The 57671-nt window shown below is 30.7% G+C and carries 49 protein-coding genes and 2 tRNA genes (2 of these 51 cut by a window edge); 22 read left to right on the top strand and 29 right to left on the bottom strand.

The features are described 5' to 3' along the window. From dnaG to GFJ99_RS03295, 5 genes are all read right to left on the bottom strand, one after another. Positions 1 to 776, bottom strand: the start of a protein-coding gene (gene dnaG / locus GFJ99_RS03315; RefSeq protein ID WP_153207516.1) for a DNA primase. Its footprint begins 1201 nt before the window's first position; 776 of the gene's 1977 nt are visible here — the first part of the coding sequence; the start codon lies at positions 774 to 776; its stop codon lies off the left edge, out of view. A gap of 151 nt (positions 777 to 927) precedes the next feature. Continuing rightward, positions 928 to 2094, bottom strand: coding sequence for a hypothetical protein (locus tag GFJ99_RS03310; protein WP_153207515.1), 1167 nt, complete (start codon positions 2092 to 2094; stop codon positions 928 to 930). 33 nt (positions 2095 to 2127) lie between these two features. After that, positions 2128 to 2814 (bottom strand): hypothetical protein, encoded by a 687-nt coding sequence (locus GFJ99_RS03305; RefSeq protein ID WP_153207514.1) that lies wholly within the window; start codon positions 2812 to 2814, stop codon positions 2128 to 2130. After that, positions 2801 to 3370 carry an RNA polymerase sigma factor gene (locus GFJ99_RS03300; protein ID WP_008256336.1) on the bottom strand — a complete coding sequence of 190 codons (570 nt, stop codon included), beginning with the start codon at positions 3368 to 3370 and terminating at the stop codon, positions 2801 to 2803. The genes GFJ99_RS03305 and GFJ99_RS03300 overlap by 14 nt, the downstream gene beginning before the upstream one ends. A 160-nt stretch (positions 3371 to 3530) precedes the next feature. Further along, a complete protein-coding gene (locus GFJ99_RS03295; RefSeq protein WP_008256330.1) occupies positions 3531 to 4295 on the bottom strand; it encodes a response regulator in 765 nt (254 codons plus the stop codon). 517 nt (positions 4296 to 4812) lie between these two features. Here GFJ99_RS03295 and GFJ99_RS03290 point away from each other — a divergent pair. Both GFJ99_RS03290 and GFJ99_RS03285 read left to right on the top strand, forming a co-directional pair. After that, positions 4813 to 7197, top strand: coding sequence for a PAS domain S-box protein (locus GFJ99_RS03290; RefSeq protein WP_153207513.1), 2385 nt, complete (start codon positions 4813 to 4815; stop codon positions 7195 to 7197). Positions 7198 to 7224: 27 nt separating this feature from the next. Next, complete coding sequence (locus GFJ99_RS03285; protein ID WP_153207512.1) at positions 7225 to 7389, top strand: hypothetical protein; 165 nt, start codon at positions 7225 to 7227, stop codon at positions 7387 to 7389. Positions 7390 to 7461: 72 nt separating this feature from the next. On the opposite strand, the gene GFJ99_RS03280 is transcribed toward GFJ99_RS03285, so the two are convergent. Together GFJ99_RS03280 and rlmN are read right to left on the bottom strand one after the other, a co-directional pair. After that, the gene (locus GFJ99_RS03280; RefSeq protein WP_008256328.1) at positions 7462 to 8442 is read right to left on the bottom strand and encodes a polyprenyl synthetase family protein; all 981 of its coding nucleotides are present in this window, start codon (positions 8440 to 8442) and stop codon (positions 7462 to 7464) included. A 117-nt stretch (positions 8443 to 8559) separates the two neighbouring features. Next, on the bottom strand, positions 8560 to 9600 hold the full coding sequence (rlmN, locus tag GFJ99_RS03275; protein WP_153207511.1) for a 23S rRNA (adenine(2503)-C(2))-methyltransferase RlmN: 1041 nt from the start codon (positions 9598 to 9600) through the stop codon (positions 8560 to 8562). A gap of 71 nt (positions 9601 to 9671) precedes the next feature. Between rlmN and GFJ99_RS03270 the strand changes: the two genes are divergently transcribed. Continuing rightward, positions 9672 to 10313 carry an O-methyltransferase gene (locus tag GFJ99_RS03270; protein ID WP_153207510.1) on the top strand — a complete coding sequence of 214 codons (642 nt, stop codon included), beginning with the start codon at positions 9672 to 9674 and terminating at the stop codon, positions 10311 to 10313. Here GFJ99_RS03270 and GFJ99_RS03265 read toward each other — a convergent pair. From GFJ99_RS03265 to GFJ99_RS03240, 6 genes are all read right to left on the bottom strand, one after another. After that, entirely contained in the window at positions 10297 to 10872 is a 576-nt protein-coding gene (locus tag GFJ99_RS03265) for a phosphatase PAP2 family protein (RefSeq protein WP_162523918.1), read from the bottom strand. The two genes, GFJ99_RS03270 and GFJ99_RS03265, sit on opposite strands and share 17 nt — an antisense overlap. A gap of 2 nt (positions 10873 to 10874) precedes the next feature. Further along, positions 10875 to 11207 carry a twin-arginine translocase TatA/TatE family subunit gene (locus tag GFJ99_RS03260; RefSeq protein WP_008256318.1) on the bottom strand — a complete coding sequence of 111 codons (333 nt, stop codon included), beginning with the start codon at positions 11205 to 11207 and terminating at the stop codon, positions 10875 to 10877. 100 nt (positions 11208 to 11307) lie between these two features. Then, positions 11308 to 13587, bottom strand: coding sequence for a M1 family metallopeptidase (locus tag GFJ99_RS03255; protein WP_153207508.1), 2280 nt, complete (start codon positions 13585 to 13587; stop codon positions 11308 to 11310). A gap of 15 nt (positions 13588 to 13602) precedes the next feature. After that, positions 13603 to 14109 (bottom strand): DUF6702 family protein, encoded by a 507-nt coding sequence (locus GFJ99_RS03250; protein WP_153207507.1) that lies wholly within the window; start codon positions 14107 to 14109, stop codon positions 13603 to 13605. Positions 14110 to 14125: 16 nt separating this feature from the next. Then, positions 14126 to 14959, bottom strand: a complete 834-nt coding sequence (locus GFJ99_RS03245) for a hypothetical protein (RefSeq protein WP_153207506.1) — start codon at positions 14957 to 14959, stop codon at positions 14126 to 14128. Further along, complete coding sequence (locus GFJ99_RS03240; protein WP_153207505.1) at positions 14949 to 15725, bottom strand: carboxypeptidase-like regulatory domain-containing protein; 777 nt, start codon at positions 15723 to 15725, stop codon at positions 14949 to 14951. The genes GFJ99_RS03245 and GFJ99_RS03240 overlap by 11 nt, the downstream gene beginning before the upstream one ends. A gap of 109 nt (positions 15726 to 15834) precedes the next feature. Here GFJ99_RS03240 and pepE point away from each other — a divergent pair, with 109 nt between their 5' ends. Next, a complete protein-coding gene (pepE, locus tag GFJ99_RS03235) occupies positions 15835 to 16542 on the top strand; it encodes a dipeptidase PepE (RefSeq protein ID WP_153207504.1) in 708 nt (235 codons plus the stop codon). Positions 16543 to 16945: 403 nt separating this feature from the next. Here pepE and GFJ99_RS03230 read toward each other — a convergent pair. Together GFJ99_RS03230 and GFJ99_RS03225 are read right to left on the bottom strand one after the other, a co-directional pair. Further along, positions 16946 to 17018, bottom strand: a tRNA-Gly gene (locus tag GFJ99_RS03230). Positions 17019 to 17052: 34 nt separating this feature from the next. Continuing rightward, a tRNA-Gly gene (locus GFJ99_RS03225) sits at positions 17053 to 17125 on the bottom strand. Positions 17126 to 17311: 186 nt separating this feature from the next. Between GFJ99_RS03225 and GFJ99_RS03220 the strand changes: the two genes are divergently transcribed. After that, complete coding sequence (locus GFJ99_RS03220) at positions 17312 to 17746, top strand: GNAT family N-acetyltransferase (protein WP_008256300.1); 435 nt, start codon at positions 17312 to 17314, stop codon at positions 17744 to 17746. 43 nt (positions 17747 to 17789) lie between these two features. Beyond that, positions 17790 to 19379 (top strand): murein L,D-transpeptidase, encoded by a 1590-nt coding sequence (locus tag GFJ99_RS03215; protein ID WP_153207503.1) that lies wholly within the window; start codon positions 17790 to 17792, stop codon positions 19377 to 19379. Between the two features lie 12 nt (positions 19380 to 19391). Here the strand turns inward: GFJ99_RS03215 and GFJ99_RS03210 are convergent, their stop codons facing one another. Then, entirely contained in the window at positions 19392 to 20123 is a 732-nt protein-coding gene (locus tag GFJ99_RS03210; protein WP_153207502.1) for a murein L,D-transpeptidase catalytic domain family protein, read from the bottom strand. Between the two features lie 190 nt (positions 20124 to 20313). On the opposite strand from GFJ99_RS03210, the gene GFJ99_RS03205 reads away from it, so the two are divergent. From GFJ99_RS03205 to GFJ99_RS03165, 9 genes are all read left to right on the top strand, one after another. Then, complete coding sequence (locus GFJ99_RS03205) at positions 20314 to 22725, top strand: DUF5916 domain-containing protein (protein WP_153207501.1); 2412 nt, start codon at positions 20314 to 20316, stop codon at positions 22723 to 22725. Between the two features lie 83 nt (positions 22726 to 22808). Beyond that, a complete protein-coding gene (gpmI, locus tag GFJ99_RS03200; protein WP_153207500.1) occupies positions 22809 to 24326 on the top strand; it encodes a 2,3-bisphosphoglycerate-independent phosphoglycerate mutase in 1518 nt (505 codons plus the stop codon). Continuing rightward, positions 24326 to 24505 carry a hypothetical protein gene (locus GFJ99_RS03195; protein WP_008256291.1) on the top strand — a complete coding sequence of 60 codons (180 nt, stop codon included), beginning with the start codon at positions 24326 to 24328 and terminating at the stop codon, positions 24503 to 24505. Before gpmI ends, GFJ99_RS03195 begins: the two co-directional genes overlap by 1 nt. Positions 24506 to 24632: 127 nt before the next feature. After that, the gene (locus GFJ99_RS03190; protein WP_008256289.1) at positions 24633 to 25265 is read left to right on the top strand and encodes a leucine-rich repeat domain-containing protein; all 633 of its coding nucleotides are present in this window, start codon (positions 24633 to 24635) and stop codon (positions 25263 to 25265) included. A 12-nt stretch (positions 25266 to 25277) separates the two neighbouring features. Further along, positions 25278 to 25949 carry a TetR/AcrR family transcriptional regulator gene (locus GFJ99_RS03185; RefSeq protein ID WP_153207499.1) on the top strand — a complete coding sequence of 224 codons (672 nt, stop codon included), beginning with the start codon at positions 25278 to 25280 and terminating at the stop codon, positions 25947 to 25949. Then, positions 25946 to 27607 carry a peptidase domain-containing ABC transporter gene (locus tag GFJ99_RS03180; RefSeq protein WP_153207498.1) on the top strand — a complete coding sequence of 554 codons (1662 nt, stop codon included), beginning with the start codon at positions 25946 to 25948 and terminating at the stop codon, positions 27605 to 27607. Before GFJ99_RS03185 ends, GFJ99_RS03180 begins: the two co-directional genes overlap by 4 nt. Positions 27608 to 27609: 2 nt before the next feature. Further along, the gene (locus GFJ99_RS03175) at positions 27610 to 28956 is read left to right on the top strand and encodes an HlyD family secretion protein (protein WP_153207497.1); all 1347 of its coding nucleotides are present in this window, start codon (positions 27610 to 27612) and stop codon (positions 28954 to 28956) included. Then, positions 28956 to 30344, top strand: a complete 1389-nt coding sequence (locus tag GFJ99_RS03170) for a TolC family protein (RefSeq protein ID WP_370454288.1) — start codon at positions 28956 to 28958, stop codon at positions 30342 to 30344. The genes GFJ99_RS03175 and GFJ99_RS03170 overlap by 1 nt, the downstream gene beginning before the upstream one ends. Positions 30345 to 30427: 83 nt before the next feature. Then, positions 30428 to 34030, top strand: a complete 3603-nt coding sequence (locus GFJ99_RS03165) for a T9SS type B sorting domain-containing protein (protein ID WP_153207496.1) — start codon at positions 30428 to 30430, stop codon at positions 34028 to 34030. Positions 34031 to 34101: 71 nt separating this feature from the next. On the opposite strand, the gene GFJ99_RS03160 is transcribed toward GFJ99_RS03165, so the two are convergent. After that, positions 34102 to 34437 carry an RNA-binding protein gene (locus tag GFJ99_RS03160; RefSeq protein WP_008256280.1) on the bottom strand — a complete coding sequence of 112 codons (336 nt, stop codon included), beginning with the start codon at positions 34435 to 34437 and terminating at the stop codon, positions 34102 to 34104. Between the two features lie 213 nt (positions 34438 to 34650). Continuing rightward, positions 34651 to 35928, bottom strand: a complete 1278-nt coding sequence (locus tag GFJ99_RS03155) for an acetyl-CoA hydrolase/transferase family protein (RefSeq protein ID WP_153207495.1) — start codon at positions 35926 to 35928, stop codon at positions 34651 to 34653. Positions 35929 to 36113: 185 nt separating this feature from the next. Here GFJ99_RS03155 and map point away from each other — a divergent pair, with 185 nt between their 5' ends. Genes map through GFJ99_RS03140 form a run of 3 tightly spaced genes read left to right on the top strand, consistent with a single transcriptional unit; the run spans position 36114 to position 38179 of the window. After that, entirely contained in the window at positions 36114 to 36932 is an 819-nt protein-coding gene (map, locus tag GFJ99_RS03150) for a type I methionyl aminopeptidase (protein ID WP_153207494.1), read from the top strand. Between the two features lie 49 nt (positions 36933 to 36981). After that, a complete protein-coding gene (locus tag GFJ99_RS03145; RefSeq protein ID WP_153207493.1) occupies positions 36982 to 37359 on the top strand; it encodes a GxxExxY protein in 378 nt (125 codons plus the stop codon). A 55-nt stretch (positions 37360 to 37414) separates the two neighbouring features. After that, positions 37415 to 38179 carry a class I SAM-dependent methyltransferase gene (locus GFJ99_RS03140; protein ID WP_153207492.1) on the top strand — a complete coding sequence of 255 codons (765 nt, stop codon included), beginning with the start codon at positions 37415 to 37417 and terminating at the stop codon, positions 38177 to 38179. A 54-nt stretch (positions 38180 to 38233) separates the two neighbouring features. Here the strand turns inward: GFJ99_RS03140 and GFJ99_RS03135 are convergent, their stop codons facing one another. The 10 genes from GFJ99_RS03135 to GFJ99_RS03090 form a co-directional block, all read right to left on the bottom strand. Beyond that, a complete protein-coding gene (locus GFJ99_RS03135; protein ID WP_153207491.1) occupies positions 38234 to 41041 on the bottom strand; it encodes a pitrilysin family protein in 2808 nt (935 codons plus the stop codon). Positions 41042 to 41133: 92 nt separating this feature from the next. Then, positions 41134 to 42150 (bottom strand): FAD:protein FMN transferase, encoded by a 1017-nt coding sequence (locus GFJ99_RS03130; RefSeq protein ID WP_153207490.1) that lies wholly within the window; start codon positions 42148 to 42150, stop codon positions 41134 to 41136. After that, complete coding sequence (locus GFJ99_RS03125) at positions 42128 to 42490, bottom strand: hypothetical protein (protein ID WP_008256265.1); 363 nt, start codon at positions 42488 to 42490, stop codon at positions 42128 to 42130. Before GFJ99_RS03125 ends, GFJ99_RS03130 begins: the two co-directional genes overlap by 23 nt. Before the next feature lie 89 nt (positions 42491 to 42579). Beyond that, a complete protein-coding gene (locus GFJ99_RS03120; RefSeq protein ID WP_153207489.1) occupies positions 42580 to 46797 on the bottom strand; it encodes a M43 family zinc metalloprotease in 4218 nt (1405 codons plus the stop codon). Positions 46798 to 46916: 119 nt separating this feature from the next. Further along, entirely contained in the window at positions 46917 to 48203 is a 1287-nt protein-coding gene (gene nqrF, locus GFJ99_RS03115; protein ID WP_008256263.1) for an NADH:ubiquinone reductase (Na(+)-transporting) subunit F, read from the bottom strand. Positions 48204 to 48221: 18 nt separating this feature from the next. Next, positions 48222 to 48833: an NADH:ubiquinone reductase (Na(+)-transporting) subunit E gene (gene nqrE, locus GFJ99_RS03110; protein ID WP_008256262.1), complete on the bottom strand. Its 612-nt coding sequence runs from the start codon at positions 48831 to 48833 to the stop codon at positions 48222 to 48224. Positions 48834 to 48861: 28 nt separating this feature from the next. Then, on the bottom strand, positions 48862 to 49515 hold the full coding sequence (locus GFJ99_RS03105; protein WP_008256261.1) for an NADH:ubiquinone reductase (Na(+)-transporting) subunit D: 654 nt from the start codon (positions 49513 to 49515) through the stop codon (positions 48862 to 48864). A 6-nt stretch (positions 49516 to 49521) separates the two neighbouring features. After that, on the bottom strand, positions 49522 to 50211 hold the full coding sequence (gene nqrC, locus GFJ99_RS03100; RefSeq protein ID WP_008256255.1) for an NADH:ubiquinone reductase (Na(+)-transporting) subunit C: 690 nt from the start codon (positions 50209 to 50211) through the stop codon (positions 49522 to 49524). Positions 50212 to 50213: 2 nt separating this feature from the next. Then, entirely contained in the window at positions 50214 to 51374 is a 1161-nt protein-coding gene (locus GFJ99_RS03095; protein WP_008256253.1) for an NADH:ubiquinone reductase (Na(+)-transporting) subunit B, read from the bottom strand. A gap of 2 nt (positions 51375 to 51376) precedes the next feature. Further along, the gene (locus tag GFJ99_RS03090; RefSeq protein WP_153207488.1) at positions 51377 to 52726 is read right to left on the bottom strand and encodes a Na(+)-translocating NADH-quinone reductase subunit A; all 1350 of its coding nucleotides are present in this window, start codon (positions 52724 to 52726) and stop codon (positions 51377 to 51379) included. A gap of 194 nt (positions 52727 to 52920) precedes the next feature. On the opposite strand from GFJ99_RS03090, the gene GFJ99_RS03085 reads away from it, so the two are divergent. The 4 genes from GFJ99_RS03085 (at position 52921) to pruA (ending at position 57426) form a co-directional block, all read left to right on the top strand. Beyond that, positions 52921 to 54168, top strand: a complete 1248-nt coding sequence (locus GFJ99_RS03085) for a DUF5103 domain-containing protein (RefSeq protein WP_153207487.1) — start codon at positions 52921 to 52923, stop codon at positions 54166 to 54168. Positions 54169 to 54170: 2 nt separating this feature from the next. After that, on the top strand, positions 54171 to 55250 hold the full coding sequence (locus GFJ99_RS03080; protein WP_153207486.1) for a DUF3667 domain-containing protein: 1080 nt from the start codon (positions 54171 to 54173) through the stop codon (positions 55248 to 55250). A 3-nt stretch (positions 55251 to 55253) separates the two neighbouring features. Then, complete coding sequence (gene apaG, locus GFJ99_RS03075) at positions 55254 to 55640, top strand: Co2+/Mg2+ efflux protein ApaG (RefSeq protein ID WP_008256245.1); 387 nt, start codon at positions 55254 to 55256, stop codon at positions 55638 to 55640. Between the two features lie 160 nt (positions 55641 to 55800). Continuing rightward, positions 55801 to 57426 carry an L-glutamate gamma-semialdehyde dehydrogenase gene (pruA, locus tag GFJ99_RS03070; RefSeq protein WP_153207485.1) on the top strand — a complete coding sequence of 542 codons (1626 nt, stop codon included), beginning with the start codon at positions 55801 to 55803 and terminating at the stop codon, positions 57424 to 57426. Between the two features lie 59 nt (positions 57427 to 57485). Here the strand turns inward: pruA and GFJ99_RS03065 are convergent, their stop codons facing one another. Continuing rightward, on the bottom strand, positions 57486 to 57671 hold the 3' portion of the coding sequence (locus GFJ99_RS03065) for a hypothetical protein (RefSeq protein ID WP_153207484.1). 183 nt of this gene lie beyond the right edge of the window; only the last 186 of its 369 coding nucleotides appear in the window; its start codon lies off the right edge, out of view; its stop codon occupies positions 57486 to 57488.

Genomic DNA, 57671 nt, shown 5'->3' with positions numbered 1-57671 from the left:
TTTAATTTAGCAATAGCTTGTTTGGCATGAAAAATTCCGTATAAAACTTTACTCTTATGATAGATATCACTCTCTGGAGAATTTAGATATTTTGCTGCTTTTTTATCATTAGTAAGAATACGACCTCCAAAACCTAAAACACGACCACTCATGCTATGAATTGGGAACATTACACGTCCTTTAAATCGGTCAAACTGTTTGTCTTCCTTAACAATGGAAAGTCCGGTTTTGTCTAAATATTCTAAATTATAACCTTTTCCGAGTGCTTCTTTAGTAAAAGCATCCCAAGTTTCTGGCGAATATCCTAAACCGAATTTCTTAATCGTATCGGAAGTAAACCCACGTTCTTTAAAATACGATAATCCGATAGCTTTTCCTTCTTCGGTTTCTAATAAAGTATGATGGAAATATTTCTGAGCGAATTCGGAAACCAAATACATACTTTCCTTTTCATTCGCTTGTGCTACATCTTCATCGGTTTGAACCGTTTCTTCAATTTCGATATTGTATTTTACGGCTAAATATTTAATAGCTTCTGGATACGTAAAATGTTCGTGTTCCATTAAAAAAGTGACGGCATTCCCTCCTTTTCCAGAAGAAAAATCTTTCCAAATTTGCTTTACAGGAGACACCATAAAAGAAGGCGATTTCTCGTTCACGAATGGACTCAATCCTTTCAAATTACTTCCGGCACGTTTGAGTTGTACAAAATCGCCAATAACCTCCTCAACACGGGCGGTTTCAAAAACTTTTTCTATGGTGTCTTTTGATATCAAACTAGATTTTCGGATTTTAAGATTTTCGGATGTTGAAAAATCGAATTCAAAGTTACAAAGTTAATCCATAAAAAAATACAGGAAAACAAAAAAAGCACTTCATATGGCTGAAGTGCTTTTTTAAACAGAGAACTCAAACTAACCCATAATTTTAATTAAAATCAAAGCGTAATCCTAATGAAACGTTGTTTTGATCTATATTATTGTTCTTAAACATAGGATTTAAGTCATATTTAACATATAAACTAGTTTGCCCATAACCTAAATAAGCACTTAACCCATATGTAAAGTCAGAAACATTAAAATCGCCTTTTTGTTTATCCTTTACTTTTATACCGTCTTCTTCATATTTTAAAATTTGTTTCGATTTTACTCTAACACCTGCATAACCACCAATTCCTAAACGAACTGACTCGTGAGTTTTGAAATACGTTTTACTTCCATCTTTAGACATTTTTTTTGGTGTAAAGTCAAATTCTAAATGAATTGGCGCTACTAAAAAAACATTTCTAAAACGAGAGTCATCTAAATTTACACTAGAAGTTACTAAATCGGTTTGGTCACCATTTTTAACGAAATAGCGGTTGTCAGTTGGACGAAGATTGTTATACATTACAGAAAGACCGTATTTGGCATGTAATAAATTATTGTTTTTAAAAATTCTTGAATTATAGGTTAATCCCCATTCATAAAAATGAGAACCCCAAACTCGAAAATCTGAGTCATTCAAATTTTCACCTTCTGTAATTACGTTATTTAATCCGAAAGCAAAAACAAATTGAGAAGTGGTTCTTTTTGATTTACGTTCGATTTTATCTTGTTCCCCTTTATAAATTTTAAAAGAAGTTACATTATATTCTGTTTGAGAACCAATAGAATCATTTGAGCTACCTCCTAAGGTTATTGTATGACCACCTTCGCCATATTTATAATACACATAAACTCTTTTACCATTAATAGTATCAATTTTATATGACATTCCTTTGTTTTCACTATCTAACTTAGATTGCACTAAATCGTCCATTTCTTTTTTGTATTTTTCCATACCAATTTCAATTCTATTAGCCGATTTTTCAGCAAAATCTAATTTTAACTGCTTTAATTGTTCCGATGACATTTCGTTCTGAACATTAGCACTTTCCAATGAATCAATTTTGTGTTTTAGCTCGGTTTTTTCTTTAAAAAGGAGAAAATCCATTTTAGTTGAAATCATCTCTAGCTTTTTTTCAAAAGTTAGCTCTTTCTTTTTAGTTTGTGCTGTAACTTTACTTAAAAAAGTAAAGGCAATAAGAATGGTATACAAAATAATTTTTTGCATGATTTTAAAATTTAAATTAATTAATGTTATTTTTTACTCGTAATTTCTATTGGCTATTGCCGACTTAGCATCTTTAAACTTTCTGTTTAATTTATCTAAAGTAGTTTCTCTGTGATTTACATCTAATTCTTTTTCAACAGATGTTAGTAATGAATTAGCGTCTACTTTCATTTTAGTTTTTGGACTTGGTTTTTTATCTGAAGTAATCACTTTTTCACCTGTTTGAACTTCTGCTAATAAATCTTCAGGAGAAACGTATTTGTAGGTGATAGGTGATGATTGATTAGTTATGGGTGATGGGTTTTCTTGAATTATGTTTTCCTCCTTAATTAATTCATTTGTTTCAACAGAATTTATAAATCTTGATTGTTTTTTTGAATAATTTACTTCATTCTGAACTAAAATAGGTTGTTGTTTTTCAACAGAAATTTCATTAATTGTATTGGTTTCAGTAGAATTTATTTCTTCTTTAATTGTTGTTACAACCGGAATTGAATTATTAACTTCTATTGTTTCGTTTGAATTGAAAAGGAAAAATCCCAATCCGATAAAAAGTATCATAGAAGCGGCTACAAAAAACCATCCGTAACCTTTTTTTGGCTTTTTTTCTTCTGAAACTGTAAGCATAGCATCTAATCTATCCCAAGCTTGAGCAGAAGGCTGAATTTCTCTAGCATTCAGCTTTTCTCTTATTTGATTATCTATTTTATGTTGTGCCATTGAGTTTCTTTTTTAATTCTGTTATTTGCTGCTGTAATAACTTTCGAGCGTGTGATAATTGCGATTTTGATGTTCCCTCACTTATTTTGAGCATTTCAGCAATTTCCTGGTGTTTGTATCCTTCTATTGCATATAAATTAAACACCATTTTATAACCATCGGGTAAATTGTCAATCATGTTTTGAATGTCGTCTACCGTAAAATCTTCCATTTCATACACCGATTCGTTTTCACTCATCGTAACCTCTTCAATATCTTGGTGATTGAAATTATTCTTTTTCACTCGAAGAAAATCGATACATTCATATACCATAATTCTTCGAATCCAACCTTCAAAACTCCCTTTGTGTTCAAAATTTTTTAGATTAGTAAATACTTTCATAAATCCGGTAATCATAACATCTTCTGCGTGGTGAATGTCCTTTATATATTGACGACAAACACTTAACATTTTAGAAGAAAACTTGGCATAAATCTGCTGTTGTGCTTGTCGATTGTTTTCGACAGCCAACATAATCAGTTGTTTTTCTTCTTGATGTAGGTGAATTACTTTCATTTTCAAGTTCAATGTCAAGTTCAATATCAAACTCAATTTTATACTAATTGAAATTGATTTTTGCTCTTGCTCTTGTTATTGAATTATTGCTTCTAATTATATAGACGAGAATGAATTTAAAATGGTTGCATGAAATGATAAATAAAAACAAAAGAACAGTTTACTTTCCTTGTATTTTTTGATTTATGTACTTTTTAGGAGAAAGTCCGGAGTAATTTTTGAAGCAAACAGAAAAGTAAGACGTTGAATTAAAACCACATTCAATAGCTAAAGTATCTACATTAACTTCTCCTGATTCAATTAACTTAATGGCATAATTAAGTCTTATTTCTCTGATATAAGTAGAAACATTAACTTGTTTAAATTTTCTAATTTTTTTATCTATTGTAGATTTACTCACGAAAATTTCACTTGCCAATTTTTCAATTGTAACATCTGTTTTAATATTTCGTATTACAATATCATCAATTTTATCAAAAAAATCATTTTTTCTTGATTTTACTTGAATTTTAGAAACTGGATTCTGAACCTGCTTGATTATGTTTTCTTTATATTGTAGAAAATTTTGAATTTTAAGAACTAATTCTTGAATTTTGAAAGGTTTATTAATAAAATCATTAACTCCATTTTGGAGCTGTTTAATCTTACTCTCAAAAGTAACATCTGCAGTAATAATTAAAAATGGAATTTGATCAAATTTTCTAAAATTTCTAATTTTTAAAAATAATTCTTCTCCAGACATTATAGGCATCATTAAGTCACATACAATTATATCTGGTAAATTGTTTTCTAAATAATGAAAAGCTTCTAAACCGTTTTGACACCACTTTACATTGTAATCATTAACAATTAATAATTCAGAAATTGTTTGTCCTAAAGAAATATCATCCTCTACTAAAAGTAATTCTGCCTTATTTTTTTTCATGTAGTAAAATTAACACATATTATTTTAAACTATCTATAAATAAACTTAAATCATAAGTAAATACAATAACTATTGTTTTTTAAAAAAATAAATTTGGTCAAACAAAAAAGAATGAATTCCACTCTCAATCTCTCTAAAAAACACAAACACAAGAAAAAAAACTATTCTTGCGAAGAGTCTGTTAAATTTAAAGACTTCATTAACAATTACAATATTGAAACAATTGATTCTCTAAAAGTAATAAGAAAAGAGAGAAAATCATACTTAATTTTTATGTTTTTATTAAATATAGTATTTGCTTATTTCTATTTAACAGAATTTAAGTGGTCTTTTGTTCTATTTCATGCAACGTTATATTTAATAAGTTTCTTGTTTTTTAACCAATATGATTATATCGTAAAATTCACGATAGATAATGAAATAAAAAAGATTAAAATTTCACCTAAAGAACTTGATTTATTTAATCAATTAGAAAGCCGTTATTATTCAAAAAATATAATCCCTATAGTATTTATTAATGAATCACCTATTAAAAGCTATATCAGAAGCTAACAACCAACTTCTTAAGGAAGCAAACATACACAACGCACTACAAAACTGCATAACAGCATTAGGCAGTAATATAATGATTGATAGATGTTACATCTTCAAAAATGAAATTACTAATGATGGTGTTACTATTTTAAATTATGAATATGAATGGTGTAAAGAAGGCGCTACTCCATTTATTGGTAGTCCTGATTTAAGCGGACATACGTACGAAGCGTTCCCAGGTTTATTTGAACCTTTATCAAGCAACTTGCCTTTTTATGGCCTCGTAAAAGAAAGTTCCAATGAATTCTTCAGAGAGATAATGGAAATGCAGGACATTAAAGCTTATTTATTTACTCCAATTTTTTCTGATAATAATTTTTGGGGTTGGATAGGATTTGACGATTGCGAGAAAGAAAGAATTTGGTTAAATGAAGAGGTTACTGCATTACATACAGTTGCACATAATATAGGTTTAAGATTAAATCAAAACAAGGTAAGACTTGATCTTGAAAACACACTGAACGAATTAGACTTTTACATGAAGAGTTCTAATCAGGCTAAATGGGAATGGAATATAATTACAGATAAAGTGAAATTTTCATATAATTGGTTTGGAATGTTAGGCTATGGAGATGACGAGCTTGATCACACATTTAAAACTTGGGAATCTATAATCCACCCTGAAGATTTAGTTGAAATTAAAAATAAAATTGACAATTATATCAGTAAAAAATCAGATAAATATGAAGGTATTGTTAGATTAAAACATAAGTCTGGAAAATACCAATGGATTAAATACTCTGGAATATTAATCGAAAACGATTTGGGAATTCCAGAAAAAATGATTGGGACACATATTGATATTAGTGAAATTAAAAACAAAGAAACAGAACTTGCAAATCAACGAAACGAATACGATCATTTAGTAAATAATTTAGCTGAAATTATTTTTAAAACAGATCTTAATGGAAACCTTATTTTTTTAAACAATCAGTGGGAAGAAATTACAGGTCATAAAATTGAAAATTGCATTGGTACCAGTATCTTCAATTATCTTGAAAACTTAAACACTTTAAAGGTTAAAGAATTATTTGACAACTCTAATAGTACAAATAGCTTTGAGGTACAACTTATTAAAAAAAATAATGAAAAAATTTGGGGTTTACTATTATTAAGCATTGACTTTAGTGTAAGTACAAATGAAAAAATCATTATTGGAAGTATCACAGATATCGATAACACTATAAATCTTAAAAACCAACTCGAAATTTCTGAGCAAAAATATCGATTTATAGCTAATAATACGTCCGACTTTATAATGCAGCATTTAATTGATGGAACTATAACTTATGTATCAAACACATCTGAAAAGATAACTGGCTATTTACCAGAAGAGTTACTACAAAGAAATCCTTACGATTTTTTCCATCCAAGTGACATTGAAAAAGCAAAAAAACAAAACCTAAATATACTTGACAACAAAAATGAAATTATCACATTTCGATTTAAAAAGAAAAACGGTAAATATATTTGGTTAGAAACCTATTCTAAAACCATTTTAGACAATCAAAATAATGTTGTTGGTATTCAAACATCAAATAGAAATATTACTAAAAGAATAAAAGATAAAGAAAACATACAACAAGCGCTAAAAAAAGAAAAAGAATTGAGCGAATTAAAATCGGGCTTCGTTACAATGGCTTCGCATCAATTTAGAACACCTTTATCTGTAATATATTCTAATGTTGAGTTATTAAATTACAAAATTGATTTACTAAAGTTAAATCCAAAAGAAGAATTAGAACGTATTTCTAGCAGAATTACAAACGAAGTAAACCGTATGACCGAACTAATGAACAACATATTAGTTTTTGGAGCTTACGAATCAAAAAACTTAAAAGTAGAGCTAAAAGAATTTAATTTAAATGATTTCATCGATAATCTTATTGATACTTATTTTAATAATGAACAAGATGGGAGAAAAATTATTTTAGAGAAAAACGATTATGAAAATAATATTCAATGTGATGAAAGTTTATTAACTCATATTCTAAACAATTTAATTTCTAATGCTTTTAAATATTCTATAGGAAGTTCTAGTCCTATTATCAAAATTAATTACCTAAAAGATAAAATTAAAATTGAGATTGTGGATTTTGGAATTGGAATACCAGAACAAGAAAACAAACATCTTTTTCAATCTTTTTATAGAGGAAGTAATACTTCAACCATAAAAGGATCTGGCTTAGGACTAATTATTGCCAAACAATTTACCGAATTATTAAATGGAACTATCTCAATTACTAGTAAAGCAAATGAAATGACAACAGCAACTGTTACTATTCCGTATAAACAAAATAAACTATAAAAATAAACTATAATAAACTATAAAAAAATGGACAAATCTCTACAAGCATTTTTAAATTATTACAATGATTTCATTAAACACAAAGGTTTTGAACCAACAGCTTATGATGTAAACTTTTGGATTATTAACTACTTCAATACTAAGAAAGTAAGCAAAATTAGCAAACATTCAAAAATGATAAGCAGTAATTAATAAAATCAGTTGGGTGAAATTAGTTTTTAATAAAATTTCACCCAACTGAATAATAAAGTGTATTAATTAAAATTATTTTTTTCGTTCAATAACGTAATTTACCATCAAAATCAAAGAATCTTTGTATGGTGAAGAAGGAAAATCGGTAATAAGTTGTAATGCTTCTTGCTGAAACTGTATCATTTTGTTTTCAGCATACGTTAATCCGTTTTTGTCTTTCACAAATTGGATCACTTCTTTTACACGCTTTTTATCTTTGTTGTGGTTTTTAATAGAATTAATAACCCAACTTTTTTCTTTTGAAGAACAATTATTTAATGCATATATCAAAGGCAAGGTCATTTTTTGCTCTTTGATATCAATACCTGTTGGTTTTCCGATGGCATCATCTGTGTAATCGAATAAATCGTCTTTAATTTGGAATGCCATTCCGATAAGTTCTCCAAATTTGCGCATTTTTTCGACAACTGCTTTATCATCAGGAGCAACCGAACAAGCACCAAGCGAACAACAAGCAGCAATTAAAGTTGCCGTTTTTTGACGAATGATTTCATAATAAATATCTTCTGTAATATCTAATCTGCGAGCTTTTTCAATTTGAAGTAATTCTCCTTCACTCATTTCTCGAACAGCAACAGAAATTATTTTAAGTAAATCGAAATCGTTATTATCAATAGAAAGTAATAATCCTTTTGAAAGTAAAAAATCGCCTACTAAAACAGCAATTTTATTTTTCCAAAGAGCATTTATAGAAAAAAAGCCTCTTCTTTTATTACTATCATCCACAACGTCATCATGAACCAAAGTTGCTGTGTGAATTAATTCGATAACAGAAGCGCCACGATACGTTCTTTCATCAATAGAACCTCCTGAAACCATTTTAGCGGTTAAGAAAACAAACATTGGTCGCATTTGCTTTCCTTTTCTATTAACAATGTAATGGGTAATTCTATTTAATAAAGCGACTTTTGAAGACATAGAATCGCGAAACTTCTCTTCAAAGAGTTCCATTTCAGATGCTATAGGAAGCTTTATTTGTTCGGTTATTTTCATTGAGACACCAAAAGTACGAAAACAATTGCTAAAGGCAAAAATTAAAGATTCTGAAAAAATAATACTAAAGATTCCGAAACAATCCCGAAACTTCGGGACGGAATGACAAATTTTAGATTATGACTTATTCGCTAATTGTCCGCAAGCTGCATCAATGTCCTTTCCGCGACTTCTTCTTACTTTTGCTACTATATTACTTTTTGCTAAAGCGGTTATGTAAGCATTTGTAGCTTCTTCAGAGGCTTGTTGAAACATGCCGTCGTCAATAGGATTGTATTCGATAAGATTAACTTTACAAGGAACATATTTGCAGAATTTAACCAAAGCATCAATAGACTTTTTATCGTCGTTGATTCCTTTCCAAACTACGTATTCATAAGTCACTTTACTTTTGGTTTTTCTGTACCAATATTCTAAAGCTTCTCTTAATTCTGTTAAAGGAAAACTTTTAGTAAATGGCATAATTTCGTTTCTAATTTCTTCAATTGCAGAATGTAAAGAAACCGCTAATTTGAATTTCACCTCATCATCGGCCATCTTTTTAATCATTTTAGAAACACCAGAAGTAGAAACTGTAATTCGCTTTGGAGACATTCCTAAACCTTCAGAAGAAGTTATCATGTCTATTGCCTTCATAACATTAGGGTAATTCATTAATGGTTCACCCATTCCCATGAAAACGATATTTGACAAAGGACGATCGTAATACAAACGACTTTCGTTATCAATTGCAGCTACTTGGTCATAGATTTCTCCTGGTTCCAAGTTACGCATGCGTTTTAAACGCGCTGTTGCACAAAAATTACAATCTAAACTACAACCTACTTGAGAAGAAACACAAGCCGTAGTTCGAGTTTCAGTTGGAATTAAAACCGATTCTACAATTAAATCGTCATGCAAACGAACTGCATTTTTAACCGTTCCATCTTCGCTACGCTGTAAAGTATCTACTTTTATATGATTAATTACAAAATTAGCTTGAAGCATAGCACGAGTTTCTTTTGAAACATTTGTCATATCTTCAAAAGTATGAGCGCGTTTACTCCATAACCATTCGTATACTTGGTTGCCACGAAAAGCCTTGTCTCCATTGGAAACAAAAAAAGTTCGTAATTGTTCTTTTGTAAGTGCTCGTATGTCTTTTTTCTCGATTTGCATGGTGCAAAGTTAGGTTAAAATGTTAAATCGTTTAATTGTTAATTTGTATTTTTGTAAAAATTTGATTTCATATGCATTTCATATCAGAAGATTTAGAAGATTATGTTGCTAATCATTCGCAAGCCGAACCTGAATTATTAGCAAAACTAAACAAAGAAACCTACCAAAAAATCATGCAACCACGAATGTTGAGTGGTCATTTTCAAGGGAGAGTTTTAAGTATGCTTTCTAAAATTATTCGCCCTAAACATATATTGGAAATTGGAACCTATACGGGTTATGCTGCATTATGTTTAGCGGAAGGATTAGTAGAAAATGGCACTTTAGACACGATTGATATTGATGAAGAATTGGTTGATTTTCAAAGAAAATATTTTGATGCTTCGCCATGGAAAGATCAAATTTTTCAACATTTAGGTGATGCTGTTGCTATTATTCCGACTTTAAATAAAAAATTTGATTTGGTTTTTATTGATGCTGATAAAGAAAACTATGTAAATTATTTTCACTTAATCGTTCCGATGATGAATAAAGGCGGCATCATTTTATCTGACAATGTTTTATGGAGTGGAAAAGTATTAGAAGAAGTTAAGGTAAACGATAAAAGTACTCCTGTTTTATTAGAATACAATCAACTATTAAATACTGACCCAAGAGTTGAAACGGTTTTGTTACCAATACGTGATGGTTTAACGGTTAGTCGGGTTTTGTAATGAAATTGTATTTTTTATTGAATTGCAGGTACAATTTATAAAATAAAATTCCGAAAGTAGCTCCAAACAAATAGCCTGTTAAAATATCACCAGGAAAATGCAATCCGAGGTAAATTCTACTAAAGGCAAAAATGAATGGAAATAAAAACAACAAATAAGTGTGTTTGTAAAATTTTCTAACAAGCAAGAAAACAAACATGGTTGATGCCATTGAGTTTGCTGCATGACCAGAAAAAAAACTAAAAGAATTTCTATGTTCAACAATTCGTGCTATTTGGTTTACATCAATATCATTACAAGGTCTTAACCGTTGAAAACCATTTTTAAACAAATTGGTAATTTGATCCGTAAACGTAATTAAAACCGCCAAAAACAAGATGATAATTCCGAGATTTTTCCAACCTATTTTTTTTTGAAGTAAATAGAAAACAGCAATAAAAAAAGGAATCCAATAGATTTGCTTGGTTATAATTTGCCAAAAAGCATCAAATGGAGTTGAACCTAATCCATTTAAAAAAACAAATAATTCTTTATCTAGTTGTATTACTTTTTCCAAAATAACTATTGCCTTTTAATGGGTCCGGTTATATTTTCAATATCTTCTTTTACTTTTTCAATTGGGTTTTGAATTTGCTCTAACGGATTAATCATATTATTAATTCCATCTTTCGCTTTGTTAATTTCATCTGAAATTCCACCCGTTAAAGTATTCATATCTAAACCGCTGTCTTTAGCGCCATTTTGAATTTCGCTTTTTATTTCATTTGTAGCGTTTTTTAATTGCGCCATACCTTTTCCTAAAGCACGGGCAATATCTGGAATTTTATCTGATCCAAATAACATTAAAACAACTAAAATGATGAAAAACAATTCACCTCCGCCTATTCCAAACATAGTTCGATTTTGAAAAATTAACTTCGCAAAGTTACAAAGTTTTATTGCGATTTATCTTAAAGTAATCAAAAAAAAGACTATCCGAAGATAGTCTTAATTCTTATTTTTTCTCTAAAGTATCAAATTTAGATTCTGTTTCTTCTTTTGGCCAATAGTTATTTGTAACATCTATATCGGCAGTTTCCAATTTAGGATCTAATTGAATTTTTACCACTTTCTTTTCAGTAGCGAAAACTCGTTTTGCAGTCTCATTGTTTCTTCTCCAAATTTGAGCAGGAAAAGTTTGTGTTTCAGTCGTTCCATCTTCAAAATGAAGTTCTACAATAATTGGCATTATTAAACCTCCAGGCTTATCAAATTCAACTTCATAGAAAAAACTTGGTGTTTTTAATGCGTTAATTTCGGCTGCTGAATAGTTTTTAGTTAAGTAGTCATTTAAAGCTTGAACTTTAGAATAATCAAAACCTTTTGCTAATTCTGGTTTAAAATCAGTTGAAGCTTCTAACACCATTTTTAACATTGGTTGATTTGCATCTCCAATTTTTCTTCCTCTTCTATTAAATTGCGCTTTGGCTTCTGAAGGATCTTGCTCAACTACATAGTATTGTTTTACGTCTTTAATACCTATGTCTGTATAATCTGTAGAATAAAACCAACCTCTCCAAAACCAATCTAAATCAACAGCAGAAGCATCTTCCATTGTTCTAAAGAAATCTTCTGGAGTTGGGTGTTTAAACTTCCAACGATTTGCATACGTTTTAAATGCATGGTCAAATAACTCATGCCCCATAATAGTTTCTCTTAAAATATTTAACCCGGTTGCCGGTTTTCCGTATGCGTTAGCTCCAAAATTGTAAATATTTTCAGAATTAGACATAATTGGTTCTAAATACTGTTGGTTTCCTTTCATGTAAGGAACAATGTTTTTTGCCGGTCCTCTTGTAGCAGGGAAATTAGGATCAAAAGTAGTTTCTGTCAAATATTCTAAAAAAGTATTTAATCCTTCATCCATCCAAGTCCATTGTCTCTCATCAGAATTAACAATCATTGGAAAGAAATTGTGACCAACTTCGTGAATAATTACACCTAACATACCGTATTTAATTCTATCGCTTACAAATCCTGTTTCATCAGGACGACCATAATTCCAACAAATCATTGGATATTCCATTCCTTGATCTTCAGCCGAAACCGAAACTGCTTTAGGATAAGGATAATCAAAAGTATGATGAGAATAGGTTTTTAATGTATGAGCAACGGCTTTAGTAGATAAATCTCCCCATAACGGATTTGCTTCTTTAGGATAAACAGAAATAGCTAGCGGCTTATTTGTTGGCAAATTAACTGCCATTGCATCAATTATAAATTTTCTTGAAGTTGCAAATCCAAAATCACGAACATTTTGTGCTTTAAATTTCCATGTTTTCTTTTGTTCAGAAAAATTACTTTCTTTTGCAATTGCTTCGTCTTGAGTTACAATAACTACAGGTTTATCAAAAGTTTTTTCTGCTAATTCCCATCTTTTAACTTGCTCTGAAGTAAAAACCTCACTTCTATTTTGTAAAACTCCTGTTCCTTCCATTACGTGGTCAGCCGGAACCGTAATATTTACTTCGTAGTCTCCAAATACTAATGCAAATTCGCCTCTACCCCAAAATTGTTGATTTTGCCATCCTTCTACATCATTATAAACAGCCATTCTTGGGAAAAATTGTGCCATTACATACAGGCGATTTCCATCTTTAAATTGTTCATAACCCGAACGCCCATTGTTTGCTTGCTCTTGATAATTTACAATATTGTACCACCACTTGATTGAAAAAGAGATTTTTTCACCTTTTTTTAATGGTTTATCTAAATCTATACGCATCATGGTTTGGTTTACAATGTATTTCATTGCATTTCCTTTTGCGTCTTTTACATAATCTATATTAAAACCTCCTGGAAAAGGATTTTCTATAAATTTTTTAGCAAAACCATTCGTAGTAATTGTTTTATTTAAAACTTCATTGTCAATTAAAGGTGTTTTAGAATCTGGTCTTTCGATATTTTGTTCCAATTGCACCCATAAATAATCTAAATTCTCTGGCGAATTATTATAGTAAGTAATCGTTTCTGAACCGTATAATTTTTTGTTTTTATCATCTAATTCCAGATTCATTTTGTAATCAGCTTTTTGCTGATAATAAGCTGGTCCCGGAGCTCCAGATGCTGTTCTAAACATGTTTGGAGTTGCCATTTCATCATACATTTGACGAAATTTGTTTTCGTTATAATGTCCAGGTTCGCGTTTTTTTTCTTCTTTTTTTACTTCTTGAGCCAATGCTCCAAAAGAAATAAATAAAGATAAAAATGAACTCAATACAATTGAATTTTTCATAATAATTTGGTCAGTTTAATAGTCAATTTTTTCTTGTAATTCTGTATTAGTCAACAAAATGCTTTTTTTGTTACCATTTATATTGGTATGCACAATATTTTGTTGGTCCTTATAAATATCTGTTAATAATGAATTAAAGATTTCGAAGGTATTTATTTTTTTTGAAATAGCAATTTTAGTATAAAAAATTAACACATCTCCTTCTACTTCTCTGGCTAAAAATTCAATATTTTGAGGCTTTTTATTGATCGAAATTTTAATGTTTTCTTTTAAATAATTTTTAATTAACGCTTCTGCTTCTGGCAATTCTTTAGAAGAAGTTAAATACACTTTTTTATTGTATTTCGATTCTAAAGCCTTTTCTAAATCATCAATAAAAATTCTATGCGTAATTTCGATTCTTTTTTTATTGGCTACATAATCAATTTGGGTAACCGAAACATAAAATTTATGAACAGCAAAAGAACTTAAAAGCAGAATTAATAAAAAAGGGAGTGCAATTTGTAAAAGATATTTCTTCATTTGGTAAAAATAGTAATTATTCTTTTTGTTTTTCTAATTTGTATGTTTTTGCTTTTTCGGTTAAATATTGAATAAGTTGTAATTCATATTCGGGTTTTAAAAAAAGAGACAAATCTTTAACTGGCATTTCAGCGTATTGCAAAAAGAATGGAATATCTTCATGTTTAATTTTTAAGGTTTCTACAAAAAAATTATGAGAAAAACGCTCAAAAATGTGGTCTGAGAATGATTTAGATTGGATATCTTTTTGTCTTCGTTCTTCAAAGACAAGCTCTGAATATTTTTTAGGATTTCTATCTTTTACAAATAAACTTACTAATCCGGCACCAATGGCTAGAAAATTAAAATTTGACCCATTTGGCGCAAAATGACTCGGCATGGCTGTATTTATAGGAGTTCCAGATCGCACATCATCTTCATAATGTTTTACTATTTTGGCGTCTATTCCATAAAAAGCTTCTCCGTAAACCTGAATCCTTTTTGTGTCTACTTCAATTATTCCAGTAAGCGTATATGGTGTAACTTCTACTTCATCTAATTCGGTAACCTTTACTTGCAAGATAATTTCTAGTTCCTCTAGCCAAAAATCCTTATTTGTTAAAACATATTTTTTTGAATCGTACGAAATTCCTTGAATGTATAAAGTATCCGTTGCTCTAGCTTTTATAGAAAATTTACCATCAGGATTAGTTACCGCTCCAATGTTTGACGTAATATTAAATACGGTTAGATTTTCTACTTCTATAGAATCGGCTACTATTCTACCCTTTAAAACTTTTCTATCTATATGTTGACTAAAACCAATTTGGGTTAACAATACGATAATCAAAAAAGTAAAATTATTCTTCATTATTATTCGTTTTTGATACATTCAATTCTTTCAACTTAGTATATTCTACCGCTAATTCAGATAAAATAAAAGTTGCCATTGCTTTGTTTTTATTTTTCATAGCCCTTACATACCTTTCGTTTTCAACAATGTAAAACAAAAAACCATCCACATAATCATCAGGGATTTTTAGCGTTTTAGTAAAATAACTTCTTTCAAAATAATCAGAAGTCTTTGCTTGTAAAATTTCTTTTCTTTCTACTACTAATTCCTTTTTCAACATACTTGTTCTTCCACTAATCGCATTAATTAGTCCATCTACACTCATTCCTCCTAACGGAATCAATAAAGGACTATACCATTTAAAATCTCCGGCAGTTGCAAGTTTTCGCTCTGCAGGTGTATAGGTTTTTTGATTGGCAGGTACAATTCCTAAGGAAACAGCATTGATGTTTTTATAATGAATTATTGCAATTTCATCTAATTCATTAATTAAAGACTCCATAGGAATGAACAATAATTCTTTATACAAATCATTTTCTTTAATAACGTAACGAGTTGCTTTTAAATTTACTGCACTAAATTGCAATGTATCAGAAACGTTTACTTTAATTTGAAAATATCCTCTCGAATCGGTAACTGTACCTTTGTTTTTAGACAAATTAATAACGTGAATATCTTCTAATAAGTTAGATTCTGAAACTATTTTACCATTTATTAATGTATCGTTCTGACAAAAAACAACAATAGAATAAAAGAAAAAAAAGAAAAATAGTTTTTTTGTCATGAATAAATTTTTATGCCTTGTAAATATAATTACTTATCCTCAAAACGAAATCCTAATAAGATGATAAACTTATGTTAATACAATTTGGTAAATTTGTAAAAAAAAATCAATGAAAAATATAATTATTGCTAGTACTTCAACCTTACACGGTGGAGCATATCTTGACTATTTATTGCCAGAATTACAACAGTTTTTCTCAAATGTAAACGAATTGCTTTTTATACCGTATGCAAGACCAAGTGGAATTTCTCATGAAGCATACACGCAAAAAGTAAACGAAGCTTTTGCTAAAATTAACATCACAGTTAAAGGAATTCATGAATTTGAAAATCCAACTGAAGCTATTGAAAATGCTCAAGGAATTTTTACAGGCGGAGGTAATACTTTTTTATTAGTTAGTCAATTGTACAAAAATAATGTAATTGACACCTTAGAAAGAGTCGTTAAAAACGGAACACATTATTTAGGAACCAGTGCCGGAAGCAATATTTGTGGATTAACAATGAATACGACTAATGATATGCCTATTGTATATCCGCCAAGTTTTAGAACTTTAGGATTTGTTTCATTTAATATCAATCCACATTATTTGGACCCAATTGAAGGTTCTACACACATGGGAGAGACAAGAGAAACGAGAATTAATGAATTTCATTATTTTAATCCGCAACCTGTTTTAGGACTGAGAGAAGGAAGTTGGTTAGCTGTAAAAGGAGATTCTATAAAATTAAAAGGAGATTTAACTGCTAGAATTTTTAAGAGAAACGAAACGCCAATTGAAGTAGCACCTGAAACCGAACTAAATGATTTAAAATAAAGATGAAATTTTTAGATTATATTTTTTATAGATATTACTCCTATTTATTCAACAAAAACTCAGTAGGTGATGATTTATTTAAAGCACAATTTTTGATAACATTCTTTTTTTACCTAAATCTAATCGGAGTAACACTTATAATTAATCTGTTTTTTCCATTGAAAGAAATTTTTAATAAAGTGTTTTTTTTCATAATTGCTTTATTACTATTTATATTTTTTAAAAAATATTACAACAAGAAAAAACTAGATCAATTAGCTATGAAATATAAGAACCAATCAGATACAGAATATTTGATTTCAGGGTATATTACAACAGCTTATTGCATTTCATCATTCCTAACAGTCATTTTACTAAGTAAATTAAAATAAAAAAGCCTTGCAATTGCAAGGCTTTTTCGAAGAGCGGAAGACGAGGCTCGAACTCGCGACAACCAGCTTGGAAGGCTGGAGCTCTACCAACTGAGCTACTTCCGCAGGTGATAATTTTTAAAACTTTATCTTGTTTTAGAGCGGAAGACGAGGCTCGAACTCGCGACAACCAGCTTGGAAGGCTGGAGCTCTACCAACTGAGCTACTTCCGCATTTGAATTACAAAAACTCTAATTTTATTAGGAGTTGTATGTATTTCTTTGGTGGGTGCAAATATACTTCAAAAGTTTTTTTAATTGCAAATTTTTTTAAATATTTTTTTCGAAGCAATTACACTAACTTTACACTAGAATAAACACATTTTACTAAATGATTAGCTTTTAATAAGTTATACAATTATGGAGATTAAAAAAATCAATGCAATTGACACTTATCCTGTTAGACATGAAGTTTTAAGAAAAGGAAAACCAATTGAAACATGTAAGTTTATAGGTGATGATGACGAAGAAACAACTCATTTTGGATTATATATAGATAACCAATTAATTGGAATTATCTCAATTTTTAAAGAAACTAACGCTATGTTCTCTGAAAGTAACCAATTTCAAATAAGAGGAATGGCTGTTTTAGAAGAATTTCAAGGAAAGGGATTTGGGGCACAATTAGTAAAAAAAGCAGAAAGTTTTTGTGTTAATCTAAAAGCTGAATTAATTTGGTTTAACGCCAGAGAAAAAGCGGTTCATTTTTATAAGAGTCTTGGATATACAATTATTGAGAACTCATTCCTTATTCCTGATGTTGGCATTCATTTTGTAATGTATAAGAAAATTTAATTATAAAAACGTAGTCCCTTTATAATACTAGTTGGTAATTTTTATGAAAAATATAACTTGTTTACTTGTTCTTTTAGCTCTTTTTTCTTGTAAAAAAGAACCAAAAGTTATTCCTTTTGACAACAGTATAATTAAGGATACTATTTTAAATGTTGTAATAAGACCGGTGCATCCCGATTTACTCACCAATAAAACAGACAGTTTAAAATTATATTATGAGAAACTTAATTTTCATGAAATTTGGTATTTAGACGAAAACAGAAAAGATTTAATTAACGAAATCAAATTTTGCTATAACGATGGATTGAATCCAGATGATTACAAAATAAAGATCATTGAAGAATTAGAGAAAAAAAGAGCACAGCTAAAAGATGATGAAATTATAAAATATGATATTTTATTAACTGAAAATTTTGAAAAATTATCGAATCATCTTTACAAAGGAAAACTAAATCCTAAAGAACTTTACAACGACTGGGATTTAAATCCTAAAGAAATTGCACTTTCAAACTTACTTGAAAAAGGAATTAAAGAAAAAACAATCGCAAGTACTTTTAATGCTTTAAAACCAAATCATATTGTTTATAAATCACTAAAGAAAAGTTTATTAGAAATTAACAAATTACCCAATATCTCTTTTCAGAAAATTGAAATTAAAAACAAAATTATTTTAAATGACACTTTACCTGAAATGGTAAAAATTAAAAAAAGACTAGCCTATTGGAAAGATTACAAAAACAAAGACAGCTTAATAACTTGGGTATACGACACCATAACTTATAAAGCAGTTAAACGTTTTCAGGCAAGACACGGATTAGCTCAAGATGGCGTTATTGGAATTGGAACTATTAAAGCTTTAAACACGACTAAAAACGAAAGAATCGAGCAAATATTTGCAAATTTAGAGCGCTGGAAATGGTATCCTTTTAATTTAGGAGAAGAATACCTTATTGCTAATATTCCGGAATACATGCTTAATTATGTTACAAATAATGACACTGTTGCAAAATACCGAATAGTTGTAGGAACTAAAAAAAGAAAAACACCTATTCTTACATCTAAATTGTCAAATTTTGTTTTTAATCCTACTTGGACAATTCCGCCCACTATAATAAAAGAAGATTTAACTCCGGCTGCTTCTAAAAACAGAAATTATTTCCCGTCAAGAAGTTTAACAATTTACAATAATAAAGGAACTGAAGTAAGTCCTGAAGAATGGAATCCTGCAAAAGCAAACAGTTATAGATATGTTCAAAAACCCGGATATAATAATTCTCTAGGCTTGGTTAAGCTTAATTTTTTAAATCGCCATTCGGTATATTTGCATGATACAAACCATAGAGACTACTTTTCTAAAACCTATCGTTCTTTAAGTTCTGGATGCGTTAGAGTTGAAACCCCATTAGTTTTAGTGAAACAAATATTAGTAAAAAGTAATCCGGAAAAATGGAGCGGATTTGAAATAGATTCCATCATAAAATTAGAAAAAACAAAAACAGTTTCAATAAAAGACACCGTTAATATTTACATATTTTACTGGACAAGTTGGTTTGAAAACAACAAACTTCAATTTAGAGAGGATATTTATGATCTTGATAAAAGCTTGTACGAAAAATTAAAAAACAGTAACTAAAAGAATAAACTTTTACGAAACTAATTTAGATTTTGAAACATAAGTTCTTGAAGGATGGTATATAAAAATACAAGATTTATCTTTAATAGTTTGAATTAATTCTTGGTGAATTTCATAAGGAACAGCAGGACATCCTTGACTTCTGCCTAATCTTCCTGTGTTTTTAATAAACGATTTACTTACATAATCAGCTCCGTGAATAACTACAGCTCTATTTCTTGCTTTATCATTAATTCCATATTCCATTCCGTCTAAACGTAAAGACAATCCGTGTTTCCCTTGGTAAGCTTCACCAGTAACATAAAAACCCAAACTACTTTTAAAAGATTCGTTTATATTTGAAAAATTTGTAGCGTATTCTAAACCAGAATTTTTACCGTGAGCTACAAGCGATTTTAGAATTACTTTTTGAGTTTTCATATCTATAACCCACATTCTTTCTTGAGTAGATGACAAACTAAAATCAATAATAGTTAAAATTTCATTTACAACTTTTCCTTGCTGCTTTAGCTTTTCATATCCTTCAAAACCGGCAATAAAACTTTCAAATGTTGGCAAATTATAACCATTTGTATCAATTAAATTATAGAAAGATTTACTTTCGGCAATAAAAGCAGCTTTTGTGTTGGCAGCAATTAATTTTGGATCCGTAACTATAACTTCATTCTTTGCATTTTCTAATACATATAAAGGCTTAAAGGAAAATACACAAAATAAAATTAGAGGCAAAATTCTATAAATCATTGTTATTCTTGTAGTTATATTGTTGTTGTAAAGAGCCAAATATATTTATTATTTTTAAACCTACAAACTTTATTTAGCATTTTGTCGAAAATTTTAACCTTTCGTCGATTATTCGTACAAAAGTTAAACATTATATAAAAAAAGGAGACATATATAGGAATATGATAATTTTGCATCTCTAATTCTGTATATGACAAACTCTATAAAACTACTTGTATTTATTTTTATCTCTTTTTCAACTGGCGCATTAGCTCAGCAGAAAAAGACAATAGCGACAACCAAAACATCCGAATTTATTTCTATTGATGCCAATTTAAATGAAAAATCATGGGAAAATGCAGAAATAGCAACCGATTTTGTTTCATTTGAACCTAAGAACGGTACTCCAATTCCAAAAGAATTTAGAACAGAAGTAAAAGTCTTGTATACAGATGATGCCATATATATTGGCGCTACGTTGTACGACCCTGATCCTTCTAAAATATTAAAAGAACTAGTTGAAAGAGACGAAATTGGAACATCTGATTTTTTTGGTGTTTTTATCAATGGATATAATGACGGGCAACAAGAATTTAGGTTTTTTGTAACCGCAGCTAATGGACAAATTGATACAAATTTTACATCTTCTGATGGAGAAGACGGCTCATGGAATGCCATTTGGGAAAGCGATGCAAAAACAACCGAGTTTGGCTGGATCATTGAAATGAAAATTCCGTATGCTGCTTTACGTTTTCCGGAACAAGAAAAGCAAACTTGGGGACTTAATTTTTTTAGAGAAGTAAGAAGAGAAAGACAAAAATACACTTGGAGTCCTATTGACAATAAGATTGGAGCTATTTCGCAACAAGCAGGACTTTTAACCGGAATTGAAGATATTAAAACCCCTACCCGATTATTTTTAATTCCGTACACTTCATTTTATTTATCTGGAAGTGAAACACAAAAAACAAAAGGAGAATTAAAAGGCGGATTAGATGTTAAATACGGAATTAACGATGCATTTACTTTAGATGCTATTTTAGTTCCCGATTTTGGCCAAACTAAATACGATAATGTTATTTTAAATTTAGGGCCATTTGAACAACAATTCAACGAAAATCGACCATTTTTTACAGAAGGAACCGATTTGTTTAGTAAAGGAAATTTACTGTATTCGCGAAGAATTGGACAAACTCCTGATCTAAATCTTAATTTAGCGGATAACGAATTTATTTCAGAATATCCTGGCGCCATAAATCTGTTAAACGCAATGAAAATTTCAGGACGTGACAAAGACGGATTAGGTATTGGTTTTCTTAATGCCATAACCGAAAAAACGATGGCTACGGTAGCCAACAACAATAATGATGAAACAAGACAAATGGTTGTTTCGCCACTAACAAATTACAATGTAACAGTATTTGACCAACGATTTAATCAAAATTCATCGGTAACTTTTATCAACACAAATGTCACAAGAGACGGAAGTTTCAGAGATGCCAATGTAACTGGATTATTGTTTGACTTAAACAACAAAACCAATAAATACAATGTTTCGGGAGGATTAAAATCGAGTAGTATTAGCGATACTCAAAATACAAACGGAATTAACGCATCCTTATTTCTAGCAGAAAATAGCGGCAACTTTAGATACAGTGTTGGTGGCGAATTCATGTCTAAAGATTTTGATAATAATGATTTGGGAATAAACTTTAGAACCAACTATTATTCTGTTTATAACAATGCCAGTTATCGCATTTTAAATCCAAATAGCATTTTTAATACTTTTAGAATAAGCTTGGCATCCTATTTTGAATTTTACAAACCTACCAATCAAATTCAATCAAGTAATTTTAATGTGAATTTGAATTCTACAAATAAGAAAAATCATTATTTTGGTGGAGGATTTAATTTCAATCCATTTGAAAGTTACGATTATTACGAACCTCGAGTTGCTAATAGATATTTTGTAAATCCTAAAAATGCAGGAGGTTATTTCTATTTTTCGTCAAATTACAACAACAAATTTGCTTTAGATATTAACCCCTATATAACCCATGTAATTAATGAAAACCGATATGAAGCCGGAGTAAATATTAGTCCTAGATATCGTTTTAGCGATAAGTTTTCATTAGTCTATAGTTTTGATTACTTCAGACAACAAAATGATATTGGCTTCATCGATTTTGAAGACTCTAATATTATTTTTGCTAGAAGAGATAGAGACACTTACACTAATTCTATTACAAGTAAATTTTCTATTAGTAGTGTAATGAATTTTAATTTATCGGTTAGACATTATTGGTCATTAGCAGAAAACAATAAAATTAATAATTTGAATGAAGATGGAAGTTTATCCACAAACACTTCATATTCAACCAATAAAAACTCAAATTTTAGTACTTGGAATTTAGACTTATCCTATTCATGGTGGTTTGCACCAGGAAGTCAAATGTCTGTTTTGTATAGAAACAATGCGGCTACTTTTGACCGAAACATCAATAAAGATTTCAACTCAAATCTTTCTAACTTGTTTCAAGGTAATTTAAATCATATTTTATCCGTAAGTGTTCGCTATTTTATCGATTACAATCAGGCAAAAAACTGGATAAAAAAAGGATAACACTTCTTAAACGTTTTCGTAATTTCTTACTGTTTTTGGTTTAAAAAAAACGCAAATGCTTATATTTGTACAAACACTAAATCATGAACAAAAAAGTAATTTTAATGATATTAGACGGTTGGGGGAAATCGCCTGACCCGAAAGTTTCTGCTATTGATAACGCAAATACACCTTTTATAGACGGTTTATATTCTAAATATCCAAACGCACAATTAAGAACAGACGGCTTAAATGTTGGTTTACCCGAAGGTCAAATGGGTAATTCAGAAGTAGGCCACATGAATCTTGGTGCTGGTAGAATTGTTTATCAAGATTTAGCTAAACTTAATTTAGCCGTTGAAAACAAAACCATGAGCCAAGAAAAACCACTTATGGATGCGTTTAACTATGCAAAAAAGCACAACAAAGCCATTCATTTTTTAGGATTAGTTTCTGATGGTGGAGTTCACTCTCACACTTCGCATTTAAGAGGATTAATTGATGTAGCACAAAAAGAAGGAGTGCAAAACATGTATGTTCATGCTTTTACAGATGGACGAGATGTAGATCCAAAATCGGGAGTAAAATATATTTCAGATTTAGAAAATTATCTTCAAAACACCAATGCAAAATTAGCTTCAGTTATTGGAAGATATTATGCAATGGATAGAGACAAACGTTGGGAAAGAGTAAAATTAGCCTACGATTTAATGGTTAATGCAGAAGGAACACACTCAACAAATGCAGTAGCCAGTATTAACGCTAGTTATGCAAATAACGTAACAGACGAATTTATTCAACCCATTGTAATGGTTGACGAAAATAGCAATCCTATTGCTCAAATAAAAAACGATGATGTTGTTATTTTCTTCAACTTTAGAACCGATAGAGGAAGAGAATTAACCGAAGTATTGTCTCAAAAAGATTTTCATGAATTTAACATGCACAAATTAAATTTGTATTATGTTACCATGACAAATTACGATGAAACCTATGAAAATGTTCATGTAATTTATGACAAAGATAATGTAACTGAAACCTTAGGAGAAGTTCTTGAAAAAGCAAACAAGAAACAAATTCGTATTGCCGAAACAGAAAAATATCCACACGTTACCTTTTTCTTTTCTGGAGGTCGTGAAGAACCTTTTGTGGGCGAAACACGTATTTTAAAAAATTCTCCAAAAGTAGCCACCTACGATTTACAGCCAGAAATGAGTGCATTTGAATTAAAAGACGCTTTAGTTACTGAACTTAAAAAAGGTGAAGTTGATTTTGTTTGTTTAAATTTTGCTAATGGCGACATGGTAGGACATACAGGAGTTATGGAAGCTGCAATTAAGGCTTGCGAAGCTGTAGACATTTGCGTAAAAGAAGTGGTTGAAACGGCTTTAGAAAACAATTACACAACGATTATAATTGCAGATCACGGAAATTGCGAAACAATGATTAACCCAGACGGTTCTCCAAATACAGCGCATACAACCAATCCGGTTCCTATTATTTTAGTTGATAAAAACTTAAAAAACATTAATAATGGCGTTTTAGGTGATATAGCACCAACTATTTTAGAATTAATGGGAATTGAAAAACCTGAAGTAATGACTTGTAATTCTTTATTATAATGAGAAAAATAGTTTTAGCACTTTTAGTTTTTTCTTTTTTCGGATGCTCAAGCACATTTAAAGGAGCATCAGGGCAAGATGGAAAACCTGGAGAAGACGGAAAACCCGGAACCTCAACGCATCAAAAAGGTGAAGATGGAAAAGATGGCGAAGATGGAAAATCAATCGCTATGATTTAAAATAATTTAAAAGTCTCGACAAAATCGAGACTTTTTTTTGATCATTTCTAAAATAAAAGTTAAACTTTTATAATTTGATAGTATTACTATTATATTTGCAATCGGATTTAACTAATAATCTAACGCTATGAAAAAAGTATTTCAAATTTCAGCTTTGATCTTCTTCTTAGGAGTTTCATCATTTGCACAAAATAATGATGCAGATAAAGAATATACAAATATTGATGATGCATTAAAAAATCCTGAAAAAGTATATAAATTAAACTTAAGTAATCAAGAAATTAATATCACCAATGAACAATGGGAACTTTTTATTAATTTAGAGTATTTAAATTTAAAAAATGACAAACTTAAACAAATACCGAAAGAGATTTCCTATTTAAAACGCTTGAAAATTTTAGATTTAAGTGGCAATGATTTTATAGCATTACCAGATGAATTCTCTAATTTAATTAACTTAGAAGAGTTATATTTAAATGATGAAAAAAATCTGAAACTACCTGAAACACTTAAATTATTAGCTAAACTACCAAACTTAAAATCATTACACCTTGAAAACGACAACTTAGACAAGTTGCCAAGTGAAATTGAAAAATTAAAATCTTTAGAAAATTTATATTTGAATGACAATAATTTTAAAACAATTCCAAATCTAAAACCTTTAGATCATTTAAAATTTTTAGATTTAAGAAAAAATCATATCAAACCAGAATTGTTGGATCAGAGAAATTTGAATTTCGGATTTAAAATCATGTTATAAAACAATATTACCATGCCAAATTTACTTTCAAATCTAAAAATTACAATTAACGATAAACTATACGTTAAAGATCCTGAAACTTCAGAATTAGGACGTAAAATTTTAAAAAACAGTATCATTCTAATCGATGAAATTGGTTTTGAAGCCTTTACTTTTAAAAAACTTGGAGAAAAAATAAATTCTAATGAAAGTTCTATTTATCGCTATTTTGAAAACAAACACAAATTATTAGTTTATCTTTCCTCTTGGTATTGGTCTTGGCTGGAATATAATTTAGTTTTTGCAACTCACAACATAATTGATCCTATAGAAAAACTAACCATTAGTATTAAAATAATAACTCAAAATATTGTAGACGATAAAAATACGCCACATATTGACGAATCAATACTCAATAGAATTATAATATCTGATTTTTCAAAAACATTATTAACCAAAGATGTAGATGAAGAAAACAAAGAAGGCTTTTTCTTAGTTTATAAAAGATTAATTAATAGATTGATTGAAATTATAAGTTTAGTTAACCCTAATTATCCTTATTCTAAAAGTTTGGCATCTTCCTTAGTACAAGGATCGTTACACCAACATTATTTAAAAGATCATTTTAAAACAATAACTAACTTATCAGAAAAAGATTGTTTATCTGATTTTTATATTCATATGATTAAAAAAACATTACTATGAACCCAATAGAGAGATTTAAAAATTTAATTTTAGTTGATAAAAAAGATGTGTATCAACTACTTATTTATGCCGTTTTAGCAGGATTAATAAGTTTATCTATACCATTAGGTATTCAATCAATTATCAACTTTATTCAGGCAGGACAAGTAAGTACTTCATGGATTGTATTGGTTTTTATAGTCGTTTTAGGAGTTGCTTTTGTAGGAATTCTAAAAATTATGCAGTTTAGAATTACCGAAAATATTCAGCAAAAAATATTTGTGCGTTCGTCATTTGAATTTGCTTACCGATTTCCAAAAATTAAATTCAATCAAATTTACAAACACTCACCACCAGAGTTAGCCAATAGATTTTTTGACACCTTAACCGTACAAAAAGGATTTTCAAAATTAATTTTAGAAGTTTCTACATCTGCACTTCAAATTATATTTGGAATATTATTGTTATCGCTTTACCATCCATTTTTTATATTTTTTGGAATTATACTACTAGTTTTACTTTATTTAATATTTAAAATAAATTATGATTCTGGCTTATCTACCAGTTTAAAAGAATCAAAGTACAAATATAAAGTGGCACATTGGCTTCAAGAAATTGCTAGAAATCATTTGAGTTTTAAAAACGGAAAACTATTTGACTTTTCATTAAATAAAAATGACACATTAGTAAATGAATATTTGGTACACAGAGAAAGTCATTTTAAGGTCTTAAGAAAACAATTTATTCAATTAACTGGTTTTAAAGTTGTTATTACAGCTGGTTTGTTAATTATTGGCGGAATGTTAGTTTTAAATCAACAAATGAACATTGGTCAGTTTGTAGCCGCAGAAATTATTATTATTACCATTATTTCTGCTGTAGAAAAATTGTTTTATGGTTTAGAATTGTTTTATGATGTAACCACGTCTTTAGAAAAGTTAGGAGCTGTTGTAGATTTAGAACTAGAACATACCGCAGAAAATAAAACTACTAAATACTATATAGATGATGATACCATTTGTATGGAAACTAAAGAAATTTCATTTCAGTTCCCAGACAGTGAAACTCCTGTAATTAAAGATATCAATCTTCAATTAAACAAAGGGGACCGAATGCTTATTCAAGGAGAAAACGGAAGTGGCAAAACAACCTTGCTTCGTTTGTTAGCAAGACTTTTAGAACCATCTACAGGTAGTGTTTTCTTAAACAATACAAACATCAAAAAATATTGTATTGATGATTTTAGAAATAACATTGGAGTAATTACAATAGACGACAGCCCTTTTGAAGGAACTATTTATGAAAACATTACCTGCAATAATCCTAATATTTCTAAAAAGGAAGTTGCTGACTTACTTGAAAAACTAAAATTAACCGATTTAATCAAATCATTACCTTTAGGGTTGGATACTCTAATGGTTTCAGAAGGAAAAAGAATTAATTCGGCATCGGTTCAAAAAATATTATTAGCACGTTGTTTAATCACCAACCCAAAAGTATTATTTTTAGAAGAGCCTGTAGAAAAATTAGATAAATATAGTGCGGGAGAAATTATAGATTTCTTAACCAGTCCAAAAAATCCTTGGACATTAGTTGTAATAGCAAAAGGAAATTATTGGAAAGAAAAATGTACAAAAATTGTAACATTAGAAAATAACACAATCAAATCTATTAAATAATTATGTTAAACATAACAAATAACAGAATTGAAAATTGGGTTGATATAAATAAATACAAATCATCCAAAGTTTTTGAAGACAACAAAGGCTATCAAAACATAAAAAAAACAATCTGGGTTTTAGGTATACTTTTACTTGTATTTTTATTTTTACCATGGACACAAAATGTTTCAGGGCAAGGATCAGTAACTACCTTAAAACCAAATCAACGACCACAAGCCATTCAGACTATTATTGGTGGGCGAATTGAAAAATGGTATGTTCAAGAAGGCGATTTTGTAAAAAAAGGCGATACCATTATATTTATTTCAGAAACAAAAGAAGACTACTTAGATCCTGATTTAGTTGAAAACACTGGCAATCAAGTAAAAGCAAAAGAAAATGCTGCTATATCATATTCAGATAAAGTTTTAGCGTTAGAAAATCAAATGAGTGCTATTCAAAATGAAAAAAATCTGAAATTAAAACAAGCTCAAAATAAACTGAAACAAGCTTATTTAAAAGTTCAAAGTGATAGTATCGATTTTGAAGCAAGTAAGACTCAATTAAAAATTGCAAGAACACAGTACAATCGTTCTGTAAATTTAGAAAAAGAAGGATTAAAGCCTATGACTGATGTTGAAGAAAAAAGAATGAAACTTCAAGACACAGAGGCAAAAATAATTACGCAAGAAAACAAGTATATTACTAGCAAAAATGAAGTATTAAATGCTACAATGGAGCTTAACAGAATTAGCGCAGAATATGCAGAAAAAAATGCAAAAGCGAGTAGCGATAAACAAACCGCATTAAGTTCGCAATTTGATACAGAAGCGCAAGTAAATAAACTTAAAAACCAATATAAGAACTATCAAATTAGAAATGGAATGTATTACATTACCGCCCCACAAGATGGCTATGTAAACAGAGCATTACAATCAGGTATTGGAGAAACCATAAAAGAAGGAACATCTGTGGTAAGTATTATGCCTGCTAATTTTGAAATTGCTGTAGAAACGTATATCGATCCAGTTAATTTTCCGTTAATAAACAAAGGCGAAAAAGTTCGTGTTTGGTTTGATGGTTGGCCTACAATTGTATTTAGCGGTTGGCCAGGTGCTTCTTTTGGAACATTTGGTGGTGTAATTGTGGCAAAAGAAAATTTTATCAGTCAAAACGGAAAATATCGTGTTTTAATTGCTCCAGACCCACAAGACAAAAAATGGCCAAAACAATTAAGTATAGGAGCCGGAACACAAACATTAGCCTTGTTAAACGATGTGCCAATTTGGTTTGAAATTTGGAGAACTTTAAACGGATTCCCGCCAAACTTTTACGAACCAACATCAACAGAAAAAACAAAAAAATAATGAAATCGAAACTATTTTATTTATTTCTTTTCTTTTGTAGTAATCTAAGTTTATTTGGACAAGATACCATGACCGAATTCAGCTTTAATGAATTTTTGGGTTATGTAAAAAAATACCATCCACTTGTAAAACAAGCCGATTTAAAACTGAATGAAGCTCAAGCAAATTTAATGCAAGCGAGAGGTGCATTTGATCCAAAAATAGAAGTAGAATACAACGAAAAGCAATTTAAAAACAGTGAATATTATTCTATTTTAAATAGTAGTTTTAAAATTCCGACTTGGTATGGAATTGAATTAAAAGCCGGATTTGATAATGCCGAAGGAATATATGTAAATCCAGAAAACACCTTACCTAATAGCGGATTAAATTCTTTAGGAATTTCTGTACCTATTGGTCAAGGATTGTTCATTAATCAACGCATGGCCGATATAAGAAAGGCTAAAATTGCTAGAAATTTAAATACGGCAGAAAGAAACCTTCAGGCCGTTGAAGTTATTTATGCGGCTTCTGTAAGTTATATGAGCTGGAAAAGAAGTTTTAACGAAGTTAAACTTTATGAAAACTATTTAGAAAATGCTTTAATTAGATACAAGGGAGTAGCAAAATTAATTGAAGAAGGAGACAAACCTGCAATTGATAGTATAGAAGCTGGAATTGCCGTTAAAACCAGAAGATTAAATTTAGAAGATGCTAAACTTAAACTTACAAAAGCAAAATTAGAATTATCAAATTATTTGTGGCTTGAAAACAATATTCCTTTAGAATTAAAAGACAATTTACAACCCGAAGATTTTCTTTCTAAATCTATAAAAGAAACACTGCAAATAAATAAACTTGCACCAATTGACCTAGACAATCATCCTAAAATTTTAGCAATAGACTCAAAAATAGCAATGTTAAAAGTAGATCGAAAATTAAAAGCAAATTCATTATTGCCAAAATTAGACTTAAGTTATAACTATTTATCGGAACCAAGTTACATTGATAATTATCGTTTAGAAAATTATAAAATTGGAGTCAATTTTTCATTTCCCATATTTCTTAGAAAAGAAAGAGGAAGTTTAAAATTAGCCGACTTAAAAATTCAAGATTCCGAATTCGGATTACAATTTGAAAGAAAAAACCTGGAAAACAAAATTAATTCTCAACAACAAGAAATTGTTTCACTTGAAATTCAGCAAGATTATAACACCAAGCTAGTTAAAGATTTTACTACTTTGTTAAATGCAGAAGACCGATTATTTGAGATGGGAGAAAGTTCATTATTTATCATAAATTCAAGAGAGAATTCTTTAGTTAGTTCTCAACTTAATGAAATTGCTCTTGAAAACCGATATTTAAATGCAATTATTGGCCTATATAAAACTATTGCAAATCCGAACTAAAATTGAGCATAAAATAAGGAAAATTGTTAATTATGCGGGTTTAATACGAAAAAGTAATAAATTAGCAATCCCAAACTATAAACATGAAAAAAACAAATCCTTATTTATTAATTTTTATACTTTTTATAAGTATAAGGTCATTCGGCCAAGGAGGAGCATCTTCTTGTGCCGAACTAGCTGCTAATCCTGCAGCGTATCAATCTTGTGCCACAAATATTCCGTTCAGCAGTTCTGTTGGTGGAAATGGAGAAAATTTTAATTCAACTTGTATTCCTACACAATATGTAGGCCCTACTTGGTTTTTTATCGAAATAGATAATCCTGGAAATGTCACGTTACAAATTAGTCAACAAAATTTGGCTGGAAATGGTTCCGATGTGGATTTTGTACTATGGGGACCTTTTCAAAATTTAAACAACATTTGTAATCAATTAAATCCTGCAAATGAAATAGATTGTAGTTATTTACCAGACAACGTTGAAACTGTCAATATTCCTAATAGTAATGCAGGTGATTTATATGTAATTGTTATTGATAATTACTCTGGTCAAGCAGGAAATATATCTGTTACGCAAACAGGTGGTAGTGGAAGTACCAATTGCGATTTCTTATCTTCTGTTAGTCTGAACAATATTGATGGTTCGGTATTAACTAATTTAGATTATTGTAAACCTGACTCTAAAGAAATAGTAGCAACAATTGATATTTCTGACTTTCCGGGCGTTCCTGCTAACTTAAGATTCAATTACACTTGGTTTAAAGATGGAGTGCAAATAAATGCAATTTCAAATGCTACTTCTTCCACAAATAATCTAATTGTTACCGAAAGCGGCATTTATAAAGTGGTTACCACCGCCTATGATATTACCGTAAATCCGACAGGAAGCTTAACTGGTTTAAGAGTGAGTGAATCTGAAGCTAATTTAAAGTTTCATGTAAAACCCGATGTTAGTATCTCAAATTCGAATACTATTTGTTTAAATACAAATCCAGAATTAACATCAACAATTATAAATATTACAGATTTAAGTTCTACCATTGACATTTTAAACTATCAATGGTATCGAAATAATATAATTATTAATGGTGCAACTACACCTTCATTCACACCTACTTTACCAGGAGATTATTTCATAAAAATTACGAATTCTCCTTGTTCAGAAACAGATTCTAATGTAATAAGAATCATTGCAAATCCAAGTGTTCAAATTGCAACTAACACCTCAATTTGTGAAGATGACACCTATACTATTACATCTACAAACGCGAATGCTAGTTTAAATAGTACTTTAACCTATCAATGGTATAAAGACGGAGTAATAATTCCTGGTGCAAACAATTCTTCATACAACGTAAATAAATTAAATCAAGCATTAAACACTACTTCTCAATATTATTTAGAAACAGTAGAACAAGGAACTTGTACAAATACCTCAAACACAATTTCTATTACTATCAATGCTTTACCAATAATAAATACAGTTGCTACTACTTTAGAACAATGTGATTATATTGGCAACACATTAGATGGAATTGCTGAAACCAATCTTTTGCAGCTTTATAATTACTTTACAAATAATACTACTGGATTAACTTTGAATTTTTATTCTGATTCTGGGTTAACACAATTAATTCCAAATCCTACGAATTACATTAATACGAGTTCTCCATTTTTACAAACTATTTATGTTAAAGCCGTAAACGAAAATGTAACTCCAAACTGTACATCATCTGGCGTTGGAAATTTTATACTACAAATTAATCCAACAAGTGTTGCAAATTACCCTGACATTCCAGCTGTTTGTCCGGAAATAAATCTAAACTACGGATTTGTTAATTTTGATGCGCATCGTGTTTTAATTAAAAACACCTATTTTCCAAGTTCTGATGTAGCAATTTCTTTTCATTTAAATACATCAGATGCTTCAACTGGATTAAATGGACTAAATAATTCAAGTCAAATACCTGTTGGAACAACAACTATTTACACAAGAGTAATTTCAAACACAACTCAAAGTTGTGAAGGAATTGGAACTTTTAATGTTATTGTTTCACAAGCCCCTTTACAAAATAATATTGCGAACGAAAATTTATGTTTGCTAGATTCGTATTTATTAAGCATTAAAGACGTAGAAGCATTAGCAGGTCAAAATGCAACAGTAATAGTTTCCTATTTTAACACATTTGACAACGCAAGAGATAATATTTTAGTGATTAACAAAAATATACCGCTTCCATTAACATTAGGAACGAGAACTGTTTTTGCACGATTATTTGATTCACTAACACAATGTTTTTCAATAGTAAGTTTTAACTTAACTGTTTTTCCAAACCCAACGATTGTTCAGCCATCACCAATTCGTCATTGTGGAGATATTACAGCAACTTTTAATTTAGAAAGTAGAATTAATCAAATCATTAATGGAAATTTAAATTATCAAGTTACTTTTTACGCTAATAATTCAGACGTATTAAGTAATAATGCTATTACAACTCCTGACAATTACACTAGTGGCACAACAACCATAATTTGTAAAGTTGTAGATGCGACTAATAATTCATGCGAATCATTTACTACATTAAATTTAGTAGTAATGGCTAATCCTGGCAGCATTAATAATCCAACACAAATAGAATTATGTAATGATTCTGGTTTTGAATATTTTGATTTAACTACAAGGGAATTACAAATGGCAGGAGCTACTCCTATAAATACGATAGAATTTAAATATTATAAAGTACTTTCTGATGCTTTAGGTAATACGAATTCAAATCGTATAATGGCGCCAACTAATTTCTTAAATACTACAATTAATTTTCAAAAGATATATGTTAGATTAAATAGTAGAACAAACATTGATAGCGAATCTGGACTAGCTTGTTATAAAATTTTAGAATTAGATTTATATGTAAGACCTTATCCAGAAAACAATCTTTTAAAAGAACCTTACACAATTTGTGTAGATCAATTAAACAATATAACCTATCCTGTTGAAATAAAAACGCTATTAAACAGTAGCGATTATACTTTTCAATGGTTTACTGGTTATGATGCATTATCTGGTAATGAAATTCTTGGAGAAACTAGTACTTCTTTTACCACTTCAACTGTTGGTGAATATTCAGTAGTTGTTACAAACATTTCAAATGCGGCTAATTGTTCTTCTGTATTTAATGCAAGTACAGAAAATTCAATTGTACCTAATACACTTTCAATTACACCAAACGAATTAATTGCTTTTGGAATTGAAAATACGGTAACAGCAATTGTAACCCCAGTGTCTAACGATTATTTATATTCTATAAATGGATCTTATTTTCAAACCAGCAATGTATTTACAAATATTCCAGGTGGCGATTATACATTAACTGTTATCAATAAATATGGTTGTGGAAATATTAGTGCAACATTTACAATTGTAGATTACCCAAGTTATTTTACACCTAATGCAGATGGTTATAATGACACTTGGAATATTAAAGGTAGTAGTGCCTTAGATGCTGCAATTATTAAAATCTTTGATAGATATGGTAAATTAATAAAACAAATTGACCCTAATAGTGAAGGATGGAATGGAACTTTCAATAACAAGCTACTTCCTTCTACAGATTATTGGTTTACTATTGAATATATAAAAGACAACGTAAAGAAAGAATTTAAAGGTCATTTTAGTTTAATACGATAAATTAAAAAATAGAGCAATAAAAAAGCCTTCGCAATGCGAAGGCTTTTTTCCGTTTTATATCCAAAAATATATTAGTAACGACCTCTTGAGTTGTTGTCTCTATTGTTAGAGAAACCACCTCTACTTCCACCAGCGTTACGATCGAAGCTTCTTCTTTCGCCTTCTGGTTTTGGTTCAGATTTGTTAACAACGATTTTTCTACCTTCGATAGTTCCACCGTTTAATTCGTCGATTGCTTTTTGAGCCTCAGCATCATTAGCCATTTCAACAAATCCAAATCCTTTACTTCTTCCAGTAAATTTGTCAGAGATAATTTTAACTGATTCAACAGCTCCATACTCTTCAAAATAACCTCTTAAATCTGCTTCCTCTACACTGAAAGGAAGACTTCCTACAAAAATGTTCATCTATGAAAAATTTAATTCCTTACAAAGGTAGACTATTTAATGTTGCTAAAAGGTTAAAGTTTGGTTTATTTTCAAAAACAATGCTTTTTTGCTAAAAAATTCAAAATCAAAATGTTAGATTTTTTAAAATTTATCAAAAACTTTTACCTGTGTTTAGAGAATTTAAAAAAATAACAACCTTTTTTATTTATCTTAATCTATATTAAATTCATTTTATTTATGGCAACCCGTCATTTCATAATACGCACGATCTACAGCTTCTTGATGAGATGGATGAGCAATTTTTACCAATTCCGAAACACGTTGTTTTAAGGTTTTCCCATATAAATCGGCAATTCCGTTTTCTGTAATTATATAATGTACGTGAGCTCTGGTAGTTACAACACCAGCACCTTGTTTTAAATAAGGTACAATTCTACTTTCGCCTCTTTTAGTTGTAGAAGGTAAAGCTATAATCGCTTTTCCGCCTTCACTTAACGAAGCACCGCGAATAAAATCCATTTGACCTCCTACTCCTGAATACATGATACTACCAATAGAATCAGCACAAAATTGCCCGGTTAAATCCACTTCAATAGCCGAATTAATAGCTACCATTCTTGGATTTCTTCGAATACGAGCGGTATCATTCACCATAGAAGATTCTTTCATCTCTATAAACGGATTATCATCTACGAAATCATACAAACGTTTTGAACCCATTAAAAAAGTTGCCAAAGCTCTTCCTCTTAAAGTTCCTTTGTAATTACAATTGATGACATCATTTTCAATTAAATCGATTACTCCATCAGAGAACATCTCCGTATGTAAACCTAAGTCCTTGTGATTGGTTAATTTACTTAAAGCTGCATTAGGAATAGAACCAATTCCCATTTGCAACGTACTCTTATCTTCAATTAATGAAGCAACATAAGTTCCTATTTTTTCTTCTTCGGCTGTAAATGGAGTTACTTCATGAGCAAAAATTGGCACATTAACTTCTACCAGAAAATCAATTTCAGAAACGTGTAGAATTCCATCACCAAAAGTTCTTGGCATATTTGGATTAACTTGTGCAACAACTGTTTTAGCATTTTCAATTGCAGCCACAGTTGCCTCAACAGAAACACCTAACGAACAATATCCATGACTATCGGGTGGTGAAACATGTATAAAAACAACATCTAATTTCACAACATTTTTAGGAAACAATAAAGGCAATTCACTTAAAAAAACAGGTGTATAAGAACCATTTCCTGCTTTTAGTGTATGACGAACATTTGCTCCAATAAAAAAAGAGTTTACATGAAAGCTATCCGCTAATGCAGGATTTGCATAGGGCGCATCACCTTCTGTATGTAGGTGACATATTTCTACATCTCTAAGTTCAGAAGCTCTATCTGTTAAAGCTTTTGTTAATATTGTTGGTGTAGCCGCTGCTGCCTGAACATAGACCCTATCACCACTTTTTACTACTTGTACAGCTTCCGCTGCAGTTACATATTTTCCCATACCTAATGAAATTTATAGTACAAATTTATGTGGTAATTTAATAATAAAATATGACATTTCTCATTTTAAAGTAGGAAGTTAGAAGTAGGAAATTCCATGTAAAAAAGAGTATCATTTAAAATTAAAGTTATTCTTGAAATTGAAATTGCTCTCGAATTCGTATTTTTGTTTCGAAATTTTGTATTATGATTGTACTTAAAACCCTTGAAGAAATAGAATTAATGCGCGAAAGTGCTTTAATTGTTTCTAAAACACTAGGAATGATTGCAAAGGAAATTAAACCTGGCGTTACTACTTTGCATTTAGATAAATTAGCGGAAGATTTTATTCGTTCGCACGGAGCAGAACCTGCATTTTTAGGCATGTATGGATTTCCAAACTCGCTTTGTATGAGTCCAAACACACAAGTTGTTCATGGAATTCCAAACAACATTCCTTTACAAGATGGCGATATTATATCGGTAGATTGTGGTGCTTTTAAAAATGGTTTTTATGGCGATCACGCTTATACATTTGAAGTGGGAGAAATTGCTCCAGAAACAAAAAAGTTATTACAAGTTACTAAAGAGTCTTTATACGTAGGAATTCGAGAAACTAAAGTGGGTAATCGTGTTGAAGATATTGGTCATGCGATTCAGCAATATTGCGAAAGTCACGGTTATGGTGTAGTTCGTGAATTATGCGGACATGGTTTAGGCAGAAAAATGCACGAAGATCCTGAAGTTCCTAATTATGGAAAACGTGGTCGAGGGAAAAAATTAGTCAACGGAATGGTAATCGCTATTGAACCGATGATTAATCAAGGAACTAAAAACATCAAACAACATAAAGACGGTTGGACGATTACTACTGCCGACGGAAAACCAAGTGCACATTTTGAACATGATGTTGCTATTGTTAATGGAAAACCTGAATTATTATCAACATTTGCATACATATATGAAGCCTTAGGAATTGTTAGCAATGAAGAAGACGGATTGAGAGAGAAACCTTTAGTATTATAAATTAAACAAACACAGATTTCACAGATTATCACAGATTATATTTTTTAATATGCTTGACGAATATTACTTAAAAGACGAAACCTATAACACCATTGGATTGTGTATGGAAGTACATAAAGTTTTAGGTAAAGGACATAACGAAAATGTTTATGGTGATGCTTTAGAATATGAATTTAAAATAAATAATATTCCTTATGAAAGAGAAAAACAATACAACATCAATTATAAAGGCATAGTTTTACCCCGATATTATTTTTCTGACTTTACAGTCTTTGGAGAAATCATATTAGAATTAAAAGCAATTCAGACACTTACTTCTAGTGAAACCAAACAAGTGTTAAATTATTTAGCAGCTTCTAAAAATAAAATTGGTTTGTTAGTAAATTTTGGAGAAGACAGTTTAAAATATAAAAGAATAATATTATAAAGATTCAACAAAAAAGAATCTGTGAAAATTTGTGAAATCTGTGTTCAAAAAAAATATGAAAAAACTTTTTAAACTTATATTAAATACTATTCCGCGTCCGATATTGATTCGATTGAGTATTGTGGTTCGCCCTGTTTTAGCTTTTTTATTAAAGGGAAGTCGCTTTACGGATCCAATTGATGGGAAAAGCTTTCGTATGTTTTTACCTTATGGATATGGAACACAACGCAACAACGTTTTATCACCAAGTACACTTTCATTAGAAAGACATCGTTTACTATGGTTGTATTTACAAAATGAAACTGATTTTTTTACGGCGCCAAAGAAAATATTACACTTTGCACCCGAACAAGAATTTTACAAACGTTTTAAAAAACAAACCAATTTAGATTATACGACTACCGATTTATTCTCGCCTTTAGCCGATGTTAAAGCAGATATTTGCAATTTACCTTTTGAAGATAATTCGTATGACATGATTTTATGTAATCACGTTTTGGAACATATTCCAGATGACACAAAGGCAATGCAAGAATTATATCGTGTTTTAAAACCAGGCGGAATGGGAATCTTTCAAATTCCACAAGATTTATCACGTGATGTTACTTTTTCTGACGATTCTATTACCGATGAAAAAGAAAGAGCAAAAATCTTCGGACAATACGACCACGTTAGAGTTTACGGAAGAGATTACTTTGACAAACTAAGAAGCATTGGTTTTAAAGTTGATGAAGTAGATTACACCAAAAAAATCACACCCGAATTAGTAGAAAAATATTGTTTAGCAAAAGGGGAAATTATTCCAGTTTGTTATAAATAATAAAAATCCCGCAATTACTACAATTGCGGGATTTTGAATTTAATAAAAACCTCTTTATTCTTCCGGCATTAACATACCAATTACTTTATCTTTATCTAAATATTTCTTAGCCACATCTTGAAGTTCTTTAACGGTTAATGCATTCAATTTAGCTTCAAATTCAAATACTTCTTCTGGATTAACACCATCTGTATATTGACGTTTTAAAACTGACATCCAGTAGCGGTTATCTTTTAAGCTTTCTTTGTATTCTAACCTTGAAGCTTCTTTAAATTTATCTAAATCTACTTGTTCAGGACCATTCATAACTATTTTATTTAACTCCCTTAAAGCAGATTCGGTAAGTTTTTCAGCATTTTCTGGACCACAAGGAAATGAAATAGAGAAATTGTAACTTCCATAAGGCACTTTACTCATGCTTCCTCTTGCGCCTACTCCATAAACACCACTTTCATTTTCTCTAAGTTCTTCTACTAATTTTATAGTTAACACTTCGCCTAATGCTTTTAAAGCAAATGCTTCTTTTGCATCATATTTAGTATCTCCATAAATCATAATATTAACAGTACTTTTTGGATCTTTCCCTTTATTTACTATTTTTTTATGAGAGCCTTTTAACATTCTGTATCCTAAATCTTTTGCACTTTCTTTCGCACTATTATTTGAAGGTAATGATGCAATATATTTAGCAGAGAAAGCTTCTAATTGCGCCTCATCAAAATTTCCAACAAAATAAAAGTTAAAATCCGCTGCATTTGCAAAACGCTCTTTATACTTTTTATAAGCTAGTTCATAATCGGCTTTGTCAAAATCTTCTTCTTTTGGAAAACCTTTATATCTTGGATTTTCTTTATTTAAATACGTATAAAATTCATTTGAAAAATAAGATGCAGGTTGCGACATCATATTAGACATAAATCCTTTTTGCTTAGTAATAAAACCTGTAAATGCTTCTTTATCAAAATTTAAATCAGTAAAATAAGCATACGTCATTTGAAATAAATATTCTAAATCTTTTGGAGTTGAAGACCCATTTAATCCTTCATAAATACCATAAACATATGGATTTACTCTTGCTATTTTTCCAGTCATAAATTTATTAATGTCATTTTTAGACATTCCAGAAAAACCTGCTTCCGACAAACCGCCCATTGCTAATGAAACTCTAGCCATTTCATCATTTGTAAACAAATTTGAACCACCAAAACTTAGTGCTTCAAACATTACTTGATCGTTTTTAAAATCAGTCTTTTTGTACACTACAGTAGCACCGTTAGAAAGTTTTAAAGTAGTTGTTCCTAATTTCGAATTACTTTCTTTTGAAACGATACTTCCTTCTTTAACTTGATTTCTCAATAAACTTTCGGAAACTTTAGTTTCAGCATAAGCAGTTAGTTCACTTTTATTTACCGTTAAAGAATTTAACACTTCTTGTTCTGTTGGCTTAGCTAATCCTTCTTTCTCTGGACCTGTTAAGATAACCACTCTATTATCTTCTTTTAAATATTTAGCAATTAAAACGTTTGTATCTTCAACCGTTATTGTTGGTAACATTTTTTTAAAAATATCAAATGTCCATTCGATACTAGGTATTGGTTCTTTTTCTAGGAAATTTGATTGGTATTCCGAAACAAAATTTTCAGATTCATTTTTTTCTCTTTCGTTATATTGTCTTTCAATTTGAGAAAAATATTCTGCTTTTGCACGTTCTAATTCACCTTGTGTAAACCCAAACAATCTTACTCTTTCGTTCTCTGTTACTAAAACTTTTAAAGCTTCTAATTGTTTATCTTGGGAAACCATTGCAAAAGATTGAAACGCTTCTTTTGTTCGTGCAAAAGTTCCGCCATGATAAGTAAAACCAAAATTAAAAGGAGGATTTGGACTGTTTTGCAATTCCTCTAATCTATTATTTAGCATTGTAGAAAAAAGTCCTTGAGCTAGATATTCTCTAAAATCTGCAATTGTTACTACTTTTTTTGGTTCATCATAATCTTTATACAATAATTGTACTTGAGCAAATGCTGCTTCTTTATCAGACTCTACCGCTACAAATGTTTCTTTATGATTTGGAACATCATACGTTTTTCTCTCTTTTTGTTTTTTTGGATTTTTATATTTTCCAAAATGAGCAATCACTTTTTGTTCCATTTCAGCGACATCAATATCTCCAACAACAATTACTGCCATTAAATTAGGACGATACCAATCTTTATAAAAACTAGTTAATTTATCATATGTAAAATTTTCTAGAATTTCTTTTTGTCCAATAGGAAGACGTTTAGCATATAATGAATTATACATCATTTTAGGCATAAATCGACCCATCATTCTTTTATCAGCACCTAAACCTAAACGGTATTCTTCTAAAACAACACCTCTTTCTTTATCAATTTCTTCAGGAGTTAAAGTCGTATTAAAAGCCCAATCTTCTATAATTTGAAATCCTTTTTCAACTTTATCTTTATCGTCTGAAGGAATTGGTAAAAAGTAAACCGTTTCATCAAAACTAGTGTAAGCGTTTAAATGTTGACCGAATTTCACCCCAATACTTTGAAGATAATTTACCAATTCATTTTTTGGGAATCGTTTTGTTCCGTTGAAACACATGTGTTCCATGAAATGGGCTAAACCTTGTTGTTCGTCTGTTTCTTGAATTGAACCCGCATTTACAACTAAGCGTAAATCTACCTTTTCTTCAGGTTTTGCATTTTTACGGATGTAGTAGGTTAATCCGTTTGATAGTTTTCCAATTTTTACATTTGGATCAGTTGGAATTGGATCTTCAAGCTTAAATTCCTGCGCAAAAATAAATGCCGGAACAAATAGCAATAAAGAAATGGAAATTTTAAATTTCTTCATAAAATTTGATTTTGATTGGATAAAATTATATCTATAACTACAAAATCAAAAATTTATTATACAAGTTTTAACAATTAAATTCTTGTTTAGAATTATTCTTTAATTAATAAATTAAAGTTATCTGTAGTAAATTGTTGCATCTTATTTTGACTGTCTGAGTATAAAAGCATTACATATAATTCTGGATGTTTTTGAAGAAACAACTTACTTTCTTCCAAACTCATCAACATAAAGGCTGTAGCATATCCGTCAGACAAACCTGCGGATTTTGATAAAACTGTTGCACTTAAAACATTATTTTTTTGCGCTAATCCTGTTTTCGGATTGATGATATGCACAAATTTTTCACCTGTTTTCTCATCAATCATAACTTTACGATAATTTCCCGAAGTTGCCATTCCTAAATTTTCAAGGCTTACTTTAGCAATTAATGTGCGCTCTTCTGGCATTTGTAAAGGATCGTCTACTCCTACTATCCAATTTTTATTATCTATTGTATTTTTTCCTAAAGCAAATAATTCGCCACCTATTTCTACAATGGCATTTTCAATTCCTTTAGATTTTAAATAATTTACCACTACATCAACTGAATACCCTTGAGCAATCGCATTAAAATCGATATAGGTTTCGTTATGCTTTTTAGTTATTGTGTTATCGGAATTCAAATTAATTTTATCAAACCCAACATAATTAAGCAAACTATCAATTTGTGTTTGATTTAAATTTTTATGTTGACGATTAGGACCAAAACCATATGCGTTTACTAAAACCCCAATAGTAGGATCAAACAACCCTTCGGTTTCTTTACAAATTTGTTTAGAAAGATGAAACGTTTCTGTAAAAAAATCATCTACTACAACTGACGTATCACCTGCGTTTATTTTGGAAATTTTAGAATCTGTTCTATAGGTTGAAAGCGATAAATCAAAAGCAGTTAACAAAGAATCTATTTGATTTTTAGTTACATTTTCTTCGGTAGCAACAAACTTGATAGAGTAAGTACTTCCTTGAGCCTCACCTTGAATAGTGAAAATTTGGGTTTCGTTTTTTTTGCACGAAGTCAATACTACTAGTAAAACTAGTAAATTATAAAAGTTCTTGATAGCCATTGTAATTGATAATATAGTCAGATGTTGTGTAAACAGGTTTTTCAAAATCGTCAGCATTTGCTATACCAACTCCAGCAAACAATACTTTAGCTTTTTTTGTTTTAGCATGATTAATAAATGTTTCTATAAACAGAACATTTGGTTCATCTGGATTTATTGGGTATGGCACAGCCTGAACCATTACAAAATGAAGCGTATTTTGCGTATCTACACAAACAAATTGTGGATGCTTTTTTAATTGGCTATTAATTGCAATGAATTCAAAACCTTTTTTTTCTAGGTCTTTACCCACATGATTCATAGCAATTTGATGCAATTCTTGCTCGGTTAACTCTTCCATGTTACAAAAGTACGAATTGAATGGTTACAAATAAAAAAACCGACTCATTTCTGAATCGGTTTATTATAAATATTTATCCTCTTTGAAATTTATAAAATGATTTTTTGTGTGTAAACCTGACCATTTTTAAATTTTACCTTCAAAATTAATGTTTGATTATTTGTATTTAATAATGGTATAGAAAAAGTCTTATTATTTATTGAAATATTTTCGTAAAGTTTTCTACCCAACACATCAAACACATTGATTTCTTCAATATCTTCAGTAGAAGAAACTACATTAATAATTTTTGATTCTACATAAACAGTTAGATTGTTACTTGTAAAATCTTCAGCACTTAAAACAGTTGGTTTATAAATAATTTCAAATCGATTATTCAATATTCCTGCTACCGCTGTAAAACTATAAGGAGAAGATTTTAAATCATGTACAACATTATTTACATTATCTTTTATAAAAATATTTTGATTAGCAAACAAACCATCTAAAGCTCCAATTGCAATTGAATACTGACCATTTGAAGGAACTTTTACACCTATTTTAACAACATCTTCTTCTGAGAAAGGCAAAGCTTTTCCTTGAATCACCATTGGGTTATTCTCCAGTAACGAATAAATATTTTGATTATTTCTATAATTCGTTAAAGCATCATACAATCTATCTCTTCCATTAGTTGCTCTGTCGTTATAAGAAATAAGAGTTCTTGATGTTTCTGTAGTACTTACTAAGTCTAACCAAATTCTATGGTTTTCAAAATCATTTTCAATATTTGAAGTTCTATAAAACTGACTATTTGAAAACGTTTTATCTCTCATTGAATTATTAAATGTTACAGTGCTATTTGCTGCAGAACCTGAATTCATTAACACAAAGAAAGATTGACCTCCTCCAATTACACTTAGTGTCCCTGGACCACTAGTAGAACCTGCACCATTGATTGTTATATAATCTGAGGCAGAGTAATTTGAATTGAAATTATTATAAAATGAACTAGAATTTAAAGCAGTTGGCAACGTACTATGAGACCAAACACGAACAAAACCATCAATTTCTGAATTTGCATTTAAAAATGCATTTACTCCTATTGAAGATGGATAAGGATTCCCTATTAAATTCCAATTATCATCTGTGTCTGTTAATGTAATTCCACTAGAACTTACAGCACCAGAATTTAAGTTATCTCCTCGAGATATTACAGGTGAGTATACTCCGTTATTAGGAACTCCATTATTAAAATTAACCACCCAGTTTTGGTTAACCGTATTACTAAAACCATTTGGCGCTCTAACAATATATCCAACACCTGGATCCATTATTGAAGATGCATTAACCCAATTTCCTTGCCCAGAATTGGAATTTAATGCTGTTGGATTCCATGTCCAATAAAAAGCAGACGGAGTAAGTGGGGAAATATCATTAACATCAAAACCTGAAATTGGAGAAGACCAATAAACATAATCTTGTAATCTTACTGATGCTATTCTTTCATATGATATAGTACCTGTATTTATAGCCATATCATTTTCTTGAATTAAAGATCCATTATTAAAAATTGAGAAAGTACCATTATTGGTTAATTCATTCACAACTAAAACATAATTGTCTGCCTGGATATCAAAATTAAATCCAGAATTAACAACTAAACTACAGCATTCAAAACTTCCATTTAGCGCGGTGTCATAATCTCCATTAATTACAATTGCAATCTGTTTGTTAGGACTTCCATTTGACCACGTGGATCCATCCCAAGTAGAAACAATATCACCACAATTAATAGTAGATTTTGGTCCTAAAGCATAACCTCCAGCTAAATTTGTAGAAAATGTAGCCTGAAAAATAACATCTGATCCAAAAGCTACAATAGTTGCTGGAATTTCTTCAATATTAAAACCACTAAAATTAATATCATTTACTAAATTTACTGGGTTGTCTATAACTTTTATCACATGAAGTTCTGTTCTTGATTTACCTGTAGCTGTTTCCCAAGCCAAAACCTCTGCATTTGTATAATAGAATGAAACGGTATAATTTCCGGTTGAAGAATCATTCGTTGGATTGATATAAAATGTTTTTGCTAAAATTTCATTTGCAACATTTGTATCAATAAAAGGTCCAGTAGCAGCTCCTAATGAAACTTGACTTCTATCTACTTCAACAGTTGTACATCCATAATCAAAAGTGGAAGCATTTTGAATAGTTCCCATTACATTATTAGTAGCTGGATCAAACCAATGTACTGTTTCATTATTTCGTAATTGTACATTATCTTTATTAGCACTATTTACTGCTTCTTGAATTACAGCTACAGTACTAGAAAACACTCTTACATTGTCTATTGCCATTCCGTAATTCCATCCGCCTCCATCTCTATAACGAAAAGCAAGTCTAAGATTAGTTTGTCCTAAATATGCTGCTAAGTTAATTGTATTACCGTTAACCCAAGGAGTAGAAATAGCACCTCCACCTAACGCCGTACTTGTATTCGTTAAAGTTTGTATTGTAGTCCACGTAGCTCCTCCATTTGTAGAAATACGCACTTCGCCTACTTCAGCTAAAACTCCAGCTGAAAAAGCATGATCAAAAGTTAAAGTTGCGTTTGACAAGCCTGCTAAACTAAATACTGGAGAAATTAGCATGTCGTTATTTTTATTACAATTACAAGTGTCGTCATTACTAAAAGCAAATTGAGTTGCATTTGTATTTTGTATTGTCCAAAAAGCACTAGAAGCAGTAACCGCTGTACCTAATCTAAAAAAATCTGAACCTGCATTACCAGTAGAAGTAAAACCATTTGCACCTGTATTAAAATCTGCATTCATAATATCTACTGTAACAGATGGAGATGGTGCAAAATCATCATCATTAATTGTAACAAGGTGGTCTTTTAAAGTTCCTGATGTAATAACAGCATTACCACTCGTTGCAATATTCATTCCTATCAAAATATTCTCTGTTGACTCAACTTGTCCGTCGTTATAAATTCTAACGGTAACATTTCTGGTAGGAGTTGAACCTGCTGGAAAAATAACAGAAGCTGGAAAAATATCAAAATCTAAGCCTGAACCTGTAGCTGTTCCTGAAGTTGTAAATGTAACTGTTGCGTCAGCACTAGGAGCTAAAGCAATTCCTAAACTCAAAACAACATCTTGATAACCACAATCAGTAGCTTCATTTATAATTGTTTCATCTGTATTAAACCCTATAATTGGTGAAGGTGGTTGACATTTAGTTGAAGATGCTAATTCCATTCTCCTAGGAGAAACTGTAAAAACGGTACGAATTCTTGATTTTTGATCTTCAGTAAAAATGTTCATACAGGCATCATCGGTATAATCCATATAATTTTCAACCATATCTCTAGGATCAGGTGCAGGGTCAACACAACTATTTGTGTTTGGACATCCAAAATTGGCAGCATCTGAACCTGGAGTGTCAGCGCAAAAATCATCAACTGTGCAATTACCATCTCCCCATATATGACGCAATCCAACCCAGTGCCCTACCTCGTGAGTCATTGTTCTACCCAAATTATATGTTGGATTATAAGTACCAGCCGCATATGCTTGTGAGCCAAACGCATCAAAAGAAGAAACAACACCGTCTGTATTAGCAGCTCCACCACTTGCAGTCAAACCTCCTAAACCAGAATTGTCTGGAAACTGGGCATAACCTAATGTTCCTGCCATACCTCCACCAAAACGAACCGACCACATATTTAAATATTGTGTTGGATCCCAAATTGTGGTAGTTTTCATTGCATCTGTTGCAGCCATAGAATTATAACTTGCTACACCGGTATTAACACGATTTATACCATTAGTTGCTGCACCAAATGGATCTGTTTGTGCCATACAAAATTCTATCTCAATATCTGCTCCTATAGGATTAGTGTTGTAACCTGGAGTGCCTAACATGCGTCTGAAGTCTTCATTTAAAACTCTAATTTGAGAAAGCACTTGGTTGTCATTAATGTTCTCTCCTGTTCCAACGGCATCTCCATTATGAATTACATGAACAACAACCGGAATTGTTAAAATAGTCGCTCTATTCAAGGTTCCATTTGCAACTTGTCTCTTATATTGTTCGATTTTTGGCGCTAACCAATCTTCAAATTCATTAATAGTTCCTCTACTAGGATTTTGAATTCTGCTTAAAGAATCGGCCTCTGTTGACAAGCATCTTACAACTCCAAATCTACGAACAGATTCTTTGTTGTGTGAAGTAAGTTTAATTTGTTTTTTTTGATCATTTTGTGCTTTTGCAAAAAAAGCGACAAATAACAATAATAGTAGGTACGTTTTTTTCATTATAAATATAGTTTGGGACTAATTTGAACGCAATGTAATAAAAATTATACTTTAACAACTGTTAAAAAACAAAAAAACCGACTCATTTCTGAATCGGTTTTGGTATATATAAATTTGGACTAACCTCCAAAATCATCAAATCTGATGTTATCTGGGTCTAAACCAAAGTCTTCCCCCATTTTTTGAACAGCTTTGTTCATCATAGGTGGACCACAGAAATATAATTCAATATCCTCAGGATTTTCATGTTTAGACAAATAGTTATCAATTACAACATTGTGAATAAACCCAACAAATCCGTCTCCTTCTCCATCAACACCTTCTTTCACTTTCCAGTTATCTTCTGGAGCTGGTTCAGAAAGCGCTAAATAGAATTTAAAGTTAGGAAAATCTTTTTCTAATGCTCTAAAATGATCTGTATAAAACAATTCACGCTTAGAACGACCTCCATACCAATACGTAACTTTTCTTCCTGTTTTTACTGTACGGAAAAGGTGATAAAGGTGAGAACGCATTGGCGCCATACCAGCACCTCCACCAACATATAGCATCTCTGCTTCTGATTCGTTGATAAAGAATTCACCATAAGGTCCTGAAACCACAACAGGGTCTCCAGCTTTTCTTGAGAAAACGTATGAAGAAGCAATACCTGGGTTTACTTTCATCCAATCGTTTATAGCTCTGTCAAAAGGAGGCGTTGCAATACGAACATTTAACATAATTTTTCTTCCTTCAGCTGGGTAAGAAGCCATAGAGTAAGCTCTTTCCACCAATTCGTCATTTTTCATAACTAAAGGCCATAACTTAAACTTATCCCACTCTGCTTTGAATTTTTCAGGATCACCAGGATGTTCTTCTGGATGAGCTGTAATATCCATGTCAGAAAATTTAACTTCACATTTAGGAATTTCAATTTGAATATACCCTCCTGCTTCGTAATGCATATCATCTGGTAATTCAACAATAAATTCTTTAATAAAAGAAGCTACGTTGTAGTTAGAATATACTTTAGCTTCGAATTTTTTAATTCCAAAAACTTCTTCTGGAACTTCGATAACCATATCATTCTTAACTTTAACTTGGCACCCAAGTCTCCATCCAGCAGCTAATTCTTTTCTACTAAAATGAGGAACTTCAGTTGGAAGTGCTTCCCCGCCACCTTCAGTTACAATACATTTACATTGAATACATGTACCTCCACCACCACAAGCTGATGGTAAAAAGATTTTATTATTTCCTAGAGTTGAAAGAAGAGAACTACCCGATTCTACTTCAATTTCATTTTCTCCATTAATTTTAATACTTACTGGCCCAGAAGGCAGTAATTTAGCTTTTGCACCAAGTAATATTCCTACTAAAAGGAAAACAATGGTTAAAAACACTACAACACTTAATACTATTTCCATAAGTTAATTGTTTTCTAATTATATTTTAATACCCATGAAACTCATGAATGCGATTGCCATTAATCCCGTAATTAAGAACGTAATTCCTAATCCTTTTAATGGTGCAGGTACATTTGAATAAGCAATTTTTTCTCTAATAGCTGCAATAGCTAAAATTGCTAAAAACCATCCAATACCAGAACCTAACCCGTAAGTTGTTGCTTCTGTTACTGAATTAAATGCTTTTTGCTGCATAAATAAAGAACCTCCTAAAATAGCACAGTTAACAGCGATTAATGGCAAGAAAATACCTAAAGCACTATATAATGCTGGAGCAAATTTTTCAACTACCATTTCTACTAATTGTACCATAGAAGCAATTACAGCAATAAACATGATAAAGCTTAAGAAACTTAAGTCATATTCACCATATCCTGCCCATGCTAACGCTCCTGGTTTTAATAAATAATTATCTAATAAATAATTGATAGGCACTGTAATAGCTAATACAAATACTACTGCTACACCAAGTCCTACTGCCGTTTTAACCGTTTTAGAAACCGCTAAATAAGAACACATTCCAAGAAAATATGCGAAAATCATATTTTCAATGAAGATACTTTTTACAAATAAACTAGCTAATTCTTGCATTGTTATATATTTTAAATAGCAAAAGCTATTAGTTTTCTATTAATTTACGATTCTTAGCACGTTGCGCCCAAATGATTAAACCAACCACAATAAGTGCCATTGGAGATAATAACATTAGTCCGTTATTTTCATAACCCATTGCGTATAAGCCTGTAGAATCTGCAATAGTTGCTCCTTTATGACCAAGAACTTCAAATCCTAATAATTTTCCAGAACCTAATAATTCTCTAAAGAATGCTACTAAAACTAAGATTACACCATATCCTAAACCATTTCCTATTCCATCCATAAAAGATTTTCCTGGAGGATTAGCTAAAGCGAATGCCTCTAAACGTCCCATTACAATACAGTTTGTGATAATTAAACCAACAAATACTGATAATTGTTTACTAACATCATAAGCAAATGCTTTCAGTACTTGGTCAACTAAAATTACTAAAGCCGCTACAACTACTAACTGCACAATGATACGAATACGATTAGGAATTAAATTACGCAATAAAGAGATAATTAAATTACTAAAAGCCGTAACTACCATTACTGATAAAGCCATTACTATTGCAGGTTTTAATTGAACCGTAATAGCAAGAGCAGAACAAATACCTAATACCTGAACGGTAATTGGGTTATTGTCATTTAATGGATCAACCACTAAGGATTTTAAACTATTTTTTTCTGCCATGACTTCTTATTTTTGTTTATCAAAATAATTTTGGTAATGTGCTAATCTTTCTGCAACCATTGCAGAAACACCATTACTTGTAATTGTTGCTCCTGAAATTGCATCAACATCATTTGGAGTTGCGTTAGCTTTAACAACTTTTACTCCTTCAATTTTTCCTGAAGCATCTTTAATTTTTTTACCTACAAAACGGTCTTGAAACCATTTTTGAGTAATTTCTGCACCTAAACCTGGTGTTTCTCCTTTATGATCAAATACGGCACCTTTTACAGTATTCATATCTTCTTCTAAAGCAACATAACCCCAAATTGCATCCCATAATCCCGCTCCTCTTAAAGGAATGATATAGAATTTTTTACCACCTTCTTCTGCAAGATAAAGTGGGTATGTTTGTGCTGAAGCTGGTTTTGACAATTCTTCTTTTAAATCAACATTAAAAGCATCAACGCCATTTGCAACAGAACCATCTTCTTTTAAAGCTAATTTTTCTTTAATTACCGATTCAAATTTAGCTGCCGCAGCTTCTCTATCTACAACTACTCCTACAGAAGCAAGAATATTTTGCATCTTTTCTTTCTTAACATTTTCGTCCTGAGCTGGTTTTAATGATGTTGCAGTAAAAGCTAATAAAGCTCCTACAACCGTTACCATAATTCCTGCAAACAAAAAAGTATATCCGTTACTATTTCTATCCATGATTAAGCAGTTTTAAGTTGTTTTTTTGCAGCTCTTGCTTTTCTTCTTTTCACATTAGCTTCTACTACATAATGATCAATAGTTGGCGCGAACACATTTAATAATAAAATGGCTAGCATTACCCCTTCTGGATATGCAGGATTAAAAATTCTAATTAAAATACTAAAGAATCCAATTAAGAAACCATAAATATATTTACCTTTTGTAGTTTGAGCTCCAGAAACTGGATCTGTTGCCATAAAAACTATACCAAAAGCTAAACCTCCAACAAATAAATGATTTATCCATTCAAAACTCATTAAAGCATTTGCTCCCCAAGAATTGAAAGCAAAAGCAGTTAATGCAGCTCCAATAAAACCACTTACCATAATTCTCCAACTTCCAACTCCAGTGGCAACTAAAATAAGTCCACCAACTAAAATCCATAACGTTGAAGTTTCTGCTACTGAACCAGGTATTACTCCCGTAAACATGTCCATTGTAGAATAAGCTACATCTTTACCTGCTGCTAATTTACCTAAGATAGTCTCACCAGAAACAGCATCAACAGTAGAAGCATCAGCAACCCATACTTTATCTCCAGACATGAATGTTGGATAAGCGAAGAAAGCAAATGCTCTTGCTAATAAAGCAGGATTTAATATATTCATACCAGTTCCACCAAAAGCCTCTTTACCAATTACAACTGCAAACACAACTGAAAGTGCTAACATCCATAAAGGCAAATCAACCGGCATAACCATTGGAATTAATAATCCCGTAACTAAATAACCCTCATTAACTTCATGCCCTCTGTAAATTGCAAAAGCAAATTCTATTGCTAATCCAACCGCATAAGAAACGATAATCATTGGAATTACTTTCCATAAACCGAAAGTAAATAAATTTCCGAACGACATATCTGAACCTGAAATTTGTGAAAAATGTTGAAAACCTGCATTATAAATTCCGAAAATTAAAGCTGGAACTAATGCAAGAACAACAGTAATCATAGTTCTTTTTAAATCTACAGCATCGCGAATATGAGCTCCTTTTTTTGTTGTATGATTTGGAACATACAAGAAAGTATCAAGTGCATTAATCGCAGGTGCAAATTTTTCCAATTTTTGACCTTTCTCAAAAGGCTTCTTAATTTGGTCTATTTTATCTCTTAAAAATTTCATCTTTATCCTACTTCTTTAATCATTAAATCTAAAGACTTTCTAATAATATCTTGAGCCTCTAATTTAGATGTGTTAGTATAATCAATTAAAGCAAAATCTTCAGGCGCTACTTCATAGATACCTAAATTTTCCATTTTTTCGATATCATTTGCCATACAAGCTTTTAATAATTGCATTGGAAAAATATCAATTGGCATTACTTGCTCCATTTCACCGGTAACTACTAATGCTCTTTCCTCTCCATTTAAATTGGTATTAGGAGTATATTTTTTACCTGGCATTAAGAAAGATAAAGCGGTTCTTTGCATACTATGAACACTTGGAGATGCAAATGGCATCCAACCAAACATTCTATACACATTACCTTCTGGTATAACCGAAACAGTATTTGTGTAAAGATTTACAACACCATCTAAAGTTACTTTTTTACCGGTTAAAACATCTCCAGCAATAATTCTTACATTATCGTTTTTAATTTTCCCAGCAACTAAGTCACTCACTTGTGCTCCAGCAATTACATTATAATATTGAGGTTCCGAAACTTCAGAACCTACTAATGCAACTGTTCTGGTGCTGTTGAATTTACCTGTCAAAAATAATTCACCTATTAAAGCAACATCTTGAGGAGCAACTGTCCAAACTCTTTCTCCAGCACTAATTGGGTCAATTTTAGAAATTTGAACACCAACATTACCTGCAGGATGAGGACCATAAATTCTATGTAAAGCAACACCTTTTACATCACTAAAAATAGAGTTTCCTTTTCCTTTTAATGATAAATGAACTTTACCAGAAGTTAATTTTGCTAAAGCATCTACACCAACCTGAAAAGCAGCTAACTTGTTTTCTAAAACATACTCTGCGTCAGCTGCTAATGGAGCTGATGCATAAGTTGAAATAAAAATAGCTTTTGGCGTGTCAGCAGAATTAGCAATAACATCATAAGGACGTTGATTGATAAATGGCCAACATCCAGAAGCTAACAAATGTTCTTTTACTTCTTCTGTTGATAAATCGTTAGGATTTTTCTTGCTATGCTCAACGCAAATATCCTGAGAATCAGCAGCAATAAGAATCTCTAAAATGACTCTTTTTTCACCACGTTTGATCTCTTGAATTTTTCCGCTTACAGGAGCAACAAATTTAACTTTCTCATCTGATTTAGAATAGAAAATTACTTCTCCCGCTTTAACGTTATCTCCTTCTTTTACTACCATCTTTGGAGTTACTCCATGGAAGTCAGAAGGTTTAACAGCATAGACTTTCGAGCGAGTGGCATCAGCTATCTTATGAGCTGCTTCACCCTTCAACTTAAGGTCTAAACCTTTTTTAATTCGAATGTCTTTTGACATATTTTTGAAGATATGATTGTTAAAAAATTTACTATAAAACGTGCAAATTTAATCAATTACATAGCAGCATACCAAAAATAAAGTTGGAGATTTAGTTTATTTATAATAATTCTAAATTATAAAGCGTTAATATATTAACAGGATTAGCAATTGTTATCAAAGATTTGTTATTTTTACATCTTTATTACTTTAAAATGAATAAATTTTTTTTCATATTTAGTCTTTTATACAGCCTTATTCTTTTCTCACAAAACGGAATTGAAAAAGATCCTCCATTTAACATAAAGACTATATCTTTTACTGTTAACAATAATAATGTAATCCCTTTTTTTAAACTAGGCGAATCATTCGAATTAAGATTTGACGATCTTTATGGTGATGAAGCAGATTACTATTACACCATTACACAATACAACTACGATTGGTCTGGACTTTCAGACCTTGCAAAAGTTGAATATTTAAACGGAATGGATAATCAACGAATTATTACGTATGAAAATTCGTTTAATACATTACAATTATATTCGCACTACAAACAAGTATTTCCAAATCGATTTAACCAAATTACTAAAAGCGGGAATTATATGATTACTGTTTTAAATGATGAAGGAGAAATTGTTTTTAGTCGTCGATTTATCATCTACGAAGAGCAAGTATCGATAGGATTATTAGTAAGAAGAGCTAGAGATTTTGATAGCCTTGATGGCAAACAAAACATTGAAATGACAATAAATTATGGCGATAGAGTTTTACAAAACCCTATTCAGAATGTAAAAGTTACGATTTTTCAAAATGGAAACTGGAAAAACAGTATTTCAAACATTAAGCCTCAGTACACTTTAGGATCTGAATTAATATACAGATACAATAAAGAAACACAATTTTGGGCTGGCAATGAAACTTATAGCATTGATAACAAAATTATTAGAGCAACGAATAACACTGTAGCAAAAGTAACTTCAGGAGACAACATTTACAACACTTATTTATACATAAATACACCTCGGAAAAAACTCCCTTACACCTATTTTCCTGATATAAATGGTAATTTTTTTATTCAAAATGCAAACGCAGCAAATCCACAAATTGAAGCAGATTACTCTTGGATTTATTTCGGACTTAACACTTCCAATTTATTTGATAAAGACATTTACATTGTGGGCATGTTCAACAATTATGCGTTAACAGATGAAAATAAAATGGAGTTTAATAAAATTTCGAATATGTATGAAAAAGCAATTTTATTAAAACAAGGATTTACAAATTACGAATACGTTATTACCGATAAATCTGGAAAAATAGATTATGAAAATGCAATTGATGGTAATTTTTTTCAAACTGAAAATAACTACACCACAATTGTATATTACAGAGGAAATAACGAACGATACGACAGAGTTATCGGAATTGCAAATACAAATAGTGAAGTTATCCGAAATTAAGAATGAGCAGAAAAGATATAAAATATAGAGGAACTCAATGTATCAACTGCGAAACATCGTTAGACATTAGCGAAAAATATTGTCATCATTGCGGACAATTAAACTCTACTAAAAAAATAACAATTAACGATTTTATAGAAGAGTTTTTTTCTAATTTTTATGCTTACGATTCTAGATTACGAAATTCTATCCTTTCTATTTTTACAAAACCAGGTGTTTTAGCAAAAGAATATAATGAAGGAAAAAGACACACTTATGCTAATCCTTTCCGATTATTTTTAAGCGTATCAATAATTCTTTTTATTTCTTTTAATGTAACGGAAGGTGATATGACACCATCGACTGACAGAGCAAAAGAAGAACTGAACAACGAACAACTTAAAGAAGAAATAAAAAAAGACAGTACTGCTTTAAAATTATTAAACGCTAACCCAGCAATAAAAAATAAACTTTTAAAAGATCAAATCGAATACAGCAAAGACTCTATATACACTAAAAACTTTATTGATCAAAACATTAATCGAAATTTAGATCCTTTAGTTTATTACATAACTTCTCTAAGAAACTTCCACTTAAAATATCCAAAAAAATCAGATGCCCAAATACTAAAAGAATTAGGTTTTGAGAACAACTTTACCTATAACACAATTTGTAAAAAAGCAAAACTTTTTAAATCGAACAACATCTATGAAGAGCTTTTCGATTACTTTTACCAAAAGCTTCCGTTTTTTATTTTTCTTTCTTTACCCATATTAACATTAATGTTTTGGATCGTTTTTTATTCCAAAAAAATTAATTATACCGAACATTTAGTCTTTGCTTATACTTTTTTTACATTCATATTTTTATGCATGATGATTTTCAATTTAATAAGTTTAATAAGCGAAACGTTATCAAACTTTATCACTGGAATATCATTTGCGTTTTTATTTCCTCTATATTTCTACAAATCTTTAAGAAATTTTTATGAGCAAAGTCGTTGGATTACTATTATAAAATTTATACTTTTGAATCCGCTATTCTTTTTATTCTTAAGTATTTGTGCTTTAGTAATGATGCTTTTAGGAATAATTTTATTTTAATTTATGGTAAGTCAAATTACAAGAGGCATAAAAATTTCAGTTTTAACTAGTTTTGAAGGAACTTACTTCAAGAACTATAAGATTCATTTTGCCTTTACTTATCAAGTTACAATCGAAAACCAAAGTAAAGATTCGGTTCAATTAACCACACGTCATTGGGAAATTTACGACGCACTAAATAATATTGAGGTAGTAGATGGTGAAGGCGTAATTGGCGAAAAACCCGTTATAAAACCTGGTGAAAGTTATACTTATTCTTCCGGATGCTTACTTTCTTCTCCTATTGGAGCAATGAAAGGTTATTTTAATATGGTAAACTTTACCTCAACCAGAAGCTTTAGAGTCATTATCCCTACATTTAAACTTAGCGCTCCATTTGCTATTAATTAAAAGTTATCTATTTAAGCTAAGTCACTTTTGTTATCGATAATTCAAAATATACTTCGTATTTTTGTATTCGTTTACGAAAAACTAGTAAAACAACACACAAAATTGTCTAATTTTCACTCAAGGACTTTGTCTTAAATGAGAGAAGCTAAAATTCAAAACCATGTTAAAAGGATTTTTTAATGTCCCAAAAGCGGTTAACGAACCCGTAAAATCGTATGCACCAGGTTCTCCTGAAAGAGCAGCTGTTGCAGCAACTTATACAAAAATGTGGAATTCTCAAGTTGAAGTTCCTTTATATATTGGTAACGAAGAAATTAAAACGGGTAATACCAAAAACATGTCGGCTCCACATGATCACCAACATATCGTAGGTGTTTATCATCAAGCAGACAGAGCCTTAGTTGAAAAAGCAATTACTTCTGCTTTAGAAGCTCGCAAAAAATGGGCAGCAATGGCTTGGGAAAACAGAGCTGGTATTTTCTTAAAAGCAGCTGAATTATTAGCTGGTCCATACCGTGCTAAAATCAATGCAGCGACTATGATTGCACAATCAAAAACGATTCACCAAGCCGAAATTGACGCTGCTTGTGAGTTAATTGACTTCTTACGTTACAACGTAGAATTCATGACAAAAATTTACGCTGACCAACCCGCTTCTACATCAGATATGTGGAACCGTGTTGAATACAGACCATTAGAAGGTTTTGTATATGCCATTACTCCATTCAACTTTACTGCTATTGCTGGAAATTTACCTTCAAGCGCAGCATTAATGGGTAATGTGGTAGTTTGGAAACCAGCAGCAACTCAAGTATACTCTGCTTATGTATTAATGCAAGTTTTCAAAGAAGCAGGTTTACCAGATGGTGTTATCAATATGGTAATGGGTGATTCTGGAATGGTTTCTGACGTAGTTTTATCCAATCCACATTTAGCTGGAGTTCACTTCACTGGTTCAACTGGCGTTTTCAATGACATTTGGAAAACTATCGGAAACAATATCGCTACTTACAAAACCTATCCAAGAATCGTTGGAGAAACTGGCGGTAAAGATTTCATCATTGCACATCCATCAGCAAATCCAGCGCAAGTTGCAGTAGGAATTGCTCGTGGTGCATTTGAATTCCAAGGACAAAAATGTAGTGCTGCATCTCGTGTTTACGTACCACAAAGTTTATGGCCAGCAATTCAAGCAAAATTAGAAGCCGATTTGAAATCGATGAAAATGGGTTCACCAGAAGATATGGGTAATTTTATTACTGCTGTAATTTCAGAAGCTTCGTTTGACAAATTAGCACGTTACATTGACCAAGCTAAAAAAGATAGCGATGCGGAAATAATCATTGGTGGAAATTATGATAAATCAAAAGGTTATTTTATAGAACCAACGGTTATTTTAACTTCAAATCCTAAATATTCAACTATGGAAACCGAATTATTTGGACCCGTAGTTACGATTTATGTATATGAAGACGCCAAATGGTCTGAAACATTAAAATTAGTTGACGAAACTTCAGAATATGCTTTAACAGGTGCAGTATTTAGCCAATGTCGTTATGCGGTGGAAGAAGCAACCGTTGCTTTACAAAATGCGGCTGGAAACTTCTATATCAACGACAAACCAACAGGTGCTGTTGTGGGAATGCAACCATTTGGAGGAGCAAGAGGTTCTGGAACTAACGACAAAGCTGGTTCATCTCAAAACTTATTGCGTTGGGCTTCTGTTAGAACGATCAAAGAAACATTTGTAACACCTGAAGATTATAAATATCCGTTTTTAGGATAATCTTAGTCCGAAGTAAAAATAAAAAACCCGATTTTCAGTTGAGAATCGGGTTTTCTTATTTATAAAATTTTATTAAAAGCTAATTCATAATCTTCCTCTGTAATTTTGATGTCAATTGCATTACAATTTTCGTTCAATCTTGACAAAATTTTCACAAGGAACTTATTGTTGGGATTCAAAAAATATCGAATTTTTTCCAAAAAACTCATATGCTTATAAAGCACATTTGAAATTTGCCAGTTACT

The sequence above is a fragment of the Flavobacterium sp. LMO6 genome (genome assembly GCF_009495795.1).
Taxonomy (GTDB): domain Bacteria; phylum Bacteroidota; class Bacteroidia; order Flavobacteriales; family Flavobacteriaceae; genus Flavobacterium.
This window is presented reverse-complemented; position numbering and strand designations above follow the sequence as displayed.

What these genes read in the sequence shown, in the direction of transcription:
- GFJ99_RS03310 (WP_153207515.1), bottom strand. Translation starts at nt 2,094, where the DNA reads ATGCAAAAAATTATTTTGTATACCATTCTTATTGCCTTTACTTTTTTA.
- GFJ99_RS03305 (WP_153207514.1), bottom strand. Translation starts at nt 2,814, where the DNA reads ATGGCACAACATAAAATAGATAATCAAATAAGAGAAAAGCTGAATGCT.
- GFJ99_RS03300 (WP_008256336.1), bottom strand. Translation starts at nt 3,370, where the DNA reads ATGAAAGTAATTCACCTACATCAAGAAGAAAAACAACTGATTATGTTG.
- GFJ99_RS03295 (WP_008256330.1), bottom strand. Translation starts at nt 4,295, where the DNA reads ATGAAAAAAAATAAGGCAGAATTACTTTTAGTAGAGGATGATATTTCT.
- GFJ99_RS03290 (WP_153207513.1), top strand. Translation starts at nt 4,813, where the DNA reads ATGAATCACCTATTAAAAGCTATATCAGAAGCTAACAACCAACTTCTT.
- GFJ99_RS03285 (WP_153207512.1), top strand. Translation starts at nt 7,225, where the DNA reads ATGGACAAATCTCTACAAGCATTTTTAAATTATTACAATGATTTCATT.
- GFJ99_RS03280 (WP_008256328.1), bottom strand. Translation starts at nt 8,442, where the DNA reads ATGAAAATAACCGAACAAATAAAGCTTCCTATAGCATCTGAAATGGAA.
- rlmN (WP_153207511.1), bottom strand. Translation starts at nt 9,600, where the DNA reads ATGCAAATCGAGAAAAAAGACATACGAGCACTTACAAAAGAACAATTA.
- GFJ99_RS03270 (WP_153207510.1), top strand. Translation starts at nt 9,672, where the DNA reads ATGCATTTCATATCAGAAGATTTAGAAGATTATGTTGCTAATCATTCG.
- GFJ99_RS03260 (WP_008256318.1), bottom strand. Translation starts at nt 11,207, where the DNA reads ATGTTTGGAATAGGCGGAGGTGAATTGTTTTTCATCATTTTAGTTGTT.
- GFJ99_RS03255 (WP_153207508.1), bottom strand. Translation starts at nt 13,587, where the DNA reads ATGAAAAATTCAATTGTATTGAGTTCATTTTTATCTTTATTTATTTCT.
- GFJ99_RS03250 (WP_153207507.1), bottom strand. Translation starts at nt 14,109, where the DNA reads ATGAAGAAATATCTTTTACAAATTGCACTCCCTTTTTTATTAATTCTG.
- GFJ99_RS03245 (WP_153207506.1), bottom strand. Translation starts at nt 14,959, where the DNA reads ATGAAGAATAATTTTACTTTTTTGATTATCGTATTGTTAACCCAAATT.
- GFJ99_RS03240 (WP_153207505.1), bottom strand. Translation starts at nt 15,725, where the DNA reads ATGACAAAAAAACTATTTTTCTTTTTTTTCTTTTATTCTATTGTTGTT.
- pepE (WP_153207504.1), top strand. Translation starts at nt 15,835, where the DNA reads ATGAAAAATATAATTATTGCTAGTACTTCAACCTTACACGGTGGAGCA.
- GFJ99_RS03220 (WP_008256300.1), top strand. Translation starts at nt 17,312, where the DNA reads ATGGAGATTAAAAAAATCAATGCAATTGACACTTATCCTGTTAGACAT.
- GFJ99_RS03215 (WP_153207503.1), top strand. Translation starts at nt 17,790, where the DNA reads ATGAAAAATATAACTTGTTTACTTGTTCTTTTAGCTCTTTTTTCTTGT.
- GFJ99_RS03210 (WP_153207502.1), bottom strand. Translation starts at nt 20,123, where the DNA reads ATGATTTATAGAATTTTGCCTCTAATTTTATTTTGTGTATTTTCCTTT.
- GFJ99_RS03205 (WP_153207501.1), top strand. Translation starts at nt 20,314, where the DNA reads ATGACAAACTCTATAAAACTACTTGTATTTATTTTTATCTCTTTTTCA.
- gpmI (WP_153207500.1), top strand. Translation starts at nt 22,809, where the DNA reads ATGAACAAAAAAGTAATTTTAATGATATTAGACGGTTGGGGGAAATCG.
- GFJ99_RS03195 (WP_008256291.1), top strand. Translation starts at nt 24,326, where the DNA reads ATGAGAAAAATAGTTTTAGCACTTTTAGTTTTTTCTTTTTTCGGATGC.
- GFJ99_RS03190 (WP_008256289.1), top strand. Translation starts at nt 24,633, where the DNA reads ATGAAAAAAGTATTTCAAATTTCAGCTTTGATCTTCTTCTTAGGAGTT.
- GFJ99_RS03185 (WP_153207499.1), top strand. Translation starts at nt 25,278, where the DNA reads ATGCCAAATTTACTTTCAAATCTAAAAATTACAATTAACGATAAACTA.
- GFJ99_RS03180 (WP_153207498.1), top strand. Translation starts at nt 25,946, where the DNA reads ATGAACCCAATAGAGAGATTTAAAAATTTAATTTTAGTTGATAAAAAA.
- GFJ99_RS03175 (WP_153207497.1), top strand. Translation starts at nt 27,610, where the DNA reads ATGTTAAACATAACAAATAACAGAATTGAAAATTGGGTTGATATAAAT.
- GFJ99_RS03170 (WP_370454288.1), top strand. Translation starts at nt 28,956, where the DNA reads ATGAAATCGAAACTATTTTATTTATTTCTTTTCTTTTGTAGTAATCTA.
- GFJ99_RS03165 (WP_153207496.1), top strand. Translation starts at nt 30,428, where the DNA reads ATGAAAAAAACAAATCCTTATTTATTAATTTTTATACTTTTTATAAGT.
- GFJ99_RS03160 (WP_008256280.1), bottom strand. Translation starts at nt 34,437, where the DNA reads ATGAACATTTTTGTAGGAAGTCTTCCTTTCAGTGTAGAGGAAGCAGAT.
- GFJ99_RS03155 (WP_153207495.1), bottom strand. Translation starts at nt 35,928, where the DNA reads ATGGGAAAATATGTAACTGCAGCGGAAGCTGTACAAGTAGTAAAAAGT.
- map (WP_153207494.1), top strand. Translation starts at nt 36,114, where the DNA reads ATGATTGTACTTAAAACCCTTGAAGAAATAGAATTAATGCGCGAAAGT.
- GFJ99_RS03145 (WP_153207493.1), top strand. Translation starts at nt 36,982, where the DNA reads ATGCTTGACGAATATTACTTAAAAGACGAAACCTATAACACCATTGGA.
- GFJ99_RS03140 (WP_153207492.1), top strand. Translation starts at nt 37,415, where the DNA reads ATGAAAAAACTTTTTAAACTTATATTAAATACTATTCCGCGTCCGATA.
- GFJ99_RS03135 (WP_153207491.1), bottom strand. Translation starts at nt 41,041, where the DNA reads ATGAAGAAATTTAAAATTTCCATTTCTTTATTGCTATTTGTTCCGGCA.
- GFJ99_RS03130 (WP_153207490.1), bottom strand. Translation starts at nt 42,150, where the DNA reads ATGGCTATCAAGAACTTTTATAATTTACTAGTTTTACTAGTAGTATTG.
- GFJ99_RS03125 (WP_008256265.1), bottom strand. Translation starts at nt 42,490, where the DNA reads ATGGAAGAGTTAACCGAGCAAGAATTGCATCAAATTGCTATGAATCAT.
- GFJ99_RS03120 (WP_153207489.1), bottom strand. Translation starts at nt 46,797, where the DNA reads ATGAAAAAAACGTACCTACTATTATTGTTATTTGTCGCTTTTTTTGCA.
- nqrF (WP_008256263.1), bottom strand. Translation starts at nt 48,203, where the DNA reads ATGGAAATAGTATTAAGTGTTGTAGTGTTTTTAACCATTGTTTTCCTT.
- nqrE (WP_008256262.1), bottom strand. Translation starts at nt 48,833, where the DNA reads ATGCAAGAATTAGCTAGTTTATTTGTAAAAAGTATCTTCATTGAAAAT.
- GFJ99_RS03105 (WP_008256261.1), bottom strand. Translation starts at nt 49,515, where the DNA reads ATGGCAGAAAAAAATAGTTTAAAATCCTTAGTGGTTGATCCATTAAAT.
- nqrC (WP_008256255.1), bottom strand. Translation starts at nt 50,211, where the DNA reads ATGGATAGAAATAGTAACGGATATACTTTTTTGTTTGCAGGAATTATG.
- GFJ99_RS03095 (WP_008256253.1), bottom strand. Translation starts at nt 51,374, where the DNA reads ATGAAATTTTTAAGAGATAAAATAGACCAAATTAAGAAGCCTTTTGAG.
- GFJ99_RS03090 (WP_153207488.1), bottom strand. Translation starts at nt 52,726, where the DNA reads ATGTCAAAAGACATTCGAATTAAAAAAGGTTTAGACCTTAAGTTGAAG.
- GFJ99_RS03085 (WP_153207487.1), top strand. Translation starts at nt 52,921, where the DNA reads ATGAATAAATTTTTTTTCATATTTAGTCTTTTATACAGCCTTATTCTT.
- GFJ99_RS03080 (WP_153207486.1), top strand. Translation starts at nt 54,171, where the DNA reads ATGAGCAGAAAAGATATAAAATATAGAGGAACTCAATGTATCAACTGC.
- apaG (WP_008256245.1), top strand. Translation starts at nt 55,254, where the DNA reads ATGGTAAGTCAAATTACAAGAGGCATAAAAATTTCAGTTTTAACTAGT.
- pruA (WP_153207485.1), top strand. Translation starts at nt 55,801, where the DNA reads ATGTTAAAAGGATTTTTTAATGTCCCAAAAGCGGTTAACGAACCCGTA.